The following is a 57,671-nucleotide window of genomic DNA, read 5'->3' on the forward strand; positions in this document are numbered from 1 at the left end:
CTTGCGCGGCATAGTGCGTATAAACTTCGTCAACCGCCTCAGAAATATCTGAGTATCGCGCCGGGTCAAAAGCATACGATGTCGCAGCTATACCCTGCACCCATTCGGAACGCGGATTAATTGAATAGCCACACAGCATCATCATACATGCATCTAGACCTGATTTCCCAAGTATCCGACGTATTGATGAGAGCATCGCGGGTCGCCCCTGCACCATCGTCGTCACCCCTATTAGCAGAATTTACCGTTTTTCTCTAAATGCGTATCGCCACCCTTAAGAATACGAAGTGTTTTATCCAGACCCGATTGTCCTCCATCTCAAACGAAGGGATAAGGAATCTCATCCGGAATCGGCAGTAACGAAGGATTCACAACGACAAGCGAAAAACATGAGTCATCTCTCAGAGGGGAGTAAAGGCTCCCCTCAAGCACCCTAGTTTCGTCATCCAAAGAGTTGATGGCAGTGTTCTTCTTACAAAGGTCGACAACAAAAGGGTTGATTTCTACAGATGTTACATCCATGCCACAGTTGGTAAGTATCAGGCCCTGTATTCTGGGGCCAGAACACAAATCGAGAGCCTTCCGTGCGCTCTGCGGTGTAAGGCGCCAATCTCAGCAAATCTGTCCCACAATACTGCGCTGAAGAACAAGACGGAACCCCTGAGCCAAACTCCCCTATAACTTATTAAGGCTAAGACAGGCAAGTTCACGCACCCGGCATATTCCAGAATAACATCCTATTGTTTTAGATGCTCTACAAGCATGAACAGCCGCGAATCGGAAAGATCTTCTAGTTTCGCCCCGACTGACCGCCAAGGGCCAAAATGGCCCCTCCATCCCCGGGCGACTGGCTCTGGCGCGCCGAGGAGTGTCCCCAAGTGCCGGCAGAAAAGAAACGTCCCTATCTGCCGGCTAGAGGGCACCGAAGAGGATGGCGTAGGTAGTGGATTCGCCGAGCTTGAGCTCGTCGCCGGGATTGAGTTGGGCGGAACGGCCGGGCTCGACCTGAATGCAGACGCGCGTGGCCCCGTTTACCACCACGGTTCCGTTGGTGGACGACAAGTCCTCGACGTGCCAGATATTTTGAGCATCGCACCAGATATGGGCATGGCGGGCCGAGACATCATCGCCGACGTCGGTAATATCTCCCTCGCCAGTGGCCAGCGCGCCAATCTCAACACCCTGCTCACTCGGCTGAATCCAGCGCGGGGCGCTCACGACAAAACTATTTTGTACGCGCAGCAAGCCCAAGGGGTGCGCCGGGGCGGGTTCGCGTTCGCCCACGGTCATCGACATGCCAAGCGAACGCGGCGTGGATGTACCTCCGCCACAGGTCGCGTGCGCGTAGTCGATGGCATAGTTCACCGAGGACCGCACATCCGCCGAACAACCGACGGCGACAAACAGCACCAGCACGGCCTCGGCGCGCTCGGCGGGCATGAGTTCCGCCGCCTGGGACAGGCGATCGAGCGCGTTGCGATAGAGATTCGTGTCCTGGTGGCACTCTTCGAGCGCGCGTACCATCGGTTCACCTGCAGGACCGCACACCATATTGATCACAGCCGTGGAGTCCATGGGATTGCGCGGGCGCAGGGCCAGTTGCGACATAATACGCGCAGCCGAGGTACCGTATTCGGCAAAGTAGCGCTGCTGAAGCGTGCCGACCGGCGCGCGAACGATAAAGCGGGAAACCCAAGAGCGATCGGCGGCTCGGCTCTGCGGGCTGCGGCCGTCGGCGAGCGGACGGGACGAAAGCACCAAGCCGCACAGCTCGATATGGCTCAGATGCGCCGCGCGCTTAAAGATGTCAAACATGGCCCCGCATGGGGTGAGCTCAACTTGAGATGCCATGACCTAGGCCTCCTTAGTCGTAGAAATAGAATCGGACGATACTTCGACAGGTCCGCCAAAAGTACGGGCAGCTGCGGCTCCACCGGCAAGCGGAGTCGCCATCTGGGCTTTTGTGCGTCGCGGTGCCGAAACGGGAAGTTCAAAGGCAAAGCCCATCGCAAGCAAAAACCACGTAAGCGTATAGGTTGCAACCAGAGCGGCAACAAGGCCGCCCATCACGGCGCATTGGGAAAATACGCTACATGCAGCCACAACCAGCACCGGAACCTCGCAGGCAGAAAGCGCAAGCACACCCTGCAGGAAGCCCGAGCGCCGATCGCGCGCAAGCGCCCCCGCGGCAACGCCGGCTATGCCTGGCAGCGCCAACGCCAGTGCGGCAATAATACCCGGTAGCGACCCAGACCACACGAGCGATCCCAAAGTCGCCGTCACGCGAGCGCCCGACGCCAGCAGCGCGGCCGAAACCACGACCACAGCCCAAACCACGCCACAGACGACCGTCGCGCCGACCATCAGCGCGCGACGCACCGCGCGGCCAGACGCATCCATGGGGCACGGCGTGAGCGGCTCGCCGCGGAGCGAACGACCGACATTTTGCGCATAGTGGTCACAAAACGCCGAGAGCGCCGCCTCGACCGCCGCCGGCTCGGGACGATCTTTTTGATGGCTGGACAGACAGGCCATCACCACGTCGAACAGCTGGGCATCGACAAACGCCAGCGCATCGCGTAGCTCTTCGGAATCCGGCTCAAGCCCTAGCTGCTGGGCCTGCTCGGCCGCGGCGAGCGCCACATCGGGCTCACGACGAAGCAGCTGAGTCAAATCACAACCGGGCGCATGGGCACCAATGGGATAGTCGGGCCGTGTGTCCATTTTGAGACGGTAGGGGCTCGCGATGTCGCGCGTCCTTTTGCGCGAACCCGAGGCGCCCGAAGTGCTCGGCGCAGCTTCGTATGGCGCGACGCCGGCAATGAGCTCGTAAACCGTGCTTGCCGCGGCATAGACGTCGATCGCCGGCGACATACGCAAAGCGCGCAGGTCGGGAATATCGTCGGTGAGCATCTCGGGCGGAGCGTAGGCCACCGTCGCGCGACGCAGCGTGGCATAGCGCTCGGTAAAGGATGCCTTGCCGCCGGTACCGGCCACGGCCGACGCAGGCTCGAGCGCCAGCGACGAGCCAAAGTCGATCAGGCACAGGTCAAAGGTGCCCTCGGCAAGCTGCCGGTCAAGCGGTAAACGCGCCGTACGCACCATAATATTAGCGGGCGAGATATCGCGATGGACAAAGCCCTCCCCCACCAGGCTCATGCGGCAGAGCAGGTCGAACAGGTCGCGCCCCAAGCGCGCCGCCACAAGCGGCGATAGGCGTCCGGCATCGTCCACGGCGAGTCGAGAGCGCAAGCGGGCGAGCGTCTCGCCCTCGACCCATTCCATGACAATTGCAGGCACACCGTCAACCTCGCCCCAGCCATAGAGGCGGGGAAAGCCCTTAAGGCCCGAAAGGGCGCGATGGCATTCATATTCCTCGCGAAATGCCGCTTTGAACTTGGCGACCAGCGACTCATGGGCGGCATCGTCGTCAAACTCATCGCGCGTCGGCAAGATGAGCTGTTTGAGTGCTACGTCCTCGCCTTGGGCGTTGACAGCACGCGTCACGCGGCCGATACCGCCACGGCGCATGGTGGCATCGTCGGCAAACAGTATCGTAAAACGACGCAGATAGGCAGGCAGTTCGTCCTGACCGAGCGCAATGGCCGGCTCAAACCCGTCGACACGCGCCAGGCGCAGGCCGACCATGGGATCGCGACCGAGCGATTGTGGTGTGGTGGATGCAAGATCGGTCATCATAGGGCAAGCGCCGCCACGTTATTGTTGAAGTTACCGAGCGCGACGTCATCATCGCCGTAATGGCCGACCCATTGACATAGGTTGGTGTAACAGCCCCACAGATTGGCATACTGCTGATACCACCTTGACCGGGGCGAGAATGTCTGACGACCGAACTCGGCTCGAATGACAAACATCTCCCCGACCAGGCTGTCGCACGGCCTGGGATCTCCCGTAGAGTTATAGGTCGAGACCACGTCATTGGCACGAGAAACATAGCCGTCGAGCATGTTGTACTTGGTCACAAGCCAACTGTGAATGCTCTCTTCCTCAGCAGCGGAAAGGCCGCCGGAGTTTGCATCGTTGTCAGTGTTGCCGCCCGTCGAGCCGCCGTTTCCAGGCCCTCCGGTAGAGGAACCCGACCCAGAGCCGCCGCCCGAACTCGATGAATCCGAGCCGGAGCCAGAAGTATCCGAGCTACCGGGCTTTCCGGACTGCTGGGCGTCCTGCTCCTTTTGCTGCTCGACCTTATTCACCGTTGCCGCCACGCTATTGTTGGACAATCGATCGATGATCTTGGTGTTGGTGAGCACGATGGTTTTGCCATTGGCAAGCGTGACTTCGTTGTCCGGGGCCTCGGCGCCGTCCGCATCGTCGGTGCCAAACACAATATGCCCGACCACACTTGCCCAAGCATATCCAGTCGTGGTGCCCAGATCGCTTTTGACCTCATGCCCCACGCGCGGTTCGCGTGCGGCATGCGCCTGCATCATGGACGGCACGGTCATGCCATAGGCAGAAACGCCAGCTATGACCAGCACCAGCGAGCACGATAGCAGTGCGTACGCCCGCGGCGCCAAGCCCAGTCGGCGTCGTATGCGCACCGCGGCGCCGCGCTTTGTCTGAGTGCCACCGGGCCGCATGCGTTCTCCTCCAACAAAAACACGCCGCTCGGGAGCGGCGCATTCATTCGAATCCATATTTGAGTGTATCAGCGAACCAAAAAGGTTGCGCAACGAATGGACAAATTAAGGATGCGAGCGGAAGCATCCATGCGATAAGCGGATACGAAGCATCTTTGTTGCACAACAAACTCACAGTCGCACGGGGAAATTATGACTACCCCGTGCGTCGCGAGGAAAACATACGGCAGGAGCAGGCTCGCCACCTAAATCGCGCGGCGGGCCTCGATGGCGCGGCCAAGCGTAAGCTCGTCGGCATACTCCAAGTCGCCGCCCACGGGAAGGCCGCTTGCCAGACGCGACACCTCGACGCCCAACGGCTTGATGGTACGGGCCAGATAGCTCGCCGTGGTCTCGCCCTCAATATTGGGGTTGGTGGCGATGATGACCTCGTGGATGTCCTCGTGGCCCAAGCGTGCCAGCAGCTCTCGAATGTGCAGCTGCTCGGGGCCAATCTTGTCCATGGGACTGATCACGCCGCCCAATACGTGGTAGAGGCCGTGGTAGCTGCCCGTGCGCTCGATCGCCTGGACATCGCGCGGCTCGCCCACCACGCAAATGCGAGTGGTATCGCGCATCGGGTCCTGGCAGATGGAGCACTCGTCGGCCGTGGCGTAGTTAAAGCAGCGGCTGCAAAAGTGGACCTCCTGCTTGACCTCCAGGATGGCCTCGGCCAGGCGGCGCGCCTCCTCGGCGTCGGCCTCCAACAGGTAATAGGCGATGCGCTGGGCCGACTTGGGACCAATGCCCGGCAGACGGCCCAGCTCATCGAGCAGTTTTTGCAGACTGTGGTTGGCACTCATATATATGCGTGTCTTAGAACGGCATGCCCGGGATGTTGAGGCCGCCGGTGATGGCGCCCATCTGCTTGTTGGCGAGCTCGTTGACGCCGCGGACGGCCTCGTTGACGGCAGCCATGATCATATCCTGCAGCATATCGACGTCCTCGGGATCGAGCGCATCGGGATCGATGGTGAGGTTGACGAGCTCCATCTCGCCGTTAACGGTCACCTTGACCATGCCGCCGCCGGCAGAGGCGTCGACGGTCTGGGACTTGAGGTTCTCCTGCGCGGTGGCAAGCTGCTCCTGCATCTTGCGAGCCTGCTTCATCATCTGCTGCATGTTCATACCGGCCATGATGGCTCCTTTACGTGCGGCCGCACGCCGAGCTGCAAGGGCAGCCGGAGCACGGCGGGACTTTCAAACTCAAAAATCGTACCACGGCGCGCGGCGAGAGAGCGGGGCGGACGTGTTACCTCAGTCGATATACATGTCCTCCAATACAAACCGCACTCAAAGATTATGCAAGGTCGAATTATGCAAGGTTGCATAATATCGCACACTCAATCTAGTAGAGCCGAATCCGGCATTTCATGTGCGCCACTAAATAGCTAAATGCCGAACCGCTGCTCGAGGCGGCGCACATGGCGGCAGGGTATAATTTGATTGCCATAGATAGTAATTTGGAGGTGCCCCATGAATGCCCCCAACGCGCTCCAAAACATCCGCTCAAAACACCCCGTTGCATATGTGGTTCTCTATCTCTTTGTCGGCTGGGCATTGCTGGTTGTCATCACCCATGCCATAGCTTTTGGAGCAGAACTGCTGATAGCCAGCTCGGACCAGCCCGTCGTCAAATGGGAGACGACCGATGAGTGCACCGACGGAACCCGAACCGTCTACTACAACAGCCCGTCCCTCTATCAAGAGTTCAAGGTCAAGATAAAGGACTTCAAGATTGTCGATGCCGAGCTAGGCGTTTATTTGGCAATCGGAGCAACCATTAACGCCGAGCAAGTCGAGTACACGGACAGCCATGCGACGTATCGTATCGACCTCAGCATCCTAGGCCGACCGTCACGCACCTGTCTGCTCAAATGCGACATACGCGGCACCACACTACACATGTCCGAAATACAGATGCGCCCGGACAAGGGGTCCTCTTCTTGAGCAGTATACCCGCCTGCGCAGCTACTCCACCGGCTTGAAGATGGTGGCCTGGCCAAAGACGCTGCGGATGAGGGCCTTGGCCTCGTCCTCGGTCTGCGGGATGCTCGGGGCTGCGCCCTGATGGCCGAAGGGGCTGCCAGCACCGGGATTGGATTCCCAGGGAGCGGCGGGGACGTCGTCGTTTGCAGAGGCTGCGGGTGCCACAGCAGCGGCCTTGGTCGCGGACGCCGCACCCGGCACGTCGAACGGGGGCAGATCGTCCCCGCCGGCATCGGCAGCAAAACCACCGACCATAGCATCGTCGTAGGGCACCTGCTCGGATTCCCATGGCGCAGCCTGCGCAGGCGGCTGAGCCATGGGGACGGACGCGCGCTCGGGCGCTCGGGGCGCGGGCTCGGTCGGGAGCTTGCCCGTGGCAGGAGCACCGGCAGGGTTGTCGGAGCGCAGCCAAGGGGCCTTGGCCAGGTCGGATGACTTGGGCGCAGGCGCGGCAGCGGACTTGGGCGCGGGGATCGGAGCAGCCGGTTTGGGCGCAGCGGGTTCAGGCGCCGACGGGGTCGGTGCCGCTACCGGCGCCGCTTTTGGCTGCGTCGCGCTGGCGCTCGAGGATGCAGGGGGCACCGAGGACACGGGTTGCGGGTCCGCAGATACCGCAGCCCGTGCAGATGGAGAATGCTCCTCATGTTGAGGAGCCGGCGTGCCACCTCCATCCAGGACGTAGTCGACGGTACGACGACCGAAGACCACGCAGACCGTCGGCAGGACCACCGACTGCGTATCGGCGCGACCGAGCATCTTGATGGCAAAAGTCGAACCCGCGGGGAACGAGACCGTGAGCTTGGAGCCGTCGTCGGCCGTGGCGCGGGCGTTGAGCAAAAGCCCTGCGTAGGAGGCCTGACGAGCCTTGACGCGCTCGACGACCTCGGCCCATTTGCGCTGGAGCTCGCCGGCGTCCTCAACCGCGGGGGTCTCGGCAGCACCGGCGGCGGCAACCTGGGCGGCGTTGTTGGGCTTGGACACCGACACGGTCGATGCAGCAGGCGCGGAAGCCGGAGCCGCAACGGGCTGAGGTGCAGGCGTTACAGGTCTGGGCGCCGGCGCAGGAGCCGCGGACTTGGTCGCAGGCTGGGCAGCCGGAACAGCAGCGCCGCGGTCCCAAGGCATACCGCCCTGGCGCGCGGACGTAGCAGCGGGGGCAGCGGATGCCGCCGGAGCGGCAGCACGAGCGCCCGAAATGAGCGTCGGCTGTTGGGCAGCAGCGGGTACGGATGCTGCAGGCGCGGCGGCCTGAGCAGCAGCCACGCTCGCCGGCACGGCGCCGTTGGCAATCATGGCCTCCAGGCGTGCCACGCGCTCGGCCAATGCCTCAATCGTTAAATCGGCCTCGGGACGCGCCAGACGCGTGCAGGCAATCTCGAGCACCAGGCGCACGTCGCTCGCGCCCCTCATCTCCAGCGCGGCATCGTCGAGCACCGTCAGCACGCGGGCCAGGCGGTCGGCAGGATGCTCGCCAAAGGCAGCGGCCTCGGCAGCAAGCGCCTCGGCCTGCTCGGAGCCGCCCTCAAACAGCTCGGCACGGGCACCGGCAACGCAGGCAACGTACACGTCGCGCACATGCGCCACCAGGTCGCGCGTCAGCTCCAGCAGGTCATTGCCCTCCTCGACCTGCGCACGGATCAGTCCATAGAGCTCGGCAACATCGCGATCGGCAATGGCGCGGGAAAACTCGCCCAGAATCTGGTCCGAAACCTCGCCCAAAAGCGAGCGGGCGTCGTCCGCATGCACAGAACCGTTGCCAAAGACGCTCAGCTGCTCCAGCGTGGAAAGCGCGTCGCGCATACCGCCCTTGGCATGGCGCGCCACAATGGCGAGTGCCTCGTCGTCGTAATCGAAGCCCTCCTGCTCGCACACGTAAGACAGGCGATGCTCGATATCCTCGTTGCCGATGCGGTGGAAATCGAAGCGCTGGCAGCGTGAGAGAATGGTCTCCAGAATCTTTTGCGGGTCGGTGGTGCACAGCACAAAGATCACGTGTGCCGGCGGCTCCTCAAGCGTCTTGAGCAGCGCGTTGAACGCCGCCGTTGTGAGCATGTGGACCTCGTCGATGATATAAATCTTGTACTTGCCGCGCACCGGGGCAAAGTTGACGGAGTTGATGATTTCCTCGCGCACATTGTCCACGCCCGTGCGGGAGGCGGCATCGAGCTCGTAGACATCCGGGTGGTTGCCCTCGGCGATGAGCTCGCACTCCTCGCAAGTACCGTCGGGCAAGCAGCCGCTTGCACCCTCGGCGCGCGCCGCCTCGGCATTGCGACACAGCAGTGCCTTGGCCAGAATGCGCGCCATGGTGGTCTTGCCCGTGCCGCGCGGTCCGCAGAATAGGTACGCGTGGGACAGGCGCCCCTCGGTGATGGCGTGCTCGAGCGTCGAGACGATATGCTGCTGGCCCACCACGGAGTCGAAGGTGAGCGGGCGATACTTTCGGTACAACGATTCCATGGGTGCTCCCCCGGGTATACTGAGTCTTGTTGCCGCGACGGCCATGCGGTCGCACGGCATACTGCATTCATAATAACCCGTACGGCGAGCCCGCCGCGATAGGAGTCCAAAGAGCATGGCAGACGCAGAGAGCAACCTCGTTCCCTCCGAAGCAGCCGACCAGGTCGAGGTCGCGCTCGAGGAGCAGGCCGCAGCCGACGACGGCATCCTGTACCTCAACGAGTACCAGTACGAAAACGACCTGGTCACCGACTTTGCGCGCCTGGTCGCCTCGCCCAGGCGCCGTGGCTCGCTGTATGTCGCCGCCGCGATTGCCGCGCTCATCGGCATCGGCATGCTGGTGGCCGGCGGCAACTGGATCAAGTTTGGCGTCGTGCTGATCGTATTCGGCGCCTTTTTGGCCTGGTGGAGCAAAAACCTGCACCACACCCTCGCCCGCGACTTTATCGACGCCGTCGAGGCCGACGAGTCCATGGGTGGCCGCTATCGCCGCGTCGCCGCCAACGAAGACGGCCTGATGGTTTGGGGCAAGAGCGGCAAGTCGCAGTTCTTCCCGTTTGACAAGCTCGACCACGTGCTCGACGGCGAGCGCATCTTTGTGGCCATGTTCGCCGACCAGGGCGTGACGATCCCCAAGGACACCTTCGTCCGTGGCGATGCCGAACAGTTCGGCCCCTTCCTTAAGGCGCGCATCAACAAAAAACTCCGCATCGAGACCAAGAAGAAGAAAATGAAGGCCGAGAAGGCCGCCGCCGAGGCCAAGCAGAGCGACAAGCCCCAGGAGGCCAAGGGCAGGCAGCGCAAGCAGAAGAAGAACAAGAAGAAGCGCTAAGGCCAAGCCAGACAGGCAGCCTCGCATCCCGCTATCCTCCCCATGCACCCGAGCGTGCTACACTAGCAGCATCTATGCCACCGCGAACGGCTCGGCTCCGCGCCCGCCACTCGCAAACGAACTTTAAGCGCACGAGGGTTGGCCATGCCGCTTTTCTCGCAACATACCGCCCGGTTCTCGCCGGACGTTCCTTTGGAGGGCACCAGCTCTCGCGAGCTGCTCAAGCGGTACCAGCCGCTCGAGACACTTGCGACCGGCGGTTTTGGCTCCATCGAGATCTGCCGCGACACGCACCTGCGCCGCCGCGTCGCCATTAAGCGCATCCCCCTTATCAACGGTGCCGGCATGCCCGCCAGCGACATCATGGATGTCCTGCGCGAGGCGCACACTGCCGCCATGCTTCAACATCCCAACATCGTGCAGGTCATCGACTTTACGCACGACACAGCCTATGCCTACCTGGTTATGGAGTATGTCGATGGCATGTCGCTTGCCGAGTTTTTGCACCGCGTGGACGGCCACTCACTTACCTTTGGCGAGGCCGCGGCCATTGCCGATGCCCTGGGCCAGGCGCTCACCTTCGCCCATAGCAATGGCGTACTCCACCTGGACATTAAGCCCGCCAACGTGCTCATCGACCACTCGGGCAATGTAAAGCTCACCGACTTTGGCATGGCGCGACTGTCGTCCGCCGGTGGCTTTGGCTGCTCGCGCGGCGGCACCATCGGCTACATGCCGCCCGAGCAGCTCGATATCGAGACCGGCACGGTCGATGAGCGCGCCGATGTCTTTGCCCTCGCCTGTGTAATCTATGAGGGCCTGTGCGGCAGCGCTCCCTTTATGGCGGCCACGCCCGCCGACTCGCTCGACCGCATCATCGGCGGCGCCACCTATCCCAGCGAGCTGATACCACACTTTCCCCCGGGAGCCGAGGCCGCGCTCATGAGCGCGCTCTCCCCCATGCCGCAGGACCGCCCCAGCAGCATCGAGGCATTTTGCGACCAGCTCCTTGCCGGTCTGGGCAGCGTACGCGAGGGCCGTCGCAGCCTGGAACAAATGGTTGGCGAGCTTTCGGATGACGAGCAGGAGCTCGACGATATCGAGCCGTCGCACTACGAGGACGAAGCCATCGAGGTCGACCCCGCACTCGGCTGGGCGGGCACGCGCTGGAGCCATGCGCGCGACTACACCATGCGCATTATCTCGGCGCTAACGTGCGGCACCTTTAGCTTTTTGCTGATGCAAACGGCCGGGGTCGCGGCGCTTCCCGGCCTGGTCATTGCGGCTATCGCAATCGGAGCGGCGGCTGGCCTGGCCCCCCAGATTGGCTCGGCCATCTCGGCTGTGGGCTTTTTGGTGCTCATGGCCAACGCCACCATGCAGGCGCAGGGCATCCTGTCGATGCTGCCCGTCGCGGTGATCTTTGCCGCCGCCATGTCCGGTTGGTGGATCGCCTGGGGTCGTACCGAGGCTGCCGCGAGCGCCGCGCTCACCTGTGCACTCGCGCTTGGCTGTCTGACCGGCAATACCTTCCTGGCAGCTGGGGTCGCCGCCGGCGTCGCGTCATTTTGGCTCGGCCCGGCAAGCGCCGCCGCGGCAACGGGCATGGGCGCGCTTTTTGCCCGTCTGGCCACGGTCGCGCTTTCAGCCGGAGGCGTGCTGGGGCTCGGTAACGTTGCCGCAGCGCTGGGAGACCCGCTCCTTTGGGCTGCCTTTGTGCTGGTCGCGGCAACTGCCGCGGCGTCATCTGCGCTGCTCAATGCCCATGCCAAGCGTGCCGATCAGGGCTCAAACCTTGCCGCAATCGCCGCCATCGCTGTCACCGGCATCGGCTGCGCAGCGGCGTCCTGTCTTGCACACCATATGGAAATTGCCAGCCTTGCAGCCGCGGTCGTCGCCAAGGCGGCGGTTGCGGGAACCCTATCCTCTATAATCGTTGGGATATGCCTATATTTGCTCGGATACCAAAGAACCTATACGGAGAGTGATCTTTCGTGAACTTCCTGAACATCTTCGAGGACCACGTGGCCGGCATCTTCGGTGCCACCCGTGCCCCGTTCTCCTTTAAGAAGCTTGCTAAGCAGGCCGCTCGCGACATGGAGGATCAGACTCTGGTGATTAACGGCGTCAACACGGCGCCGGCACTCTATACCATCCTTATCGCCGCCGACGACGATCCCATGCTCGCCCCGTTCTACCCCGAGCTTTCGCGCGAGGTCCGCGAGTTTGTGAAGGCGCAGGCCGAAAAGCGCCGCTATGTCTTTGTCGGCGAGCCCCTCGTGCGCTTTATGATCGATCCGCAGCTGCGCGCCGGCAAGTTCTCGGTCTTTGCCGAGAACGTCGATGCCCCCACGCTCGGCCGCCTGTACGAAGAAGAGCGCGCCTATCAAAACGGCCTGGGCCAGAACAACTCCGCGGCAAGCCGTGCCGCCAGCGCCCCGCGCGCCGGCCAGCAGCAGTTTGCTGCCCCGCAGCAGCAGCGCCCCGCCGCCATGCCCCAGCAGCAGCCGACGCCTCGCGCCGCCGCCCCCGACCCGCTTGCCGTAGCAGATCCCTTCGCGCCTAGCGTCTCCGACCCCGCCGCTCCTATCCCGGTGCCGCAGACCGTCTCGCGCGACGCGCTTGCCGGCATGGGCGGAGCCGCCGCGACCGGTGCCGCCGTGGGCCTAGGCGCTGCAGCCGGCATCGCCTCCAACATGGCGAGCACTCGCGCCCCGCAGCGCCCGCTCGCCCAGCTCGTCGACGTCGTGAGCGGCGAGAGCCATAGCATCACCTCCGCACAGGTGACCATCGGTCGCGAGCGCTCAGTTTCCGACATTGCCCTGCGCGACCCCAACGTGTCGCGCCGCCACGCCCAGCTCACCTTTACGGGCTCGGATTGGTCGATCGAGGACCTCAATTCCACCAACGGCACGCTCGTCAACAACCGCCGCATTACGCGCTGCCCGCTGCGCAACGGCGATCTGCTGACGTTTGGCCTGAGTACCTTTGAATTTAGGGGATAGTCGCTTATGAACATCGATATCGTCCTTTTTGCAGGCCGCATCGTCCTGGTCGCCCTGCTCTATATCTTCCTGTTCGCCGTCATGAAGACCGGCGTGGGACTTGTGCGCGGGCAGCGCCGCGACTCGGCTATCTGGACGATTGATGTGGACAAGGGTCCGCGCGGTATCCGCGGCATCCACGTAGACATGCTCGGCCCCGTCATCGTCGGTCGCTCGCCATCTTCGGACATCTGCATCAACGAACCGTTCGTCTCGGCCTCGCATGCGCGCTTTTCGCTGCAGGGCCCGGCGCTCATCATCGAGGACCTCAACTCGCTTAACGGCACGCTCGTCAACGGTCGCCAGCTCGTGGAGCCCGCGACGCTGCGTGAGGGCGACGAAGTCCAGATTGGCGACGTGGTCATGAAGGTGAACCGTCGATGATCGACGAGGAGAACAAGTCCGCAACCATGACCGAGGCACCAGCTGCCGCCGCAGCTGCACCGGCCCACGCCGCTCCGGCGGGCTCCGCACCCGTGGAACCCGAGGACACCGTGTTCTCCCTGCCTCTTTCGCATGTAACGCATGATATTTCGGATCTAGCCGATAACGAGGACGAAGAGGATGCCGTAGCGGCGCCCATCGGCGCACATGCTGCGGAACAGCCCACAGCGCCCGAAGCAGCCCCGGCGCCGGCTCACTTTGCAGAGCCCGTCGCCGCGGCAATCAACGAGAGCGCTGCGGTGTTTGCGGCACCCGAGCCCGCCGCGCCGGCGTTTCCCATAGCCCCGGCATCCGAGGTTGCGCCCGCGTCTACGCCGGCGCCCGAGCCTATAGACGTCAGCCCGCAAGACGACGAGTCGACCGCCCGCGTTTCCGAGGAGCCCGACTCCCCGGACACCGGCGATTCCGAATCAAACGCCGAGACCGACACCGTCTCTCCCGGTGACACCGCCGAGATCGACGTTGCTGCCGTTGAGGCCAAGCTCAAAGACCCCGGCTCGACCATGAGCTTTGAGCCCCTGACCGAGGAGCGCATCGAGACCGACTCGACCTATGATGCCGGTACCACCACGCAACTCATGTGGGGCGCCCGCTCCGACGTTGGCTGCGTGCGCCCGCACAATGAGGATTCCTACCTGGTGCAGTCGCCGCTCTTTTGCGTATGCGACGGCATGGGCGGTCACGCCGCCGGCGAGGTAGCCTCTTCCATCGCCGTCGAGACTATTGCCAAGACGGCCCCGCAGTCCGCCGACGCAGCGCGCCTGGCCGCAGCCGTCGAGGCAGCCAACGCCGCCGTAATCGAGGCGGCCCTGAACGGCCTGGGCAAGCCCGGCATGGGCTGCACAGCCACCTGCGCCTATATCGAAAACGACACGCTCGCCATCGCCCACGTGGGCGACTCTCGCGCCTACCTGCTCCACGAGGGCACGCTCATCCGCGTGACCCGCGACCACTCCTACGTGGAGGAGCTCGTGGACGCTGGCGAGATCACGGCAGACGAGGCTCGCGTCCACCCCAACCGTTCGGTCATCACCCGCGCACTGGGCTCGGACCCCGCCATGTATGCCGACCACTTCACTCTGCATATCGAGGAAGGCGACCGCCTGATCCTGTGCTCCGACGGCCTCTCGAGCATGATTCCCGATAGCGATATCGAGAACATCGCCACGCAGTCCTCAACCGCGCAAATCTGCGTCGACAACCTAGTGGACGCGGCGCTTGCCGCCGGTGGCCACGACAACGTGACCGTAGTAGTCGTTGACCTGGTTGACGATGGCGTCATGCGCGAGGCGCAACGCGTGCGTCGCCGCAACGTTACTATCGCCGCCATCCTGGCCCTCGTCTTTGTGCTGGCAGCTGGCATCTGGGCCTACACGGGTGTCACCGGCTCGTACTACCTGGGTACCTACCAGGGCAATGTCGCCGTCTGGCGCGGCCTGCCCGGCAAGCCACTCGGACTCAAGCTCCACTGGCTCGAAAGCGAAACCAGCATCAAGCTGTCCGACCTGCCCGAAGACACGCAAAACCGCCTCAAGGCGGGCATTCCGCAAACAAGTGTCGACGATGCGCAGGACACGATATCCAAGTACCGCCACCAGATCGACGAGGAGCAGACCCGCCAGGTGATCGACGCGCAAACGATTCGCGACAACACCAATCAGGGATCGACCTCCGAATCAGATTCCGAGAAAACCGCCGAACAGTCCGCCGAGGCCGAAGCCTCCGAAAAGAACTAGAAAGGGAGTGCCGCTTATGAGTCGCCGCAACACCGAGCTGCTCTTGCTCATCGCCTCGGCGTTCCCCGTCATCCTGCTGTATGCGATGTACGTGCTCACCGCGGGCGCCGCCATCTCCTTTGAGACGCTCGCCGTGCCGATCGGCCTCTTTGCCGCCTTCGCTGCGGCACATATCGCCGTGCGCATCTTGGCGCCCGGCGCCGACCCCGCCATCCTACCCATCGTATTTATACTTTCGGGCATCGGCATCACGTTCGTGACGCGTCTCGCCCCCGCTCTCGCCATCTCACAGCTCATCATCCTGTTTGTCTCGGTGGCGCTCATGGTGGGAACGCTCGCACTGGTCAAAAACCTCGACGTAGTCATGCGCTACAAGTACACCTTTGGCATTATCGGCATCATCCTGCTGATGCTGCCCATCTTTATCGGCACCACGATCTCGGGCTCCAAGCTGTGGATTCGCATCGCGGGCTTTACCATCCAGCCCGGCGAGTTCGCCAAGGTCTTTATCGTCCTGTTCCTGGCCGGCTACCTGGCCGAGAACCGCGAGCTGCTCTCCATCTCCAACCGCAAGATTCTGGGCTTTAAGATCCCTCGCCTGCGACTGCTGCTGCCGCTGTTTGCCGTGTGGGGTGTGTGCCTGCTCGTCGTCGTCTTCGAACGCGACCTGGGTTCGGCCGTGCTGTTCTACACCATCTTCTTGCTGATGCTCTACGTTGCCACGGGGCGCTTTTCGTATGTCGTTATCGGCCTTGCGCTCTTAGCCGTTGGAGCCGTGGGCGCCTACAAGTTCCTGTCTCACGTTCAGGTGCGTTTCCAGGTTTGGCTCGATCCGTTTAAGGACGCCCAGGGCCAGGGCTACCAGATCGTCCAGTCGCTCTTCTCGCTTGCCGATGGCGGTCTGGTCGGTGTTGGCATCGGCAACGGCATGGCCAACAACATCCCTGTCGTCGAGTCCGACTTTATCTTCTCGGCTATCGGCGAGGAGATGGGCCTTTTGGGCGGCGGCGCCGTGCTCATCCTGTTTATGCTCTTTGCCGTGCGTGGCCTCACCACGGCTGCCCGCGCTAAATCCGACCTCGCCGCCTTTAGTGCCACAGGCCTTACGGCCGCCATCAGCTTCCAGGCCTTCTTGATCGTTGGCGGCGTAACCCGCCTGATCCCGCTGACCGGCGTCACCCTGCCCTTTATGAGCCAGGGCGGCTCCTCTCTGCTGGCGAGCTTTATCATCGTCGCGCTCCTGCTGCGCGCCGGTGACGAGGCGACCGGACGCGAGGCCGAGCTTACCGGCACCGGCACCATGGCCGCCATCACCGATGATCAGGTCGCATCTGCCGCCGCCCCGACGGGCACGCGCTTTGCCACCTCGTCTTCCTACGGCAGCGGCAGCCATTCCGTCGGCTCGCGCATGCGCCGTCGCCTGCTCGACACGCCTGAATCCGGTGTGCTCGGCCGCGTTGCTCTTGCCAACCGTCTAACCCGCGCGGTGCTCGCCTTTACGGCGCTGTTCGCCATCCTTATCGGCAACCTCACCTATGTCCAGGTCATTAAGGCCAAGGACTATCAGGACATGCCGACCAACAACCACACCATCGCCCGCTCCAAGTACATCCAGCGCGGCTCCATCATCACGTCCGACGGCGTGACGCTGGCCGAGTCGCTGCAGCAGGAGGACGGCACCTACGTACGCTCCTACCCCAACGGTAACCTGGCAGCTCACGTGGTTGGCTACGTGAGCCAGCAGTATGGCACCACCGCCATCGAGAGCGTCATGAACGACACGCTCACCGGTTCTAAGGACTACTCCAGCTGGAACAATGCCATCGCGTCGCTCGCGGGCCAGACCCAGCCGGGCAACACCGCCAAGCTCACCATCGACTCGCGTATCCAGACGGCGGCCGAGCAGGCACTCAAGGGCTTTAAGGGCGCTGTAGTGGTCATCGACCCGCGTACCGGCGCGGTGCTCGCATGTGCCAGCTCGCCCACCTACGACAACACCAACATCGATGCCCTGCTGCAGACGGGCGGCGGCGAGGACGGCTCCATGTACAATCGCGCCATGGACGCGCTGTACACGCCGGGCTCCACGTTTAAGGTCGTTACGCTTTCCGCGGCACTCGAGACCGGTACCGCCAGCCTGACCAGCACCTACCAGGCGCCCGGCTCCATGGATATCGGCAACGCACCGGTCACCAACTATGCCAACGAGAGCTACGGCACCATCAGCCTGCAGCAGGCCTTTGCCGTGTCCTCCAACGTCGTCTTTGGCCAGGTGGCAAACGAAGTTGGCGCAAACACGCTCGTGCAGTTTGCCAACGCCTTTGGCTACGGCCAAAAGCTCGGCCAGGACCTGACCTCCGCGGCCTCCATCATGGCCGACCCGTCGCTCATGACCGAGTGGGAGACCGCCTGGGCCGGCGCCGGCCAGCCTGTCGGCATGGACCACACGCCCGGCCCGCAGACCACCGTCATGCAAAACGCCGTGATTGCCGCCGCCATCGCTAACAGCGGCGTGGTCATGGACCCGTACTTTGTAGCCCAGGTACTCGCCCCGGACGGAACCGTGGTCAAGACCACGCAGTCCCGCTCGCTTGGTCAGGCCGTCAGCTCCGCCACGGCCGACCAGGTCAAGCAGGCCATGCTTGCCGTCGTCCAGTCCGGCACCGGCACCGATGCCCAAATCCCCGGCGTCAAGGTCGCCGGCAAGACCGGCTCGGCCGAGACTGGCGGCACCAACGTCAACTCGATGTTCGTTGGCTTTGCACCTTACGATTCACCCACGGTCGCCATCTCGGTGGCCTTGGAGGATTTCGACAAGCATGACGTCGAGGCCGCCAAGATCGCCGGTATCGTCCTGACCGCGGCGCTTGCCGCACAGGGAGCGTGATGCCCATGATCGAATCGGACACCCGAGGCGCGCCGCGGCCTAAGGGTTAGCGGCAACGCGTCACACGGCCCCAGCGGCCACATCGTAGGTACTACACACATCGTTGAGCGAATAGTTATGTTAGGAGCAGGAATGGAACAGAGGGTCCTCGGGGGAAGATACCTCCTCAAGGATAAGGTGGGAACAGGCGGCATGGCGACCGTCTACCGCGCACAGGACCAGGTCCTCGACCGCACGGTAGCCGTCAAGATTATGCTGCCGCAGTATGCTGGCGACGCAACCTTCACCGCACGCTTTAAGCAGGAGGCCCAGGCAGCAGCCGGTCTCTCCTCCCCCTATATCGTGGGCGTCTACGATTGGGGCAAGGACGGCGACACCTATTACATCGTCATGGAGTACTTGCGCGGCACCGACCTTAAGAGCGGCATCAAGAGCCACGGCGCCCTCGACCCCAAGAAGGTCGCCCAGATCGGCTCGCAGATTAGCTCCGCGCTTTCGGTCGCCCACAAGCACGAGATCATCCACCGCGACATTAAGCCGCAGAACATCATGGTGCTGCCCGACGGCAACATCAAGGTGATGGACTTTGGCATCGCGCGCGCCAAGAACAGCCACCTCACGCAAGACAACAACGTGCTGGGAACCGCCCACTACGTCAGCCCCGAGCAGACCCGTGGTCAGGACCTCGGCCCCACCTCGGATATCTACTCGCTGGGCGTCGTGATGTACGAGTGCGCCACCGGCCGCGTTCCCTTTGACGGTGACGACGCTATCTCAGTCGCACTCAAGCAGGTCAACGAGCTGCCTATTCCGCCGAGCCAGATCAACTCCGGTGTCGACGCCGACCTTGAGCGCATCATCCTCAAGTGCATGGAGAAGGACCCGGCAAACCGCTTCCAGACCGCCGACGAGCTTCGTCAGGTGCTCAATAGCTACCTGTCGGGCCGTGCCGTCAACGTCTCGGAGCCCACGCGCATCATCGGTGCCCCCGGTGAGCTGGGCGCCACCAAGACTCGCGAGCTTTCCGATCAAACGCGCGCCATGGTGCGTCCCGTCTCGGGCGTGAGCGGCCAGAATACCGCCCGTAGCTCGGTTTCGGGCTCCACCGGCTCCTACGAGGTCGAAAAGCCCAAATCCAACAAGAACAAGATCATCGCCGCCGTGGTGGCAGCCGTTGCCGTCATCGGCATCGTGGTGGCCTTTGCCACAGGACTCTTTGGCGGCGAGCAGGTCACCGTGCCCGATGTGCTGGGCAAGGACCAGCAGACTGCCGTCGAGCTGATCAAGGAAGCCGGCCTCGAGGTCGGCACCATCGACCAAAGCTACAACGACGATGTCGACGAGGGCAAGGTCGCCGAGCAGACGCCCAACGGCAACACCAAGAAGGCCAAGGGCACCAAGGTGAACCTGGTAATCTCCAAGGGTCCCAAGCCCTCCGAGAAGGTTGAGGTTCCCCGGCTTGTCGGCCTGACCAAGGACCAGGCCGAGGCCGCGCTGGCAAGCGTTGGCCTGAAGGGCAACGCCTCCGAGGAGGCCAACGAGGCCGATGAGGGCCAGGTCTTTGAGCAGGGCACCGAAGCCGGTAAGGAAGTCGCGAAGGGCACGACCATCTCGTACAAGGTCTCGAGCGGCCCGGATACCACGTCCGTCCCCGATCTGACCGACATGACCGAGGCCCAGGCGCGCAACGCCCTCGATATGGCAGGCTTTGGCGTCGACGTTAGCTACCAGGAGAACGACTCGGTTACCGAGGGCACCGTGATCAGCTGGAACCCCAGTGGCAAGCAGAAGCCCGGCGCCACGATTACCGTCGTCATTGCCAAGAAGTCCGGCAAGGCCACTGTCCCGGGCAACCTGTACGGCAAGAGCATTTCCACCGCCGTTACCGCGCTCAACAACGCCGGTTTCTATAACATCGGCTTCTGTGACCAGAACGGCAATCCCGTAAGCGGTAACGAGGATGCCACCGTTACGGGCGTCTCCCCCACCGGCAAGCAGTCCACCGACAGCACGATCACGCTAACAGTCGCACTTTCTGGCTCGGGTTCGGGCTCTGGCTCGGGCACGGGTGACGATTCCGGTACGACCAACTAGTCGCCACCCCACCGCTCATCGCGGCTTTCGCCGCAAACATATTCGCTCACAGGCGCCCGCTTGCTCCCCCAGCAAGCGGGCGCTTTCTTTATCTGAAGCAGCGAATACTACGGCATGCCTTAAACCAAAAGAGCCCGGCACCGTAACGGTACCGGGCTCGATATTCCTCTGGTGCCCCCGGGCGGATTCGAAAACTCCCCCGCGGGGAAATGAGTGACGCGGGTGTCGACCGTTCGAATCCGCCGGCAGCTCCCACAAACCAGAAACGGCGCCGCTCTCGCGACGCCGTCATAATCCTCTGGTGCCCCCGGGCGGATTCGAAAACTCCCCCCGCGGGGAAATTGGTGACGCGGGTGTCGACGGCTCGAATCCTGCCCTTAGACCAGAAGAGCCCGGCACCGTAGCGGTACCGGGCTCGATATTCCTCTGGTGCCCCCGGGCGGATTCGAACCGTCGACACCCGCTTTAGGAGAGCGGTGCTCTATCCCCTGAGCTACGGAGGCATGTTGTACTAGTGTAGCAGATTTACTGCATCGCAATACGTCGCATGACTAGACTTCGAAGTTGCGGTGGAATAGTTCCCGTCTGAAGCATCTAAAGCCGTATTTAGGAACTATTTCACCGCAACTTATGAGGAGCTAGTTACCTTTGTGGAAGAGGTTTTTGATAACGGATGGGATGCTCTTGGCGCCCTTGGCGGTCACATCGATAAAGTCGGGCGAACGCACGAGCTTATCCTCGTCGACGTACTTGCGAACCGCGCGCAACGTCTCTTTGTCATCGCGCGTCGAAAACGTAAAGTGACCGTTGTCCTTGGTGAAGATGGCAAAACGCGTAATCTTCTTGGTGCCGCGCAAAACCTCGGCGGCAATATAGTCGACCTCGTCCCACGGGATTTGAATATAATCCTCGGGATTACGTTCGTTGTAGTACTCGAACGCCTTATTGCCCACCATCACGTTACCGTGGCTGGTAAGCCCCATCAGGCAGGTTGCCGGCGTTGCCAGATCGACCGTGCTGTTCTGAGATTGCGCCATGCGCGCCTCGCCCTCCAAATAAAACAATCGGACCGCATCCAGTGTACCCACCGGGTGCGGTCCGTTTCAATGGCTCAAAAGCCCTTGCCTAGCAATTCTCGGTCTTAAGCCGAAACGTGCTTACATGAAGCCGCAGACGCGACCGATGATGCCGATGGCGAAGAGAGCCAGGATGATGACGATCGGGCTGACCTTCTTCTTGAGGAGCTTGCAGACCAGCAGGGTCAGGCACACGGCGGCAAGGCCGGGGATGAGCTGATCGAGGTTGGCCTGAAGCGTGGTGACCTTCACCTGATCAAGGGCGTTAGCACCGATGGAGTTATACATCGTCAGTGCTTCCTTGACACCCTCAGAACCGGAGGGCAGGTTAGCCCAGTCGATAAAGGCGCCAGCAGACTGCGTGACCTTGGAGACGACCGGGGTGAAGGAGATGGACACCCAGCGCTCGACCAGGGCGCCGATGATGAACATACCCAGGATGGATGCACCCTCGGTGACCTTGCCCATCAGACCGCCGGAGAGGTCCTTGGCGATGGAGGAGCCGACCTTGTAGCCAAACTCCTGCGTGTACCACAGGAAGGCGTAACGGATGATGTTCCACGCGAAGAAGAACAGCAGCGGACCGGCGATGCTGCCGGACAGGGCCAGGGAAGCGCCCAGAGCGCCCAGAATCGGGCGAAGGGTGAACCAGAAGGCGGGGTCGCCGACGCCGGCGAGCGGGCCCATCATACCGACCTTGACGCCCTGAATGGCGACGTCGTCAATCGGGGCACCGTTGGCGCGCTCCTCCTCGAGAGCGAGGGTAACGCCAATGACGGGGGCGGAAACATAGGGGTGGGTGTTATAGAACTCCAGGTGGCGCTTAAGAGCGGCAATCTGGTCATCCTTGCTGGTGTAGAGCTTCTTGATCGCAGGGATCATTGCGAAGCACCAGCCGCCGTTCTGCATACGCTCGTAGTTCCACGAGCCCTGAAGGAACTGATGACGGAAGCAAACCTTCTTGCGGTCAGCCTTGGTGAGCTGAATCTTGTTCTCTGCCATATGTATCACTCCCCTCCTACTCGTAATCGTTCAGAATGTCGCCGAGCGGGTCACCGGAGCCGCCGCCCATGCCGCCACCCTGCTTGGCCAGATCCTTAAGGCCAAGGTAGATGAGGGCAAGGGAGATGCCGATGAGGCCAAGGGCGATCAGCGTGAGCTGAGGGATGGCAGCAAGGACAAAGCCGAGGATGAAGAACGGCCAGGTCTCCTTGGTGGCCATCATGTTGATAACCATGGCGTAACCGACGGAAGCGACCATGCCGCCGCCGACAGCCATGCCGCCGGACAGCCAGTCGGGCATAGCGTTAAGCGCGTTGGTAACAGCCTCGGCCGGGATGATGCACAGAAGTACTGCCGGGATGGCGATACGAAGGCCCTGCATGAGGATGGCAGCGTACTGCCAGCGCTCGATGCCGGAGAAGTCGCCCTTCTCGGCGCAACCGTCCATGGCGTGAGCGATAGCGGTAGCCAGGGTACGGCAGATCATGGTCAGGAACAGACCAGCGACCGACAGCGGGACGGCGACGGCGATGGCGGCGGTAACGGCCTTGGCCGAATCGGTGGCGCCACCGTTGAGGGCGAGCACCATGATGATCGAAGAAGCGACCGAGGCCAGAGCGGCGTCAGGCGCGACAGCGGCGCCGACGTTAGCCCAGCCAAGGGCCATCATCTGGAGCGAACCGCCCAGGAGGATGCCCTCCTGAAGGTGACCGGTTACGAGACCGATAAGCGTGCATGCCACGAGCGGCTGATGGAACTGGAACTCATCCAGAATGCCTTCCATACCGGCAAGCAACGCGACAATCGCAACAAGCAGAATAGTGATTGCAGACATGTATCGGACCCTCCTTTACTATGCTTGAGCGGCCAGTTCGGCCTTAGCTTTCTTCAACATGGCGTCGAGATCCTCGGAGGAATCCGAAGGAACCTTGCGGACCTCGAACTTGACGCCCTTGGCCTTGAGGGCCTCGAGAGTCTTAACGTCGTCATCGCCCATGGCGACGGCGTTGGTGACGACGACCTTGCCCTTGGAGTGAGCCATGGAACCGATGTTGACTTCCTTGATGTCGACGCCGGCCTCGATGGCCTTGAGCAGATCCTGCGGGTTCTCGAAGAGCAGCATGGCCTTGGTGTCACCAAAGCGCGTGTCCTTGACGACCTCGGCCATCTTCTTGATGGGCACGACGTTGGCATGGACTCCCGGAGGGGCAGCCTGCTCGATCATGGTCTTGCGGAGCTCGTCGTGAGCAACGCCGTCGGAAACCACGATGATGCGGTTGGGGTTGATCTGCTTGGTCCACGTGGTGGCCACCTGACCATGAAGCAGACGGGTGTCGATACGGACGTGGGCAATCTTGATGTGCCCGTCGCCGATGACCGTTCCCGGAGGGATGGCGCCTGCAGGAGCAGCGGCGGCCGCAGCCGGCTTCTTCTCCTCGGGCTCCAGAGACTCGGGCTTGACGCGCACGCCAGCCTTAGCCTCAGTCACGAGATGTTTTGCGATCGCATGTGCAGTGTTCTTTGCGTCAAAGCGCTGCGAATATGCCTCGATGAGCATAGGCAGGTTGACACCGGTGACGATAGCCCAGGAATCATGGCCCTCGATGAGCCCGCTGATCTGGTTGAACGGCGTGCCGCCCCACAGATCAACGAGGAAGAGCACCTGCTCCTGGTCCTCGAAGGAAGCGATTGCTTCCTCGACCTTGGCACGGAAGTCGTCGGGGCCCATGCTCGGCTCGAGCGAGACCACGGCAACAGACGGCTGATCGCCAAAGACCATCGAGCCCGTCTGCTTGATTCCAGCTGCCAAGTCCCCGTGGCTAGCAAGAACAATACTTACCATCACATAACCTCCTTTTTGTCTACGTATTTCCTACACGACATGAAGGAAGTATACCTGTTTGGTTTGTGGAATTATAGCTAAATTCGCAAAAGGTTGGATTATTTGTTTAAACGTCTAAGTTTGTTACAAATTGATTACGTTACCGCTTTTTGACTCATTACACGCCAAGGCGTCGCACATCAAGCCATGCATTTTACAGATACAAACAGGCTGTTCATTAATATCGATTTTGGCAAGCGCGAATGCGCTTGTACTGCCGCTATTTTGTTTAAACAGACATGACTTGACTATTATCGTGACTTATGTTCTACGAAACCACTCAAAATAGTTGCGGTGGAATAGTTCTTGTTTAAGAGCCAGAAGGCTGGATTTAGGAACTATTTCACCGCAACTTATAGGGGGTCCTAGACGATGCGGAGGGGGTTGGCGGCGTCGACGGCGTCGGGGGCGTCAGAAGGGCCGTCGGGGGCGGCGTCTGCTGGATCCTCGTCGGGGGTCTCGATCTGTTTGATCATTACCTCTTGGCCCTGCAGCAAATAGGTCTCGCCGCTACCGCAATGGGGGCAGGTCTTGCCGTGCTCGACTGTCACGTAGTCGCAGCCGCACGCCTCGCAATGCGTCACGGCCTCGACAGGCTCCACGATAAGCTCCGCGCCCTCGGTGATAGGCTTTTTATCTGCTGCCCAGCGCCAAGCGTCGAGCAGCAAGTCGGGAACGACGCCCGAGACTTCGCCCAGCAGCAACGTCACGCTCGAAACGCGACGCACGCCATTGGCGCGCGCCACATTCTCGACATCGCGAATGATGTGATAGACGATTCCGAGCTCGTGCATTTATTTCCTTCCGCCGTTCTAACGAACGGCGGTCGGCTTGACGCTGCGCGAGCCCCAGACGGACGATCTGCCTTTCAATCGTCGGGCATGGGCAAAAGCCCTATGCCCTCCTCTTTCAAGGCACCTCGCCACGCCTGGGACTCGCTCGCTGTCTAACCGCTCTCTGCGCCGTTCTCCTGCTTGTTGCGTTTCTTACTTCTTCCCAAATTTAATCTTGATGGCGCGCTTGAGCGCATACTTGCCGAGGCTTGGGAGCTTTTGCTCGTATTTGACCATCGTTGAGCACTCGGGGCGGTCGCGGTCCAGATGGATGGCGTCAAACGCGCACTTGGTGGTGCACAGGCCGCAACCGATGCATTTGTTGGGGTCGACGATCGATGCGCCGCAGCCCAGGCAGCGGGCGGTCTCGGCGCGCACCTGTTCCTCGGTAAAGGTCTCGACATACTCGCTAAACGGCGCAGCCTTCTCGCGCTCGCGGTCCACGCGGGCAACCTCGCGGCTCGCGTTGTCGTAGCGCTCGATCACAACATCGTCGCGGTCGAGCGCGGTGTAGCGGCGCTGGTTGCGGCCGATGGTGAGCGTGGATCCCGGCTGCACAAAGCGATGGATAGACACGGCGGCCTCGTGACCGGCGGCGATGGCATCGATGGCAAAGCTCGGACCGGTATAGACGTCGCCGCCCACAAAGATGTCGGGCTCGGCGGTCTGGTAGGTCTGGGGATCGGCAAGGGCACCCTGGCCACGGCCAAGCTCCACCTTGGAGCCAGCCAGCAGGTCGCCCCACACAATGGACTGGCCAATCGACATGACCACGCGGTCGGCATCGACACGGCGCAGATCGTTCTCATCGTACTCGGGCGCAAAACGGCCCTCGTCGTCAAAGACGCGCGTGCAGCGCTTAAAGGTGATGCCACATACGCGACCGGCCTCGTCCAGGTGAACCTCCTTGGGGCCCCAGCCGCAGCTGATGTGAGCGCCGTCCTCAACGGCCTCGCGACGCTCCTCCTCGCTGGCGGGCATCTGGGCCTCGCTCTCCAGGCAGAACATCTCAACGTGCTCGGAACCCAGACGGCAGGCGTTGCGCGCGACATCGACAGCCACGTTGCCACCGCCCACCACGACGGTGCGGCCAGGCAGTGCGTCGATCTTGCCGCTGTTAACCTCGCGAAGGAAGTCGACGGCCACGGTCACATCCTCGGCATCCTCGCCCGGAATACCGGCAAGGCGGCCGCCCTGGCAGCCAATGGCCACGTAGAAGGCCTTAAAGCCCTGCGCGCGCAGCTCGTCGAGTGTCACGTCGCGACCGACTTCCACGCCATAGCGGAACTCAGCACCCATCAGGCGAATGACCTCGACCTCGGCCTCGACAACATCCTTCTGCAGCTTAAAGCTGGGAATGCCATAGGTGAGCATGCCGCCCGGGCGTTCGTTCTTCTCGAACACGACGGGCTTGTAGCCCTTCTCGGCCAGATAAAAAGCGCAGGACAGACCGGCCGGACCGGCGCCGATGATGGCAATCTTTTGGTCGAAGCCGCCAGCGCGCGTCGGCGTCACCACGGGTGGGACGTAGCGGGTCGCGGCGTCCAGATCGCGCTGAGCGATAAACTTCTTGACCTCGTCGATGGCCACGGCCTCGTCCACGCGACCGCGGGTACAGGCATCCTCGCAGCGGCGATTGCACACACGGCCGCAGATAGCGGGCAGCGGGTTCTCGCGCTTGATGAGTGCCAGTGCCTCGTCATAGCGGCCCTGCGCCGCAAGCTTTAAGTAGCCCTGAACGGCAACGTGAGCAGGGCAAGCCGTCTTGCAAGGCGCGGTGCCGGACTCGTGCGTCTCGATGCGGTTATCGTTGCGGTAGTTGGGCGACCACTTGGTGTGATCCCACTTGGTGGCGTCGGGCAGCTCCTGGCGTGGATACTCGGGCACCTGTCCGCCCGCCTTTTTGCTGCAGAGCTTTTGGCCGAGCTTGGCGGCACCGGCCGGGCACACCTCAACGCAGCGACCGCAGGCAACACACTTGTCCTTCTCGACCTTGGCGACATAGGCCGAGCGCGACAGGTTGGGCGTGTTGAACAGCTGAGAGGTGCGCAGGGCATAACATACGTTAACGTTGCAGTTGCAGATAGCGAAGATCTTGTTCTCGCCGTCGATGTTGGTGATCTGGTGCACAAAACCGTTGTCCTCGGCCTGGCGCAGGATGTCGTAGACCTCGTCGCGCGTCACGTAATGCCCACGGTCGGTCTCGACCACGTAGTCGGCCATATCGCCCACGGCGATGCACCAATCGGCCGGGTCGTCGGCGCAGCCCTCTCCCATCACGCGACGGCTCGCGCGGCAGCTGCAGGTGCTGGCGGCATATTTACCCTCGTATTTGTCGAGCCAATGCTCGATATGCTCGATCGGCACCGAGGTGCTCGAAGCATCGATAGCCTTCTCGACCGGAATGACATGCATACCGATGCCGGCGCCTCCGGGCGGTACCATCGGCGTGGCTTTGGACAGCGGTCCCTTGGACGCCTGCTCAAAGAACTTGGCAAAGACCGGGTGCTCCTCGAGCTGGCTCACGCGCATGTTGAGGAACTCGGCAGAACCCGGCACCAGCATGGGCAGCACCCACTGCTTGGCGCGCTCGGGGTTTTCCCAGTTGTACTCGAGCAGACCCGTGTAGCTCATGTCATCGAGCATCTTCTCGATATCGGCCTCGGGCATGCCGGTGAGCTTGACCATCTCGGGCAGCGTATAGGGACGGCGCATCTTCATCTTGCAGAGCACTTCGGCCTGCTCGTCGGTTGCGGCCTCGGCAAACGACCAATACTCGTAGCCCAGCAGCTCGTCGCGATGCAGCAGACGGTTGGTGCAGTGCTCGCACAGCTTGACGATTGCCTCGCGCGGATGCTCCGGCAGCGGCGGCACGAACTCCGAACCGATATCGGGCTCGGTGTAGCTAATTCCCGGTCCGTTGAGAATCATGGTTGTCCCTTCTCTTGCCGCAGCACGACGAGGCCGCAGCGCCCCACTTTTTGCAGGCCGGGCATGCCCCCATGCCGTTCACCCGCCATTGTTGACATTGTGTCAAAAATAGTATTGACGAACCGTCAACAATATTCAAGACTGTTAGGCGAACGGTCAGGCAAAAGAGGATGAAAGGCAGCAAGCGCATGGGCGATAACACAGTGAACATCTCTGTGGCCGACGCCGTCCCCACGACCGACAGCGCGGCAAAGCGCTTGACGGGCGACGAACGCCGTCGCGAAATCCTCGCCGCCGTGCGCACCGTGAGTTCCGAGCTGGGCGTGTCGCATCTATCTGTCTCGGCCGTGACCAAGCGAGCCGGCTGTACGCGCTCATTGTTCTACCACTACTTTGCCGATATGGACGCCGCCGTCACCGCTGTTATGGACGAGGCGATCGACGGTTTTATCTCCGAGCTCGAGCAGTGGAACGCCGGCCGCACCGTCGGTGATATCGAGGGCGCGCTCGACACCGTCGCCCCGCTCTTTAAGCGTCTGGTCGCCAGCGGCCACGAGCTGCCGAGTACGCTCACCTCGAGCAGCGGCGCGCTCTACGGCGGCTTTTTGCACAACGTGGTCCAACGCGTGGCGCAGTATATCTGCGACACCACCGTGGTGGATTTTGTCGCCCATCATGAGCTACGCATCGACCATGTCTACGAGACGTTCTACACCCTCATCATGGGGTTGTTGATGTATATCCGCACGCACCCCGATGTGCCCGACGAGACGGTCAAGGAAATCATCGCCTCGACGCTCCACATCGAGGGCTATACCGCCAAGTATCCGGAGCGCAAGCCCCAGAACTGACGACATTTGGCCAAACTGCCCGCGATCAGAAGAGGGGCCGCGGGCGTGTGAAAGGAGAGCAGCATGCTGTTCGATGTTTGGGGTAGCGATACCCTTATCCACTGGGCCGGCTGGGCCATGGTCTTTATTGGCCTGATCGTGCTCAACGAGGTCGGCCGCCGCACCAAGCTGGGCGCGGCCATCATCTTTGGCGTGGCTCCGCTGGCCATGACCATCTACTGCGTCGCCATCGCCGTGGGCGTCTCACAGGGCGCCGAGTGGGCGCTCACCAACCCCACCCACGTGTATCAGAACAGCTGGTTCCATTACGCCAAGGTATACGCGGCACTGGCCGGTTGCTGGGGCTTCATCGCCATTAAGTACCAGTGGGGCAAGATCGGCAAGGCGCATTGGTTCCGCGCATGGCCGTTTGTGATCGTCGCCATCAACATCATGATCGCCGTCGTGTCCGACTTTGAGAGCGCCTATCACTTCTTTGTCCTGGGCGAGTCCACCTGGGTCACTTCCGAAGGTGCTACGCAGCTGGCCGGCTGGAACAACGTGTTCAACGGCATCGCAGGTATCATCAACATCTTCTGCATGACCGGTTGGTGGAGCGTCTACGCCTCCGAGGATCAGACCGACATGCTGTGGCCCGACATGACCTGGGTCTACATCATCGCCTACGATATCTGGAACTTCTGCTACACCTACAACTGCCTGCCCACCCACTCCTGGTTCTGCGGCTTTGCGCTGCTGCTGGCGCCCACCGTCGCCGCCTTTATCTGGAACAAGGGCGGCTGGATTCAGAACCGCGCCTTTACGCTGGCCATTTGGTGCATGTTTGCCCAGGTGTTCCCGTACTTCCAGGAGGAGTCCATCTTTGTGACCCACTCCACGCTCGACCCCGGCGCCGCTACCGCGGTCTCGATCGCCGCGCTGGTCGCCAACATCGCCGCGATCATCTACATCGCCTACCGCGCCAAGAAGCTCGGCCGCAATCCCTACAAGCAGGATGTCTTTGAGGGCACCAGCGATTGGGAGAAGGCCACTGCCCGCCGCGCCAAGGTTGATTACGCGCACGCCGAGTAACGTGTTTATTCCGTCCACATTTGGATGTAGGCAAACTTAGCCGACGCCGCAATCGCGCGTCATGCGCAGCCCCGGAAAGCGATTCGCCCGCTTTCCGGGGCTTTTTGTTGTTGTACTTTCATTCAAAAACATGCGCATATATAAAATCGGATTTCAAATCATGCGGCGGCTCTATGGGGTCCCGTTTTTGGGTACAGTGTTGTCCCGATATTGAGCTTGGGGGATATATGAAAGATGAGACGCGTGGCCACGAGGATGCGGCCCAAGATGCAGAAGCGTGTGCCGAGGCCCTGGAGAGCCTAGACCAGATCGCGCTGGCCGAGATTGCGTTTGACGATTCGAGCGTTGATGTGCGGGATGAGCCGGAAATCGAGGCGCAGCCCGATGATCGGGATGCAAAAGACGATGGCACCGCGCTCACCGAAGACGAGGCGGGGCACGAGGAATCCGAATGCGAGGCCGACGACCGGCCCGAATCCGACACGAGCGAGGAAACCATCTTGCTCGACAGCTTGCCGGCCGAAGATTCGCTGACCCGCGAGCTTCCCGGCCTGGGCTCTACGCCTGTCGTAGACGAGACCATCGCCATGGGCGATATTCCCCTACCGTCCGTTCCCTCGGCACATGAGGCCGAGGCCCGTCACCGCAAGATGTCGCCCAAGCGACGCAACCTGATGGTGGCAGGCGTTGTTGCCGTCGCACTTGTCGCCGGCGGCGCGGGCTACGCAGCCTGGAACGGATACCGGCAAGAGCAGGCTGCCATCACCGCCGCCAATGCCCACACGATGATGTCGGTGCAGATTGGCGTACACGCCGCGGGGCTCGACTGTTCCGCCGGCTCCAAGATTCCCGTGCAGGTGAGCGGGCAGGATTCCGACGGTTCTTCCGTGAGCGAAACGCTCTACGTTGACGAGCATGGTCGTGGCATTAAGCTGCTGCCCGGCGATTACACGTTCTCCATTGCTGGATCCCCCATCGCGGCCGACGGCACCATCTACACTGTCCCGACCACCAAGGCGCAGGTCACCATTAAGAGCGATGGGCAGGATTTGAGTGCCCAGGCCACCTTTAAGCTCAAGGTGCCTTCGGCCGACACGGTGACTGACGACCAGATCGATGCCGCCGCCAAGTATGCCGAGGAAGGCGGGGTGAACTCCGCCGCGGTCGCAAAGGTGCTCCAGCAGGCGGCAACCGCGCGCCGTGACGCCGCCGTCAACGCCGTGAGCTCCCGCGAGGCACAGGCGGCCCGCGACGCCGATGCTCGACATAAGGCAACGGACCTGTATCAGCTCGATATTCCCGTTGAGTGGTACGGCAAAGTCGCGACTTGGCAAAACGGCAGCACGCTGTGCATTTATCTGGACGGCGACACCAACACACCGCTCGTGACGCTCGTCGCGGTGCGCGAGGGCGAGAGCTTTACGCCCGATGAGGGCGATGCGGTTTTGGGTGCGGCAAGCCTCGGCAACGGCTACACCGTCTACGCCAGCGGCCCCGTCTATCCGTACGTGGTGCCCCAGACCATCAACGGGCGCACGCAAGACCCCGTGTCGACCTACCCCATGGACACGGCCATTGAGCTTGTCGAGCTTACGACCGGCAACCGCTACACCTATAGCCAGATCAAGAACGTGCTGGTCGGCAAAGACGGCAAGGCTGACGCCGCCACCAAGCTCGAATGCGACTACCTCGCCCAGATTCTGATGCCGAGCATCAAAGCCCAAGACTAGCCGGGCGCATCATGGTGCTCCCCAACCGTGATGAAGGGGCCAGGAGGTCCTGGCCCCACAGATCCGTAGATGATTAGGCAAGGAGCCACTTCCATGCGGGCACAACGTGTACCGCACCGTGCTCGCATGGAATATCGGCCTGCTCATCCATGGTAACGATTGCCGACTCGCCAAGATCGAACTGGGCCATCGAGGCATCAAGCGCGGCAATTTCGCGCTCGCGCGTTTTCTCACTTGCCATATCCACACTCACCTGAATCAGGCTATAAGCCCGCATGAGAAGTGCGTCCCCAGCCACAAAGTCCACCTCATGGCTTTTGCTCTTCTCTTTGATCAGCAGGCGGCAGACCGAGCCGGTCCTCACCGCGGGAGTCCTTCTTCTTAGCGCATTGAACACTGCGGTCTCGAGCCTCTGGCCCTGGTCCAATGCTGATGCGGGAGAGAATGCTCCAAACATCGCAGGGTCGACAGCGTAGACCTTAGACGCAGACCGCATGTTATTTGCCAATGAACGCGTGAACTCCGGCACAGAAAATAACAGGTAGGCATCCTCATAATACTCAAGTAAATCGCTGAGCGAATTACGACTGACGGGTATCTGCCTGCTCTTGAACTCGTTGTACACTTTGTTCACCGACAGCTCTCGTCCCGAAGATGCCATACACCGCGTCAGGAACAGCGATGCCAGGCGAGGGTTCTTGACGTCGTAGCGTTCAACGACGTCCATGGCGACCGTTCGCGAAGCATATTCCTGTAGCAGCTGAATCGCGTCTGCGGGCGTCTGCCCAAGTGTCGCGATGAATCCCCCTCGTTCAAGATATCCGATCAGATGATGTCGAAGCAGCGCCGCATCGCTCGGGGAAAAGGTCACATCTGGCTCGGGAACGTTCCCCGTCTTATATCGAACGTATTCCGAAAAGCTCAATGGAAAAAGCTCTCGCACAAGAGAACGACCCCTGAACTCGCTCTTAAGTTCTGAGGACAGCATCTTAGAAGAAGATCCCGTCACATAGACGGTCGCTTTCTCCGTATCGACTACACGCCGCAGAAACGCACCCCATTCGGGAATTTCCTGGATCTCGTCAAAGAAAATATAAGCGCCCTCGGTTCGAGCAGCAGGATACAGCGCATAGAACGTGTCGAGCACGTCCGCCAGCAGCGATGGCTCATACGGGCGCAAGCGCTCATCCTCAAAATTGAAGTAAAGCATCCGGTCAAGCTCGACGCCCCGGCTCTGAAGCCGCCGCATCTCCTGATACAGGCGATACGTCTTTCCACAACGGCGGGCCCCCACAATCACATTTACGATGTTGTCGCGCTTTGGCTCCTGTGGATTTCCTAGATCAAGGTCTCGCTCAAAGACCCGCGGAACCCCCTGCTGTTCAAAGTCCTTTATTTTCCGGGCGACCAAGTCGTTGAATGCCATAATTCTCCAATCTTGCTCTCTAGCTAATCAAAATTATACCTATTCTTGATTAATTGAAGAGCAAGATTGTGTGTAGCTTGATTAACACTTAAGCAAGTTTTTTCACTGTTATTGCTCCGAAGGATATCGAGTGGCTAAGAGGACAACCGAGCTCGAATGCGACTCCCCGAGCAGTTAATTTGGGACGGGGCTTTTTTGACTACCCTCCCCCTGTAGAAAGATCCCTAACGCAGTTGCGGTGAAATAGGGACTGTTTTTGCTGGTCAAACTGCAAAACAGTCCCTATTTCACCGCAACTTAATTGGTGGCCTTTTGGGTGGCACTCAGCGCCACGGGTCGGCTTCGAACATTGGCTCGCGCTCGGGGCGGCGATCACTGTAGGGATCGTAGCCGTCGTCGTCCTCGTTCTCGGCACGGATATAGGGGTCGCGCGGCTTGGGCGCCGGTTTGGACGTGGGCTTGAGCGCCGGCGCGCTTGTCTTGATCTCGTCTTTCATCTGCATAGCTCCTCGCATCGCATCCGTTCAACATCATCGATTGTCGCACGAAAAAGGGCGGCGGACCCAATTGGATCCGCCGCCCTTGGTGTTTAGAGACGGCTGGTAGATTTTAAGGCATGTCCCAAAATCTACTCGGCGTCGGGAACCTCGTAGGTGGCCGCCGGCGTGTTGTCGCACACGACGGTAAAGCCGCCGTCCTTGCCGGCATCGACCGTCACCTGATCGCCCTCGCGCACCGTGCCGTCGATGATAGCGGCGGCGATGGCATCCACGACCTCGCGCTGAACCAGGCGCTTGAGCGGACGGGCACCGAACACGGGGTCCAAGCCACCCACGGCGAGCATCTGCTTGGCCGCCGGGGTGATGGCAAGCGTCATGCGCTCCTTGGCCAGGCGTGCGCGAACGTCGGCAAGCTGGATGTCGACAATCTTCTCGATCTGCGCCATGCCGAGCGGATGGAACACCACGATATCGTCGATACGGTTGAGGAACTCGGGGCGGAAGGTCTGAGCCATGGCGGCGTCGACCTGATGGCGCATCTCCTCCTCGTCCTTACCGGACAGATCGGCGATGGCCTTGGAGCCCACGTTGGACGTCATGATGATAATCGTGTTCTTGAAGGACACCTGGCGACCCTGGCCATCGGTCAGACGGCCGTCGTCGAGCACCTGCAGCAGCACGTTGAAGACATCTGGATGGGCCTTCTCCATCTCGTCGAGCAAGATCACGGAGTACGGACGACGGCGCACGGCCTCAGTGAGCTGGCCGCCCTCGTCGTAACCCACGTATCCCGGGGGCGCACCGATCAGACGCTGGACGCTGAACTTCTCCATGTACTCGGACATGTCGATACGCACGAGCGCGCGCTCGTCGTCGAACAGGCACTCGGCAAGTGCCTTGGCGAGCTCGGTCTTGCCCACGCCGGTGGGGCCCAGGAAGAAGAAGCTGCCGATGGGCTTGTCCGGATCGGAGAGGCCCGCACGGCTGCGGCGCACAGCCGCGGCGACGGCGGAGACGGCCTCGTCCTGGCCGATGACGCGCTTATGCAGCTCACCCTCCAGGCCCTTCAGCTTGTCGAGCTCGCCCTGCATCATCTTGGACACGGGCACGCCGGTCCAGGCACTCACGACCTCGGCGATCTCATCGGAGGTCACCTGCTCGTTGAGACCCTCGCCGTCCTTCTGCTTTTGCGCCTCGAGCGCAGCCTCGGAATCCTGAATCTGCTGCTGCAGACCCGGAATCACGGAGTAGCGCAGCTCGGACGCACGGCCCAGGTCGCCGTTGCGCGTCGCGCGCTCCTCTTCGCTTCTGGCCTCGTCGAGCTGCCCCTTAAGCTCCTGCACGTGGTCGATGGCGTTCTTCTGGTTGAGCCAGCCGGCCTTTTGCACGTTGAGCTTTTCTTGGACCTCGGCGATCTCTTGGCGCAGGGCCTCCAGACGCTCCTTGGAGGCGTCGTCGGTCTCCTTCATGAGCGCCTGTTCCTCGATCTGCAGCTGGGTGAGCTGACGCGTGGTGGCGTCGATCTCGACCGGCATGCTGTCGAGCTCCATGCGCAAGCGGCTTGCGGCCTCGTCGACCAGGTCGATGGCCTTGTCGGGCAGGAAGCGGTCGGCGATGTAGCGATCGGAGAGGTCGGCGGCGGCCACGAGCGCGCTATCGGTGATGTGCACGCCGTGGAAGATCTCGTACTTCTCCTTGAGGCCACGCAGGATCGAGATGGTGTCCTCGACGGTAGGCTCGCTCACCATAACGGTCTGGAAACGACGGGCGAGCGCCGCGTCCTTCTCGATGTACTTGCGGTATTCGTCGAGCGTGGTCGCGCCGATCGCATGCAGGTCGCCACGGGCGAGTGCAGGCTTGAGGATGTTGCCGGCGTCCATGGAGCCCTCGGTGGCACCCGCGCCCACGATGGTATGGAGCTCATCGATGAACAGGATGACCTTGCCTTCGGATTTTTGAACCTCCTTGAGCACGGCCTTCAAGCGGTCCTCGAACTCGCCGCGGTACTTGGCCCCGGCGACCAGCGCGCTCATGTCGAGCTCGATGAGGTCGCGGTCGCGCAGGGTGCTCGGCACGTCGCCGGCCACGATACGCTGGGCGATGCCCTCGACGATGGCGGTTTTACCGACGCCCGGCTCGCCGATGAGCACGGGGTTGTTCTTGGTGCGGCGGGACAGGACCTGGATGGTACGGCGAATCTCGTCGGTACGGCCGATGACCGGGTCGAGCTTGCCGGCGCGGGCCAGGTCGCAGATGTTGCGGCCGTACTGCTCCAGCGCCTCAAACTGAGTCTTGTCCTCGGCAGACGTCACGCGGTCATCGCCACGCAGTTCCTCGTAGACCTGCTCGATGCGCTCCTTGGTGACGCCAGCGTCGCGCAGCACGCGGCCGGCCTCGCCCTTGTCCTCGGCAAGTGCCATCAGCAGATGCTCGGTCACCACAAAGCTGTCGCCCATCTTGGTGGCCTTCTTCTCGGCCTTTTCGATGACGCGGACAAGCTCGTTGGACAGGCCCATCTGCTGGCCCTCGCCCGAAACCTTGGGCGCGTGGTCGATGGCGTCTTGTGTGGAGCGTGCGAGCTGGGCCGGGTCGGCACCGATGCGCTCGATAATCACGGAGATATTGCGCTCGCCGGCACCGAGCAGAGCAGACAGCAGGTGAATCGGCTCCACCGCGCCGGCCTGCGCATCGGCAGCCGTGCTCATGGCGGTCTGCAACGCCTCGCGCGACGTCATTGCTAGCTTATCGATTCTCATGGAATCACCTCTCTTGGGGCGGCCGCCCTACGGGGCGGCTTCACGTTGTTCGAGAAGTATTGTTGCCAGCTTTGCGCGATCTTATACATAAATCTAAGTCTCTATATATAAGATTTTATGAGTGATTGAGAGATAGGGGATAGAGATGTCGGCCCGCCGCCGCACAGGCGCGCTACCGTCTCAATCTGTAACATCTAGCGACTGTTTATGGCTCCAGATGTTACAAATCAAGATGAAATGACCAACGGCGCCCGTTTGTCTCAATCTGTAACATCTACTCGGCAAATAGAGCCCTATCTGTTACAAATCGAGACGAACAGAAGACACCCGAATCGAGAATCTAAATCTGTAACACCAGGCCCACTTTTAGCGACCAAGATGTTACAAGTCGAGACAAACCGAGAACCACCACAAAGGTGCCTGTCCCCTTTGTGACGGTTCTCGACAAAAAGAAGCCGCCCCGATAACAGAGGCGGCATCAAGCAAGTCTATTTATTAGCGTCCCTCAAGACCCAACGAGAACGCAGCGATGGAATCGAGAACCGACAATAGCCCGTTCGCACAGATAGAGGCAGAGATTCAAGGTCAGAGTCCGGCTTAAACGGCTTAGCTATCGCACGTCACATTGTTCTCGTCGTCCCCCTATCATATTTATAGTGCTTATAGTGAAAATAGTGAGTTTAGTGAGAAGAGTATCGCTCAAAACTCGTGGACTCAATTATTGACCTCACGCCCAGAATGAGTGGGGCAAATATTTCTATTAGAGGTCAAATCGAAGCCCAATAGGGCCTTTTCACCCCGTCATTTCGATCGATCGCTTTCTTTTGAAGATTGTCGTAAGCTGGTATCACTTATCTTAATGAATGCATACTATTTGCGAGGTACCCGCCGTGAAACGCTCCACCTATATCGGCCTGCTCGTCTTAGCGTTTGCGATTACCGCAGTCGGCGTAGGAATTATCTATCTCGCATTTCTCCCCGCCTCTGCGACGCAGGCGGCGGTTGAGACCGTAAGCTATCCCATCGAGGTCCTCACCGATATCGTCAAACCCGATTCGGTCACCGTCGATTTTGACGGTACGCCCGCAGCGCTTGGTGTCAGCAACTATCCCCGCATCGAACTTGGGGCCAGACGCTACACCAAAGATGAGCAGCTTATCGGCAAGGCAACCAGTTTACTCAAAGGCAAGACGTTTAAGCGGTGGTACGGCGCCGCAATATATCGAGCCAAGAATGGCCAAATGGTTGGCGGATATTATTCGACCCTTGAGCTCGATGCGGCAAACGGGAGCAAATTGTGCAACGTCTCATACGACCCCGGCTGCGTGGACAATGAAGGACCGGGGGTCTATATCTCGGATGGCGACGTAATCTACGTCATGGAGGGCGACCAGACGGCAGTCGTCGATTTTATGGATCGGTGTACCGAGGATGCCTACGAACAAACCTGCGAGCCCGATCCGCAGACAGCGCGCAACAGTGGCTCGGCACGCACTTGGCTATTTGACGATGGAATAACCTGGACCCCATCGAAATAAGGACCCGCCGGGCAGGCAACTTTGTGATGGTCCCGGTCAATTATTAGCGCCCCTCAAGACCCAACGAGAACGTCGCGGTAGCCCCGGCCACACCTTTCCCTCGGGCGACCCTCGCGAAGCGCGTGAGCACGAGGGAAAGGTGTGGCCGGGGCGTACAGCAGAGTTACTCGGCAGCGGCCTTGAACTTGTTGTAGTTGATCAGGCAGCCGGCCTTGACGATGGCACGCTCCTCTGCCGTCATATCGGCAATATAGAGCTCAATCTGCTCAACCGTGCCGTCGGCGCGCACAACGTAGGCGGCGATGCCCCTCAGATCGCCGTCGAGCGCGGCGCGGATACCCGGCACAAAGACGTAGTCGCCCACCTCAAAGTTGGGCTCGGCCTCCATCTGGAAGGGCACCATGCCCCAGTTCATCACGTTGGAGCGATAGCGCTTGGTGGCGTACTCGTGGACGATGTTTGCCAGGCCGCCGATGACGCGCTGGCAGCTCGCGGCCTGCTCGCGGGCAGAACCGTCGCCGGGCTTCTTGGCATAGAGCATGGAGCCGTACTCGGTCGCCTTGGCATCGGCCGCGACGCCGGCGCCGGCCAGTGCCTCAAACACGCCGGCAAGCTCGGCATCGAGCGCCGCCAAGTCGCCTGCTGCCTCGCCGGCAACGCGGCGCTTTTCCACCGCGTCGACCTCCTTGGAACGACCCACGTAGGCCGGATCGCGGCGGCTGAGAGTAAACTCGGCCAGGCCCAGCGGGTTGGAGCGGAAGGAGCTCGTCTCGCCCGAGGGAATGAGCTCGTCAGTCGTGGTGACCGGGTCCATGATCTTGGAGCACACCTTGAGCAGGATATCGTCGCCGAGAGGCTCCATCGCGGGCCACGGCTTGATGTTGGGACCCTCGACCAGCTCGTCGGCAGGCTCCGCCTTGCCAAAGCCCCAGTACACGCGCTTTTTGTACGGCGCGTCGTCAAAGGTGTACTCGCAGGCCTCGTCCCAAGTCTCCTCGGGCAGGTCGGTCGCCGGCGTCAGGACGCCGCCGTTGGCAGCCGTCGCCGCAATGGAGCGGGCGTCCATCAGGGCTACGGCGCTCAGCTGGCCATTACCCGGCTTGGAACCCTCGCGGTTGGGGAAATTGCGCGTGGTGTGGCGAATCGAAAGGCCGTTGTTGGCAGGCGTGTCGCCGGCGCCGAAGCACGGGCCGCAGAATGCCGTGCGCACAATCGCGCCGGCCTCCATAAGGTCGTAGATGTAGCCGCGGCGTGTAAGCTCGAGTGCCACGGGCTGGCTCGTGGGGTAGACCGACAGCGAGAACTCGCCGCAGCCGGTGTTGGCGCCCTTGAGCACGCGGGCAGCCTGGACCACGGAGTCGTAGTTGCCGCCCGAGCAGCCGGCGATAACGCCCTGCTGCACGTGCAGCTTGCCGTCGACGATCTTGTCGAGCAGGCTAAAGTGCGTCTTGCCCTCGCCGATCTTGGCGGCCTCGAGCTCCACCTCGTGCAGGATGTCCTCGAGGTTCTCGTTGAGCTCGTCGATCTCAAAGCCGTTGGAAGGATGGAACGGCAGCGCGATCATGGGCTTGATGCTCGACAGATCGACCTCGACGCAGCCGTCGTAGTAGGCAACATCGGCGGGCTTGAGCTCGCGGTAGTCGTCGCCGCGGCCGTGCATGGTCAGGAATGCGCGCGTGTCCTCGTCGGTGGCCCAAATGCTCGACAGGCAGGTAGTCTCGGTGGTCATGACGTCGACGCCGTTGCGGTAGTCGGTCGTCATGCTCGCGATGCCGGGGCCTACGAACTCCATGACCCTGTTCTTAACGTAACCCTTGGCAAAGACGGCGCGGATGATGGCGAGCGCCACATCGTGTGGGCCAACGCCGGGGCGCGGGGCGCCCGTGAGGTAGATGGCAACGACGCCGGGATAGGCAACGTCGTAGGTGTCGCGCAGCAGCTGCTTTGCCAGCTCGCCACCGCCCTCGCCCACGGCCATGGTGCCCAGAGCGCCGTAGCGGGTGTGCGAGTCGGAGCCCAGGATCATCTTGCCACAGCCGGCGAAGTTCTCACGCATAAAGGAGTGGATGACGGCGATGTGCGGCGGGACGAAGATGCCGCCGTACTTCTTGGCAGCCGAGAGACCGAAGACGTGGTCGTCCTCGTTGATAGTGCCGCCCACGGCGCACAGCGAGTTGTGGCAGTTAGTGAGTACGTAGGGCAGCGGGAACTGCTCCATGCCCGAGGCGCGCGCCGTCTGGATGATGCCAACGAAGGTGATGTCGTGGCTCGCCATGGCGTCAAAGCGAATCTTGAGTGCCTCGGGGTCACCCGACGTGTTATGTGCCTGGAGGATCGAATACGCGATGGTGCCGCGCTTGGCATCCTCGGGCGTCTGCGTAATACCGCGCTCGGCAGCCTCGGCCGCAGGCACAACCTCGCTGCCGCCGCGCAGGTAGATGCCGTCCTCGTACAGCTTGACCATACTGTCTCCCACTCTGCCCAAAAGATTTGGGCGCATAGCATACATTCGTTCAATATCGTGCCATAGAACGGTTGCGAGTGGGTTACGAATCTACACGTTCACTTTATCTCAGTAAAGTAAAGGACGAGCACCTTGCATCACTCTTCTGACAAGGAGTGTCCCAAAGTGCCGGCACAAAAGGAACGTCCCCAACTGCCAAGTGCCGCAAGAATGTCCCCTTTGACCAGTCATTTAAGAACGTCCCCAATGACTACCGCATCCGGAGCAAGGCAACGCCGCAGGTAGAGGACGGACAGCGAGCGACGTCCAGAGCGAACAAGTTGGCATGAAAAAGGCAAGGCATAGACCTTCTGGTCATGCCTTGCCTTTTGAATGACAAATTGTCGCTCTGGGTGGCGCGCAGCGTCGGCCCGTTACGCGGGTTGGTAAACCCGCGTAACTACAAATCCCCGCCGGCACCCAGCAGCTTGCGCATGACCTGTTCGGGGTTAACCGAGCCGTCGCGCGGGGCCAGGGCGGTGATCTTCTTCTGCATCTTGTACTCGTGCAGCTCGTCCTCGAGCTGGCGCACGCGGGCGCGAAGCTTTTCGTTCTCGCGCTCGCGCTCCTCGGCACGCTCCTTCATATCGAGGATGCGCACCACGCCGGCAAGGTTGATGCCCTCGTCGGTCAGCTGGTTGATGAGCTCCAGGCGCTCGATATCGGCACGCGAATACAGACGCGTGTTGCCGCCCGAGCGCTGGGGGTTCACCAGGCCCTTGGACTCGTAGACGCGCAGAGTCTGCGGATGCATACCGGTCAGCTCGGCCGCCACGCTAATCATGTACAGCGGTTTGTTCCTATTGTCCTCGGCCATGCTACCTGACCCCTTTCCGTCTCGTTATCGTCCATCATAAGCCCGCGGGCGTGGGCGTGCGCCGCGACCGCCCTAGTACGTCGCCTTGTAACGGTTGACCTTCTCGCGGTAGTCGCGCGTGTCGGCCTCGCGCAGCTTGGTCATGGCATCGCGCTCGTCATCAGACAGGTTCGTGGGAACCTGCACCTTGATCTCGACAAGCAGCGCACCGGTGCGCCCGCGATGCTTAACGTCGGGCGCGCCCATCTCCTTAAAGCGGAACTTCTTGCCCGTCTGGGTACCCGCGGGCACCTTCAGACGAACCGTCGCACCACCGGGCGTCGGCACGTCCACCGTGCAGCCGAGCGCCGCCTCGTAGACCGAGACCGGTACCTCCATGGTCACGTCGGCACCTTTGCGCTTAAACAGCGGGTGCTCCTCCACATGCGTGGTCACGACCAGGTCGCCGCGCTCGCCACCCGCAACGCCGTACTCGCCGCGACGCTTGTAGCGTAGCTTGCCGCCGTCGACCGCGCCCGCGGGCACCGAGACCGTAATGGTCTGCTGCTCGCCTGTCGAGGGAATGCGATAGGTGACCTTGTGCGTCACGCCGCGGAACGCGTCCTCAGCCGTCACATCGACGGTCAGCGACAGGTCGCCGCCCTTGCGAGCGCGGCTGCGACCCGCGCCGGCACCGGCAGCGCCCGCAGCCCCGGCAAAGCCCGAGCCCCAATCGCTGCCCCAGGCGCCGTTGCCGCTAAAGATGCTGTCGAAGATGTCGCCCCAGCCGCTGGCGCCCGCGCCGGCACCGTAGCCGCCGCCATACGCGCCGCCTGCGCCCGGCATGCCGCCAAACATGAGCATCTGGTCGTACTCTTTGCGCTTCTTCTCGTCCGAAAGCGTTTCGTAGGCCTCGCTGATCTCCTTAAACTTGGCCTCGTCGCCGCCGGCATCGGGGTGATATTTTTGCGCGAGCTTGCGAAACGCGCTCTTGATCTCTTTATCGGAGGCGCTCTTGGATACGCCCAGGATGTCATAGAAGGTTTTGCCTGCAGCCATCGTAGCTCCTCTCCTGTTTCATCCGCCGCCCAGCGGGCGGCGGCTCATGCTTTCATATGGCACTAGGCCAGAAAGGGCCCCGGGTGTTGCCCCGGGGCCCTTCTCAATTACTCCTCGGTGCTCTCGGCCGTATCGGCCGCAGCATCCTCGGGCGCCGCTTCGGGCTCCGGTGTGGGGCGCTTCTCGCCACCGTAGGTCACCGTCACCATCGCAGAACGCAGGATGCGATCCGCCATGCGGTAGCCCTTCTGGTACACGTCATTGACGGTCTCGTCGTACTGCGATGCGTCCTCGACGCGGCCCACAGCCTGGTGCTCGAGTGGATCGAATGCCTCGCCCTTGGGGTCGATGGGCTCAACGCCCTCGTGCGCAAACACATCGAGCAGCTTGGCATGAACCGCATCGACGCCGTCGACGAACTGCTTAAAGTCGTCGGAAAGCTCTTGGCTGCGGGCATGGTCGATCGCGCGCTCGATATCGTCAATCACCGGCAACAGCGCGGTGACAAGCTTCTCAGTCGCGCGCTCGCGCTCGGCAATGCGCTCGTTGGCGGTGCGGCGACGGAAGTTCTCCCAGTCGGCCTGCAAACGGGCGGTGCGCTCGGTGGCGTCCTTCGCCTTGTCCTCGGCGGCCTTCTGAGCCTCTGCCGCAGCATCGAGCTCGTTGCGCACGTCGGCAAGCTCCTTTTGGGCCTGCTCGAACTTGAGCTTAAAGTCGTTGTCGGCGGCTTCCTCACCGGCGCGGATAGCGGCTTCCACCATCTCGTCCTCGGTCATCGTCGCCTCCTGGTTGGAATCCTCTACCTGGTTCTCGGCAGCCTCGGCGGCCTCGGCCTCGTTGGCCTCGGTATCGTCGACGGCCTCTACGGGAATCTTCACGTCCTTCTCCTCAGAGTCAACGGGGGCGGCGCCAGCGGCAGCCGCCTCCGTGCGAGCTTTACGGGCGGACATGATTACTTGTCCTCGTCGTCCACAACCTCGTAGTCGGCGTCGACAACGTCATCGTCGGCAGGCTGGGCACCGGCGGCACCGTCGGTCTGCTGCTGAGCGTCGGCGTAGACAACCTGGGCCAGCTCGTAGGCCACAGACTGCAGGGACTCGCCGGCGGCCTTGATGGCCTCGACGTCAGAGCCCTCGAGCGCCTTCTTGGCGTCGGCGATAGCGGCCTCGGCCTTGGACTTCACGTCAGCGGAAACCTTGTCGCCCAGCTCGTTGAGGGTCTGCTCGGTGGAGTAGCACAGGCTGTCGGTCTGGTTGCGGACCTCGACCTCTTCCTTCTGCTTCTTGTCCTCCTCGGCATGAGCCTCGGCGTCCTTGACCATACGATCGACTTCGTCGTCGGACAGAGCGGTGGAGCCGGAGATGGTGATCTGCTGCTCCTTGCCGGTGCCCTTGTCCTTAGCGGAGACCTTGACGATGCCGTTGGCGTCGATGTCGAAGGTAACCTCGATCTGCGGCACGCCGCGGCGGGCAGCCGGGATGCCGGTCAGCTGGAACTTACCGAGCGACTTGTTGTCGCGGGCAAGCTCGCGCTCGCCCTGGAGCACGTTGATCTCGACGCTGGTCTGGTTGTCGGCAGCGGTAGAGTAGACCTCGGTCTTGGAGGTCGGGATCGTGGTGTTGCGGTCGATCATCTTGGTCATGATGCCGCCCATGGTCTCGACGCCCAGCGACAGCGGGGTAACGTCGAGCAGCAGGATGCCCTCGACGTCGCCGGTGAGCACGCCGCCCTGGACGGCAGCACCGTCGGCAACGACCTCGTCGGGGTTCACGGACATGTTGGGCTGCTTGCCGGTCATGGTCTTGACGAGCTCCTGGACGGCGGGCATACGGGTGGAGCCGCCGACGAGGATGACCTCGGTCAGATCGGAGAGCTTAAGCTTGGCGTCGCGCAGGGCGTTGGTGACAGGCTGCTTGCAGCGCTCGAGCAGGTCGCGGGTGATCTTCTCGAACTCGGCGCGGGTCAGCGTGTAGTTGAGGTGCAGCGGGCCGGACTGGTTCATGGTAATGAACGGCAGGTTGATGGTGGTCTGCTGGGCAGCGGAGAGCTCCTTCTTGGCGTTCTCGGCGGCCTCCTTCAGACGCTGCAGGGCCATGGGGTCCTGACGCAGGTCGACACCGTTCTCCTGCTGGAACTTATCGGCCATCCAGTCGATGACGCGCTGATCCCAGTCGTCGCCGCCCAGGTGGTTGTCGCCCGAGGTGGACAGAACCTCAAACACGCCGTCGGCGAGGTCGAGGATGGAGACGTCGAAGGTGCCGCCGCCCAGGTCGAAGACCAGGATGCGCTGGTCGGTGCCCTGCTTGTCCAGGCCATAGGCAAGAGCAGCAGCGGTCGGCTCGTTGACGATACGCTTGACGTTGAGGCCGGCGATCTTACCGGCGTCCTTGGTGGCCTGACGCTGGGCGTCGTTGAAGTAGGCCGGGACGGTGATGACGGCGTCGGTGACGGTCTCGCCCAGATACTTCTCGGCGTCGGCCTTCATCTTTGCGAGCGTCATGGCGCTCACCTGCTCGGCGGTGTAATCCTTGCCCTCGATGTCGACGACGGCACGGCCACCCTGGCCCTCCTTGACCTCATACGGCACGGTCTTGATCTCGGAGGTGCACTCGGAGTACTTGCGGCCCATGAAGCGCTTGATGGAAAACACGGTGTTCTTGGGGTTGGTGACAGCCTGGTTCTTAGCGGCCTTACCCACGACGCGGTCGCCGTCGGCACGGAAGCCCACAACGGACGGGGTGGTGCGGTCGCCCTCGGCGTTCACGATAATGGTCGGAGAACCGCCCTCGAGAACGGCCATTGCGGAGTTAGTAGTACCAAGGTCGATACCAAGAATCTTGCCCATTAGAAATTCCCTCTCTCTTGTGCGTTTGCACCGACTCGGCGGTCTGTCGAACGGTGTTTCGGCTTGTCTTTCAGGATGTAGTGTATCCCCTTATGGGCCGGAATATACAAAATCTAAGTCAATTCATATAAGATTTCTTATTGCTGAGAGTTTAGGTTCGCAAATACGCAGGTAGATGCGCTGAATGAGTTCTCGGCAGATCTATTGAAATCTATGTAGAGTTGACTGAAGGTTGAGCCTGGAGCTGCGCAGGGCGGCTTTGGGGCGAGCCGGGGAAAGCGCGACCCGGTTTGGAAGCCGATTCCGGGATGTAGTTTCCCGCGGAGCGCTCAACTGGAAACTGCATCCCGTTTTGAGAGCGAATTCTGGGACATAGTTTCCGCTAGACGTCCATCGGGAAAGCGCGTCCCAGTCTGAGCGTCAATTCCGGGTCGCGCTTTCCGTAAGCGTGCTCAAATGCCCTATATTTCAAGTCACCTTTAGCTAACATTTGCGCAGCTCAACGGCCCCACCTGCGCATTTTTTAGTAAACCTTGGCATACTCGGCGAACGGTATGAAGATGCCGGTCAGAGGGTATTGCAAACGGTCGCTCCCGTGGTATGTTTTTGCCCGAATCAAACCGGCGCGCATCGCCTGTAGCGTCGGTCAACAGAGAGGAAACTACCATGGCTCATCCCGTAATTGATGCCGACGAGTGCATCGCTTGTGGCGTTTGCGTCGACTCCTGCCCCGCTGGCGTTCTGGAGCTCCAGGACGTCGCTACCGTCGCTGACGAGGACTCCTGCGTCGCCTGTGGCGCTTGCCAGGACGCTTGCCCCGCTGGCGCGATCACCGAGATCGTCGAGGAGTAACAACTCCCCCACTTGCACACTCACAAGTACACCGTGCACAAAAAGGAGGCCTCCGCATCGCCGCGGAGGCCTCCTTTTGCATATGTGGGCAGTTGCGGTGGAATAGTTCCTGGCTCATTGCTTAGGTGCCGATTGTAGGAACTATTTCACCGCAACTTATAAAGACGGTGTCGGGCTAAGACAAATCATCCTCGTAGGGCATTAAGTCTGCAAGGTAGCCTTCCTCCTTGAGCATAGCCTCGATCTCGTCGAGGGTTTGCTCGTCCTCCGCCGCGATGCGATGGAAGTGATAGCCGCTCGTCACCGTTAGTAGCGGGAAACTCTTGCCGCTCTCGATATCGCGCAGATAGCGCTCGACATCGCGGCGGTTGCGGATGTCCAGGTCGGCCGTAATCTTACCGTACACGCGATGATTGACGATCACGTTGAGCACGGCGCCTCCGGCATCGACGATACTCGTGAGCTCATCGCCTGCCTGTTCCACGCTGTGGCGAACCTTGACCAAGCGCGTAGGCACGGCGGGGCTGCTGGGGGCCTCCTGCAGCACGTATCCGCGGTTGGTCGCCACGATATCGTGCCCATCGGCGCGCAGCAGGGCGATGTCCTGCACCACGACCTGGCGGCTCACACCCACCTCGTGGGCAAGCGCGCTGCCCGATACGGGTCCCTTGGCTCCCTCGAGCACGGCCATGATGGCACGGCGACGCTCGCGGGCGTTCATTATTTACCGTCCAGCAGACGCAGGTGCTTAAGCGAGAGATCGAGGATCGGCGCGGAGTGCGTCAGGGCGCCCGAGCTAATGAAGTCAACGCCCAGGTCGGCCAGGGCGCGAATGTTGTTGGCGTCCACGTTGCCCGAGCACTCGGTCTTGGCGCGACCGGCGATAAGCTCGATAGCGGCGGCCATGTCGTCATGGGTCATGTTGTCGAACATGATGATGTCGGCGCCGGCCTCCACGGCCTCGCGCACCATGTCCAGGTTCTCGCACTCGATCTCGACCGTCGTGGTAAACGATGCATGGGCGCGCGCCATCTCGATCGCGCGCGTCACGCCACCGGCGGCATCGATGTGGTTGTCCTTGAGCATGACGGCCGTCGACAGGTTGTAACGATGGTTGCTGCCGCCGCCGATCTCGACCGCGGCCTTCTCGAAGACGCGCATGCCCGGCGTGGTCTTGCGCGTGTCGACGAGCACGGTCTTGGTTCCCTCGAGCGCCGCGGCCATGCTGTGCGTGTAGGTAGCGATGCCGCTCATGCGCTGCAGGTAGTTGAGCGCCACGCGCTCGCCTGAAAGCAGCACGCGCGCATCGCCGCGCACCTGACCCACATGGTCGCCGGCGTGCACCTCGTCGCCATCGGCAACGTCGAGCAGCACCGAGCTCTGCGAATCCAGCAGCTCAAAGGTGCGGGCGAACACATCCAGGCCCGCGATGATGCCATCGGCCTTGGCGATAAGCTCCACCGTGGCGGGACGCGCCGTGGGGCACACGCTCGCCGTGCTCACGTCCTCAAAGGTAATGTCCTCGCGCAGAGCCTGCAGAATCAGATCATCGACGACGAGCTTCATGGTAATGGGATTCATGGTCTACTCCTCCACGGCCCGCGTGCCGGCGGCACGGGCCAAATCATCGATTGCCAGGGTGTCGGCGCTCAGGGCGCGATGACGGCCATCGAGCGCGGGCTCGCCCGCCTGCTCCACGGCCAGCGACTCGCCGGTACGCATATACCACGCGGCGCGACGACCCCAGACCAGCGCTTCGAGCAGGCTGTTGGAAGCCAGGCGATTCTTGCCGTGAACGCCGTTGCAAGCCGTCTCGCCCGCGGCGTAGAGCTCGGGCATCGAAGTGCGGCCGTCCTTGTCAACCCACACGCCGCCCATAAAGTAGTGCTGTGTGGGCGTAACGGGAATGGGCTCGTCCAAGATGTCGCGGCCGTCCTCCAGGCAGCGCGCGCGAATGTTGGCAAAGTGCCCGGTCACCACGTCGCGCTCGACGGGGGCAAAGCTCAGCCACTCGTGCTCGGTACCGTCCTGCTTCATCTGCTCGCGAATAGCGGCGGCGACCACATCGCGCGGCTGAAGCTCGTCGGTAAAACGCTCGCCGGCGGCGTTGAGCAGAATCGCGCCCTCGCCGCGGCAGCTCTCGCTGATCAGGAAGGTGCGGCCCGGCTGCGGCGAGAACAGGCCCGTGGGGTGGATCTGCACGTAGTCCAGATGCTCCATCCTAATGCCGTGCTCCTGCGCGATGTAGCAGGCGTCACCGGTGAGCTGCGGGTAGTTGGTCGAGTGGTCATATACGCCGCCGATGCCGCCCGTTGCCCACAGCGTGTGGCGGGCATGGATCCTAAACGGCTCGCCGGCATGCACACCCTCGGCGGCATTTGCCAGCTCGTCGGCGGGACGAACCGAGTTGTCCTCGTCCACGGGAACGGCGACGACGCCGGTACACACCGTGGCGCCGTCACGCTCGCCCGTCAGGATGTCGGTCATGGCCACATGCTCAAGAATCTGCACGTTGTCCAGCTTGCGGACGGCCTGGAGCAGCTTGGTCGTGATCTCCTTGCCCGTAATGTCGGCATGGAAGGCAATGCGCGGGCGGCTGTGCGCGCCCTCGCGGGTAAAGTCGAGGCTGCCGTCGGCCTTGCGCTCAAAGTCCACGCCCATCGCCAACAGGTCGTTGATGACCGAGCGGCTCGAGCGAATCATGATGTCGACGCTCTCGCGGCGGTTCTCGTAGTGGCCGGCGTGCATGGTGTCCTCAAAGAAGGCATCGTAGTCCGAGCCTTCGGGCAGCACGCAAATGCCGCCCTGCGCGAGCATCGAATCGCACTCGTCGACAGCGCCCTTGGAGAGCATGATCACGCGCGTGCTCGTCGGCAGGTTGAGAGCTGCGTACAGGCCCGCTACGCCGCAGCCGGCAATAACGACGTCGCACTCCATGTCGGGGTATTGTTTGGTTTCCACAGGAATCCTCTCCCTTAAATGTGACATAGGGAACCGTCCCTCATGCCACATTGTTCTAGCGCGCTGCGTACTCGAGCATACGGTCGAGCGTGAGCTTGGCCTGGTCGGCAGCCTCGTCCGAGACGCCAATCTGCACCTCGCCCTCGCCCGTCTCCAGGCAGCGCACGAGCTTCTCGAGCGTGATGAGATCCATGTTGACGCAGGTGGGCTGCACCGCGGGGAAGTAGAACTTCTTGCCGGTGCCCTGGCAGCGGCGCTCGAGCTCGTAGAGCACGCCGCGGACCGTCACGATAATAAACTCGCTCGCGTCGGACTCCTCGGCATACTTAATGATGCCGGCGGTGGAGCCGATGTAGTCGGCCTCGGCAAGGACGTCAGCCTTGCACTCAGGATGCGCCAGCACGAGCGCGTCGGGGTGGGCCTCCGTCGCGTCGACGATATGCTCGACGGTGATGATGTGATGGCGCGGGCAGTAGCCGTTGTTGAGGATGACGTGCTTTTGCGGCACCTGCTCGGCTACGAAGCGGCCCAGGTTTTGGTCGGGAATGAACAGGATATGCTGCTGCGGCAGCTCGGACACAATCTTGACGGCGTTGGAGCTGGTGACGCACACGTCGCTCCAGCTCTTGATCTCGACCGTGGAGTTGACGTAGCACACCACGGCCAGGTCGTCGCCGTACTCGGCGCGCGCCGCGTCGACCGTCTCGCGCTTGACCATGTGCGCCATGGGACAGTCCGCGCCCGGCTCGGGCAGCAGCACGGTCTTAGTGGGATTGAGCAGCTTGGCGCTCTCGCCCATAAACTCCACGCCGCACAACACGATGGTCTGCTGCGGCAGGCTTTTGGCGAGCTTTGCCAGGTAGAAGCTGTCGCCGACGTAATCGGCAACGGCTTGGACCTCGGGCGCCACGTAGTAGTGCGCCAGGATCACCGCGTCACGTTGGGTTTTTAGTTGCTGAATGGCCTCGACGAGCTCTGCGGGCACCAGTGCCGCGCGCTCCGTTGCCGTCGTTGCCGATGCTAGGCCGGCCGCGATATCGCGTGCAAGCTCCGACGCATCCATGTTCGCGCTCTGTGCCATCAAGGCCCCTCTCTTTTGGCGAATCTTGGGGCTTTAGTATGACACCTAGGTTTACAGCTGACAAGACAGCTGTAAACCTAGGTGTAAAGTTGAAATAAAGATTCAGTCATGTGGCAGGTCCATTTTCGAACTGGCAAGCTGAGGATAGCCGGGCTTTCGGTAGCGCAAGGGGCATCTTTCGCCACCGCAATACCGCTTGGCGCGAGTTGCACGCCGTGGGGCGCAAACGGTCCGCACCCCCGCAAGCGGCGCGTACCCGATGTGGCAAAATCGAACTACTTAAGGGGGCCGAATGCTCAAGATTATTGCCTGCGACGATGACGTCGCTTTTCTAGATAGACTGCACCGGATGATCGACCGTTGGTCGAGCGAGACGGGCACGGCGGTCGATGTTGCGCTCGTCACGCGCGGCGAGGACCTGCTGGCGCGCCATGCCGCGTCGCGCGCCGACATCATTCTGCTCGACATGATCATGCCGCTCGTCAACGGCATGGACACCGCGCGCGAACTGCGCCAGGCCGATACCGCCGTGCGCCTGGTGTTCCTCACCTCATCGCCCGAGTTTGCACTGGAGTCCTACGAGGTCCGCGCCTTCGATTATCTGCTCAAGCCCATGGCCTACGAGCGCCTGGCGCAGTTGCTCGACGAGCTTTCGAGCATGCGCCCGGCGGCAACCGACGAGCTCGTGATCAAAACTTCCTTTGGCTACCACGCCCTGCGCCTGTCCGACATCGAATATGCCGAGGCGCGCAACAAGCACGTGGTCTTCCACCTGCGCGACGGACGCGATATCGAGGCACTCGAGTCGTTCCGCAGCGTCGAGGACCGCTTGGAGCAAAACGCGGTCTTCTTTAAATGCCACCGCAGCTACCAGGTCAACCTGCGCAATATCGATCACTTTGACCGCACGGACATCGTCATGCGCTCGGGCGCGTGCATCCCGCTTTCGCGCAGCTGCAAGCAGGGATTCCAAGACGCCTACTTTGCGGTGCGCTTTGAGGGTGGGAGACACTGATGGTCTCCTCGGTCGAAATGGTCCTTTGGGCAATCCACCACGCCACGACGCTGCTCTTTGGCATCTTTGCCTCGGCGGCGCTGTGCGGTATCGAGATCAACCGGCGTCATGCGCTTGAACTGGTGCTGGTCGGTGCCGTAACCGGATGCGCATTTGGCCTCGCCAATGCCGTCGGCGGCGAGCTTTTCGCCCGCCAGGTATATCCGCTCGTCGTGCATCTGCCGCTCGTCATCTATTTGTGCGCGCGCTACCGCCTGAGCCCGCTGCTTGCCGTGCTCGGCATTACGAGTGCCTATCTGAGCTGCCAGTTCAGCAATTGGATGGGCATCGCCGCATTTGCCGCAACCGATTCTCAGATCGCGTACTATCTGGCGCGCATCGCGACCACACTCGCCGTCTTTGCCGTCCTGCTGCATTGGGCCGGCGACATCGGTCCGCGCTTGGCGATTAAAAGCACCACCGAGCTGGGCATCCTTTTAATCCTGCCGCTCGTCTATTACGTCTTTGACTATGCCACCAACGTCTACACCACGCTGTTCCACTCGGGCTCGGTGGTGACGGTTGAGTTTTTGGCCTTTGCGCTCTGCGCCTTCTATCTTATGTTTCTTGCCGTTTACCTGCGCGAATACGAAGAAAAGGAAACCGCCGAGCGAGAGCGCTGGATGCTCGAAACCCGCGACAGCGCCGCCATCAAAGAGCTCGAGGCTTGGCGTCAATCTGGGCGCGAGCTGTCGATTCTTCGCCACGATATGCGCCACTTCCTACGCGGCCTGGCCGCTTTAATTGAGGAGGGCCACACCGACGAGGCGCTCGATCGAATCGACGAACTCTGCGAAGCCGGCGACCGCACCGCCGTACGCCGCTTCTGCGCCAACGAGACCGTAAACATCGCGCTTTCGTCATTTAACTCGGATATCAATAGAAACGGCATTACCGCCAACCTGCGCGCCGCCGTACCCGAAACCATCCACGTAGGCGACGCCGATCTGTTTAGCGTGCTCTCAAATGCCTTGGAAAACGCTATCACCGCCGCAAGCGCCGCACCCCAAGGAAAGCGATTCGTCGACTTTGACCTGCGATTAGAGGACGGCCAGCTGCTGTTGTTAGTTTCCAACACGTTTGACCGCGCGCCGCGCATGGTCGACGGCATGCCCGTAGCCGGGCACACCGGACACGGCTTTGGCACCAGGAGCATCAAACTTGCCGTGGAGCGCATGAACGGCAACTGTCAGTTCCGCATTAACGGCGATCGGTTTGAGCTGCGCGCTGTGATGTAGAAGTGCGGCGCCGATCTCGCGGCGTGTCTTGCCCGCTAGGCAATCGCTCACCGGCGCCAATCCGCTACAGCGGAGCGGCCGCCGGAGTCAGCTGCTTGATGTAGGCCCACATGCGCTGCTTGGCCGCTTTGTCGGTCAGCGCCGCCTCAAAGCCGTCGAGCGCGAGCACGCGGCGGCCCTGCACATGGGCGACCAGGCCGGGCTTGAGCATGGCGGTGTCGAAGTCATCGATCGCCACGAGCATATCGGCGTAGGTCTCGCGCATGGCATCGGCCGCGTTGTTGTCGAGCAGTAGCACCGCCTCGGGGTCCAAGGCCTCGAGCGCCTCGCGGAACAGCTCGCACGGCAGAGTCTCGCCCACCGCGACCGCTCCGTCACCCACGCCGGCGACGCTTGCCAGCACGCAAAAATCCTCGGGCGCGTAGCCGATGGCCCCAAGCGCCTTGCGCAACGCCGCGCCATCCGGGCCGGCGGCAAGCTCGCCACCCGAACGCTCGGCCTCGTCCAAATCGCCTTTGACCAGCACGATCGGCGAGCACGCGTTGCCCGCGATACGCACGCCACGGACCGCAAGCGATGTGAGCTCCTGCTCGGCCGCCTGGGCGATGGCTTCTTTTTTCTGGCTTTGTGACGTGGGCATGCGCTCTCCAATCGTTTGCGTGCCCACCATTATATAAAAGAGCTGCCCGCGAGTGGTTGCTTTGCGGGCGGCTGGGTATAAGCACGGTCGTACTGAGTTTTACGCGGCTGAGCCGCGTCACATTATGGAGGTCACCATGGCTGACATCAAGCAGATTACCCCCGAGAACTTCGATTCCGTCGTTAAAGACAGCCTGCCCGTGCTGGTCGATTTTTGGGCACCGTGGTGCGGTCCCTGCCGCTCCCTCTCGCCCATCGTTGACGAGGTTGCCGATGAGCTGGCGGGCAAGCTTGCCGTTGCCAAATGCAACGTCGACGACAACCAGGACCTGGCCATGAAGTATGGCGTCATGAGCATCCCGACGCTGATTGTGTTTAAGAACGGCGAAGAGATTGACCGCTCGGTTGGCGCTCTGCCCAAGGCGAGGCTGCAGGCGCTGCTGAAGAAGCATCTGTAATACGCTTGTTACTTACCCGCCGTCTATGAGCGCTTTTGCACCGCTCGCCGGACCGCCGGATGCGGCGCGGGCGACCACGGATAGTATGGTAGTTACAAACAGCCCCCAGTGAACGGGTGCGGGTCGCACAGACTCGTACCCGTTTTCTTATGCAGCTGCGCGCAAAGCGGGCGTAGTAAAATCTGAACCACTGAACTGCCCCATACAAAAGGAGATTTCCCATGCATGATGTTGGAATGAATATGAGCCAGCTTGCCATGAGCGTCAAGCAGGTCGACGACACCATCGAGCTCGCTCACGAGTGGAGCCATCAGCTGCTGCATGCGACCGAGAATTTTGACATGGAGCGCATCGGCGCCAAGCTCGAGGCAGCCATGGCCGCGCTGCACGAGGCCCATGATGCACTCGAGGGCTACGAAGAGGCCATCGAGGCCGACCACAACTCCGTCGGCTCCGTGAAGCTGGTGTAACGTGGCCGAACACGAGCACGGCTGCGGGTACGAGCACGAGCATCCGCATGGGGCGGACGGTGACGCGGGCTGCCACTGTAGTGGCTCCGGCTCCGAGCTGGTCCGCTTTTCGGTTACCGCACCGGACGACCTGCTGCGCCGTTTTGACGAACAGATCGCGCGCCGCGGCGACGTGGCCAACCGCTCCGAGGCCGTGCGCGACCTGATTCGCGCCTCGATCGCCAAAGAGCAGATGCGCACGCCCGATGAGCACGTTATCGGGTCGCTCACCATGATCTACGACCATCACACCGGCGATCTGACGCGCCGCCTGGACGAGGTGCAGCACGACTACACCGACGAGATCGTGTCGACCATGCACGTGCATCTGGATCACCACAACTGCTTGGAGATTCTGGCGCTCAAGGGTCGCGGCGAGCGCGTCTACGAACTAGCCGACCGCCTGCTGGGCCTGCGCGGCGTTAAGCACGGCGAGCTCACGTGTGCCGCCACCAAGCAGAGCCTGGGGCTGTAGCGGGATTTCCCGCAGCGCACCTGCCAAAAAGGGACAGGTTTGTTTTGGCAGGTTTAGCGTTTTACCTACCAAAATAAACCTGTCCCTTTTTGGTCGGTTTTGATGAGGGGTGTCGCATGCGGCATGTGCATATTCATGTGACGGGCATTGTGCAGGGCGTTGGCATGCGACCGTTTGTGTATCGCGAGGCCATGGCGCATGGCATTTGCGGATGGGTGCTCAATGCGGGCGACGGCGTGCATATCGAGGCGCACGCTTGTGCCGAGGCGGTTGACGGATTTGTCGCTGCGCTTTCTGAGCATGCGCCCGCGGCGGCTCGCGTTGAGCGAGTCGATATTGCGGATTTGGAGCCTGGCGGTTGGAGCACTGCCGATGAGCAGGGCTTTCACATTGTGGCGTCGCAGGACCAGACCGCGCACACCACACTTGTCTCGCCCGATATCGCCACCTGTGACGATTGCCTGCGCGAGTTGTTCGATCCCGCCGACCGACGCTATCACTACCCCTTTATCAACTGCACTAACTGCGGACCGCGCTTTACCATCATCCGCTCGCTGCCTTACGATCGAGCGGCTACCTCGATGGACCGTTTTCCCATGTGCCCCGAGTGTGCCGCGGAGTATGCCAATCCGCTCGACCGGCGTTTTCACGCGCAGCCCGATGCCTGCTTTGATTGCGGGCCGCATATTACGTGGCGCGAGGCTGTGAACGGCGATGCGTGCGGGAATTCGTCCGCGACACCGACCGTCGGCACCACACGCGAGGCCAGCGACGCTATCATCGAGCGCTGCGTTGAGCTGCTGGCCAGCGGTGGCATCGTCGCCATCAAGGGCCTGGGCGGATTCCATCTAGCCTGTGACGCTGCCAACGAGCAAGCGGTGGCCGAGTTGCGCCGTCGCAAACGCCGCAGCAACAAACCACTTGCCGTCATGGTGCGCAGTCTTGCTGATACCGAGCGCCTGTGTCATATCGACGATGCTGAACGCGATCTGCTCGCCGGCAGCATCCGCCCCATTGTGCTGCTGCGCCGGCGCACTGTTGGCGAGGGCAACGGCGGTTCCCCCGACGCCCTCGCGCTCGCGCCGTCCGTCGCGCGCGACCTTCCTGAGCTCGGCGTCATGCTCCCCTATACACCGCTTCAACATCTGCTGCTTGTAGCTGCCGCGTCGCATGACATGCACGCGCTGGTCATGACCAGCGGAAACCTGAGCGAAGAACCCATCGAGACCGACGACGACCTTGCCTGGGAACACCTCGTTGCCGCCGGCATCGCCGACGCGCTGCTCGGTAACGACCGCGCGATCCTCTCGCGCTACGACGATTCTGTGGTGCGCGTGGTCGACGGCGCCGTTATGCCCGTGCGCCGCGCTCGCGGATATGCACCCCAGCCGCTGCCGTTGCCGGCGCTCGACGGCACCACGCCCTGCGTACTCGCCTGCGGGCCGCAGCAAAAAGCCACGATTGCGCTCACGCGTGAAGGGACGAACGGCGAAGCGACCTGTTTTGTGTCGCAGCATATCGGCGATGTCGAAAACGGCGCGACTTTCGATGCTTGGAGCGCCGCGCGCTCGCGTCTGGAAAACCTCTTTGACCTGGCGCCTGCCGCCTTGGCATGCGACATGCATCCCAGCTATCTGTCGAGCCAATGGGCGCGCGAGCAGGCGCGGGAGCACGATCTGCCGCTTATCGAAGTCCAGCACCACCATGCGCACATCGCGAGCGTAATGGCAGAGGCGATTGTCGCAGGCCGGCTTGCGCCCGATGCACGCGTCCTCGGCATCGCCTTCGACGGCACGGGCGCCGGCACCGATGGCACCATATGGGGCGGTGAGTTTCTTGTCGCCCGTCTCGCCGATTTTGAGCGCGTCGCGCATCTGCGCACCTGGGCGCTCCCCGGTGGGGCGGCCTCCGTGCGCGATGCCCGCCGCAACGCCTTTGCCCTGCTCAGTGAGCTCGGCCTGCTCGAGCACCCAGGTGCCGCTCGGCTTTTAGACAGCCTCGACGAGCAAACGCGCAGCGTGACAGCCACCATGATCGAGCGCGGCATCAACAGCCCGCGTACCAGCAGCATGGGGCGTTTCTTTGATGCCACGGCAGCAATTCTGGACATCTGCGACAAGGCAACCTACGAGGGCGAACCCGCCATCGAGCTCGAAGCCGCCGCCTGGCGCGCGCTCGACAGCGAAATCGCCCATTTTCCCGACGACAACGCCGGCTACTCCGCATCTGACCCATCGTGGCTGGACGGCCCCTATGTTCTGGACCAGAAAGCACTCTTTGAGGCACTTTTGGGAGGAATTGAAGCCGGAGCGCCCGCCAACAGGCTCGCACTCGACTTCCATGTCGGCATCGCGCGCTCCTCGGCGCGCATCGCCAGCGATATCTGCGTGCACGAGGGCATCGACACCGTCGCGCTCTCGGGCGGCGTGTTCATGAACCGACTTCTGCTTCAGCTCCTCGCCCGCGAGCTCAAAAGCGTGGGCCTTACTGTCCTTGTCCCCCACACCGTACCCGTCAATGACGGCTGCATCGCCTACGGTCAGGCGGCGGTCGCAAGCGCTCGTCTCGCACAGGTCGCGCCACAATAGGCTGTTCGGCCAGCCCGCAAGCCGCCGTCTCACAGGTGTAGCGCGTTTGCCCGCAGCGCCCGCGAGCGCTACCATCAACTGATGGATTATTGAGCGCCCGTCCAGCGCAAAGCGTATAAAAGGGGAACAATATGTGCCTTGCCGTTCCCGGTAAAGTAGTCAAACGCGACGACGACCTCAAGGCCACCGTCGACATGATGGGCATCGAGCGCCCCGTGTCGCTGCGACTCGTGCCGACGGCGCAGGTTGGCGACTATATTCTCGTACACGCCGGCTTTGGCATCCAGATTGTCGACGAGCAGGAAGCACAGGAAACGCTCGAGCTTGTTAATGCCATGTCCGAGCTGATCGAAGAAGACCAGCTGACCACCAACCCGGCGGAGGCTTACTAGTGGCGCCCGAGCAGCCGGCGCGCTCCGGTATCGATTTCTCGGCATTCCGCGATCCCAAGCTGGCTCGCGAGCTCATCGAGCGCATTCATGAGCTTGTCGGCGACCGCACCATCAACCTTATGGAAGTCTGCGGCACGCATACCGTGAGCATCGGGCGCTATGGCTTTCGCTCCATTATGCCGGCCGGGCTCAAGCTGCTGAGCGGCCCGGGCTGCCCCGTCTGCGTCACCGCCAACCGCGACATCGACCACGCAATCGCGCTCGCCAACATAGACGGCGCCATCATCACCACCTTTGGCGACATGATGCGCGTGCCCGGATCATCCACCTCGCTCGCTGCGCAAAAGGCGGCGGGGCGCGATATCCGTATCGTCTATTCCCCGCTCGACGCGCTCGACATTGCCGAGCAAAACCCTGATCGCCCGGTCATTTTTATGGGCGTGGGCTTTGAGACTACGACGCCCACCATCGCCGCCGCCATCTTGGAGGCCGAGGCGCG

At 61.9% G+C, this 57,671-nt stretch carries 46 protein-coding genes, 1 tRNA gene and 1 pseudogene (1 of these 48 cut by a window edge); 21 read left to right on the forward strand and 27 right to left on the reverse strand.

The window, feature by feature from the left end; all coding sequences use genetic code 11:
* Nucleotides 1–318: 318 nt before the first annotated feature.
* The 6 genes and pseudogenes from ARB25_RS10370 to ARB25_RS01405 all read right to left on the reverse strand — a co-directional run.
* A pseudogene (locus tag ARB25_RS10370) lies at nucleotides 319–588 on the reverse strand (hypothetical protein); the annotation flags it as partial.
* A gap of 324 nt (nucleotides 589–912) precedes the next feature.
* Nucleotides 913–1,851: an FHA domain-containing protein gene (locus tag ARB25_RS01385; protein WP_055285292.1), complete on the reverse strand. Its 939-nt coding sequence runs from the start codon at nucleotides 1,849–1,851 to the stop codon at nucleotides 913–915.
* 3 nt (nucleotides 1,852–1,854) lie between these two features.
* A complete protein-coding gene (locus ARB25_RS01390) occupies nucleotides 1,855–3,699 on the reverse strand; it encodes a serine/threonine protein kinase (RefSeq protein WP_055285293.1) in 1,845 nt (614 codons plus the stop codon).
* The gene (locus tag ARB25_RS01395) at nucleotides 3,696–4,601 is read right to left on the reverse strand and encodes a hypothetical protein (protein WP_055285294.1); all 906 of its coding nucleotides are present in this window, start codon (nucleotides 4,599–4,601) and stop codon (nucleotides 3,696–3,698) included. The genes ARB25_RS01390 and ARB25_RS01395 overlap by 4 nt, the downstream gene beginning before the upstream one ends.
* Nucleotides 4,602–4,846: 245 nt before the next feature.
* The gene (gene recR, locus ARB25_RS01400) at nucleotides 4,847–5,443 is read right to left on the reverse strand and encodes a recombination mediator RecR (RefSeq protein ID WP_006235173.1); all 597 of its coding nucleotides are present in this window, start codon (nucleotides 5,441–5,443) and stop codon (nucleotides 4,847–4,849) included.
* A 13-nt stretch (nucleotides 5,444–5,456) separates the two neighbouring features.
* Complete coding sequence (locus ARB25_RS01405) at nucleotides 5,457–5,777, reverse strand: YbaB/EbfC family nucleoid-associated protein (protein ID WP_055285295.1); 321 nt, start codon at nucleotides 5,775–5,777, stop codon at nucleotides 5,457–5,459.
* A gap of 339 nt (nucleotides 5,778–6,116) precedes the next feature.
* On the opposite strand from ARB25_RS01405, the gene ARB25_RS01410 reads away from it, so the two are divergent.
* Nucleotides 6,117–6,590: a hypothetical protein gene (locus ARB25_RS01410; RefSeq protein WP_006235175.1), complete on the forward strand. Its 474-nt coding sequence runs from the start codon at nucleotides 6,117–6,119 to the stop codon at nucleotides 6,588–6,590.
* Nucleotides 6,591–6,611: 21 nt separating this feature from the next.
* Here the strand turns inward: ARB25_RS01410 and dnaX are convergent, their stop codons facing one another.
* Complete coding sequence (gene dnaX, locus ARB25_RS01415) at nucleotides 6,612–9,089, reverse strand: DNA polymerase III subunit gamma/tau (protein ID WP_055285296.1); 2,478 nt, start codon at nucleotides 9,087–9,089, stop codon at nucleotides 6,612–6,614.
* A 115-nt stretch (nucleotides 9,090–9,204) separates the two neighbouring features.
* Between dnaX and ARB25_RS01420 the strand changes: the two genes are divergently transcribed.
* The 7 genes from ARB25_RS01420 to pknB all read left to right on the forward strand — a co-directional run bounded on the left by ARB25_RS01420 (nucleotide 9,205) and on the right by pknB (nucleotide 20,126).
* Complete coding sequence (locus tag ARB25_RS01420; RefSeq protein ID WP_055285297.1) at nucleotides 9,205–9,921, forward strand: hypothetical protein; 717 nt, start codon at nucleotides 9,205–9,207, stop codon at nucleotides 9,919–9,921.
* A gap of 144 nt (nucleotides 9,922–10,065) precedes the next feature.
* Nucleotides 10,066–11,919: a serine/threonine-protein kinase gene (locus ARB25_RS01425; protein WP_055285298.1), complete on the forward strand. Its 1,854-nt coding sequence runs from the start codon at nucleotides 10,066–10,068 to the stop codon at nucleotides 11,917–11,919.
* Entirely contained in the window at nucleotides 11,916–12,926 is a 1,011-nt protein-coding gene (locus ARB25_RS01430) for an FhaA domain-containing protein (RefSeq protein WP_070100713.1), read from the forward strand. Before ARB25_RS01425 ends, ARB25_RS01430 begins: the two co-directional genes overlap by 4 nt.
* 6 nt (nucleotides 12,927–12,932) lie before the next feature.
* Entirely contained in the window at nucleotides 12,933–13,349 is a 417-nt protein-coding gene (locus ARB25_RS01435) for an FHA domain-containing protein (RefSeq protein ID WP_006235180.1), read from the forward strand.
* A complete protein-coding gene (locus ARB25_RS01440; RefSeq protein WP_055285299.1) occupies nucleotides 13,346–15,145 on the forward strand; it encodes a Stp1/IreP family PP2C-type Ser/Thr phosphatase in 1,800 nt (599 codons plus the stop codon). The genes ARB25_RS01435 and ARB25_RS01440 overlap by 4 nt, the downstream gene beginning before the upstream one ends.
* 16 nt (nucleotides 15,146–15,161) lie before the next feature.
* Nucleotides 15,162–18,032, forward strand: a complete 2,871-nt coding sequence (locus tag ARB25_RS01445; protein ID WP_055285300.1) for an FtsW/RodA/SpoVE family cell cycle protein — start codon at nucleotides 15,162–15,164, stop codon at nucleotides 18,030–18,032.
* Nucleotides 18,033–18,164: 132 nt separating this feature from the next.
* On the forward strand, nucleotides 18,165–20,126 hold the full coding sequence (gene pknB / locus ARB25_RS01450) for a Stk1 family PASTA domain-containing Ser/Thr kinase (protein ID WP_055285301.1): 1,962 nt from the start codon (nucleotides 18,165–18,167) through the stop codon (nucleotides 20,124–20,126).
* Nucleotides 20,127–20,553: 427 nt separating this feature from the next.
* Here pknB and ARB25_RS01455 read toward each other — a convergent pair.
* The 7 genes from ARB25_RS01455 to ARB25_RS01485 form a co-directional block, all read right to left on the reverse strand.
* Nucleotides 20,554–20,629: transfer RNA gene (locus ARB25_RS01455), tRNA-Arg, on the reverse strand.
* A 135-nt stretch (nucleotides 20,630–20,764) separates the two neighbouring features.
* Nucleotides 20,765–21,163, reverse strand: a complete 399-nt coding sequence (locus tag ARB25_RS01460; RefSeq protein WP_006235193.1) for a DUF956 family protein — start codon at nucleotides 21,161–21,163, stop codon at nucleotides 20,765–20,767.
* A 120-nt stretch (nucleotides 21,164–21,283) separates the two neighbouring features.
* A complete protein-coding gene (locus ARB25_RS01465) occupies nucleotides 21,284–22,204 on the reverse strand; it encodes a PTS system mannose/fructose/sorbose family transporter subunit IID (RefSeq protein ID WP_022094170.1) in 921 nt (306 codons plus the stop codon).
* 16 nt (nucleotides 22,205–22,220) lie between these two features.
* Nucleotides 22,221–23,039: a PTS mannose/fructose/sorbose transporter subunit IIC gene (locus ARB25_RS01470; protein WP_055285302.1), complete on the reverse strand. Its 819-nt coding sequence runs from the start codon at nucleotides 23,037–23,039 to the stop codon at nucleotides 22,221–22,223.
* A gap of 18 nt (nucleotides 23,040–23,057) precedes the next feature.
* Complete coding sequence (locus ARB25_RS01475; RefSeq protein ID WP_006235196.1) at nucleotides 23,058–24,047, reverse strand: PTS sugar transporter subunit IIB; 990 nt, start codon at nucleotides 24,045–24,047, stop codon at nucleotides 23,058–23,060.
* 404 nt (nucleotides 24,048–24,451) lie between these two features.
* Nucleotides 24,452–24,880: a hydrogenase maturation nickel metallochaperone HypA/HybF gene (locus tag ARB25_RS01480; RefSeq protein ID WP_055285303.1), complete on the reverse strand. Its 429-nt coding sequence runs from the start codon at nucleotides 24,878–24,880 to the stop codon at nucleotides 24,452–24,454.
* A gap of 192 nt (nucleotides 24,881–25,072) precedes the next feature.
* Nucleotides 25,073–27,850: an FAD-dependent oxidoreductase gene (locus tag ARB25_RS01485; protein WP_172676301.1), complete on the reverse strand. Its 2,778-nt coding sequence runs from the start codon at nucleotides 27,848–27,850 to the stop codon at nucleotides 25,073–25,075.
* Nucleotides 27,851–28,038: 188 nt separating this feature from the next.
* On the opposite strand from ARB25_RS01485, the gene ARB25_RS01490 reads away from it, so the two are divergent.
* The 3 genes from ARB25_RS01490 (at nucleotide 28,039) to ARB25_RS01500 (ending at nucleotide 31,502) form a co-directional block, all read left to right on the forward strand.
* Nucleotides 28,039–28,701: a TetR/AcrR family transcriptional regulator gene (locus ARB25_RS01490; protein ID WP_055285393.1), complete on the forward strand. Its 663-nt coding sequence runs from the start codon at nucleotides 28,039–28,041 to the stop codon at nucleotides 28,699–28,701.
* Between the two features lie 63 nt (nucleotides 28,702–28,764).
* A complete protein-coding gene (locus tag ARB25_RS01495; protein ID WP_055285304.1) occupies nucleotides 28,765–29,772 on the forward strand; it encodes a DUF5692 family protein in 1,008 nt (335 codons plus the stop codon).
* A gap of 227 nt (nucleotides 29,773–29,999) precedes the next feature.
* Nucleotides 30,000–31,502 carry a hypothetical protein gene (locus ARB25_RS01500; RefSeq protein ID WP_055285305.1) on the forward strand — a complete coding sequence of 501 codons (1,503 nt, stop codon included), beginning with the start codon at nucleotides 30,000–30,002 and terminating at the stop codon, nucleotides 31,500–31,502.
* A gap of 73 nt (nucleotides 31,503–31,575) precedes the next feature.
* On the opposite strand, the gene ARB25_RS01505 is transcribed toward ARB25_RS01500, so the two are convergent.
* The 3 genes from ARB25_RS01505 to clpB all read right to left on the reverse strand — a co-directional run bounded on the left by ARB25_RS01505 (nucleotide 31,576) and on the right by clpB (nucleotide 36,184).
* Nucleotides 31,576–32,928: an ATP-binding protein gene (locus ARB25_RS01505; protein ID WP_055285306.1), complete on the reverse strand. Its 1,353-nt coding sequence runs from the start codon at nucleotides 32,926–32,928 to the stop codon at nucleotides 31,576–31,578.
* Nucleotides 32,929–33,251: 323 nt separating this feature from the next.
* Nucleotides 33,252–33,425 (reverse strand): hypothetical protein, encoded by a 174-nt coding sequence (locus tag ARB25_RS01510; RefSeq protein WP_022094005.1) that lies wholly within the window; start codon nucleotides 33,423–33,425, stop codon nucleotides 33,252–33,254.
* Between the two features lie 131 nt (nucleotides 33,426–33,556).
* Nucleotides 33,557–36,184 (reverse strand): ATP-dependent chaperone ClpB, encoded by a 2,628-nt coding sequence (clpB, locus tag ARB25_RS01515; protein ID WP_022094004.1) that lies wholly within the window; start codon nucleotides 36,182–36,184, stop codon nucleotides 33,557–33,559.
* A gap of 890 nt (nucleotides 36,185–37,074) precedes the next feature.
* Between clpB and ARB25_RS01520 the strand changes: the two genes are divergently transcribed.
* Nucleotides 37,075–37,722, forward strand: coding sequence for a hypothetical protein (locus ARB25_RS01520; protein WP_055285308.1), 648 nt, complete (start codon nucleotides 37,075–37,077; stop codon nucleotides 37,720–37,722).
* A 163-nt stretch (nucleotides 37,723–37,885) separates the two neighbouring features.
* Here the strand turns inward: ARB25_RS01520 and ARB25_RS01525 are convergent, their stop codons facing one another.
* The 5 genes from ARB25_RS01525 to dnaK form a co-directional block, all read right to left on the reverse strand.
* A complete protein-coding gene (locus ARB25_RS01525; RefSeq protein ID WP_055285309.1) occupies nucleotides 37,886–40,186 on the reverse strand; it encodes a hydratase in 2,301 nt (766 codons plus the stop codon).
* Between the two features lie 439 nt (nucleotides 40,187–40,625).
* Nucleotides 40,626–41,042, reverse strand: coding sequence for a heat shock protein transcriptional repressor HspR (locus tag ARB25_RS01530; RefSeq protein WP_006235210.1), 417 nt, complete (start codon nucleotides 41,040–41,042; stop codon nucleotides 40,626–40,628).
* A gap of 72 nt (nucleotides 41,043–41,114) precedes the next feature.
* Nucleotides 41,115–42,080, reverse strand: a complete 966-nt coding sequence (locus ARB25_RS01535; protein WP_055285310.1) for a DnaJ C-terminal domain-containing protein — start codon at nucleotides 42,078–42,080, stop codon at nucleotides 41,115–41,117.
* A gap of 107 nt (nucleotides 42,081–42,187) precedes the next feature.
* Nucleotides 42,188–43,030, reverse strand: a complete 843-nt coding sequence (locus ARB25_RS01540) for a nucleotide exchange factor GrpE (protein WP_156327647.1) — start codon at nucleotides 43,028–43,030, stop codon at nucleotides 42,188–42,190.
* A gap of 2 nt (nucleotides 43,031–43,032) precedes the next feature.
* Entirely contained in the window at nucleotides 43,033–44,925 is a 1,893-nt protein-coding gene (gene dnaK, locus ARB25_RS01545) for a molecular chaperone DnaK (protein WP_006235214.1), read from the reverse strand.
* Between the two features lie 600 nt (nucleotides 44,926–45,525).
* Between dnaK and ARB25_RS01550 the strand changes: the two genes are divergently transcribed.
* Nucleotides 45,526–45,777 carry a ferredoxin family protein gene (locus tag ARB25_RS01550; protein WP_158564522.1) on the forward strand — a complete coding sequence of 84 codons (252 nt, stop codon included), beginning with the start codon at nucleotides 45,526–45,528 and terminating at the stop codon, nucleotides 45,775–45,777.
* Between the two features lie 175 nt (nucleotides 45,778–45,952).
* Here the strand turns inward: ARB25_RS01550 and ARB25_RS01555 are convergent, their stop codons facing one another.
* From ARB25_RS01555 to nadA, 4 genes are read right to left on the reverse strand one after another with little or no spacing between them, the layout of a single operon-like run.
* Complete coding sequence (locus ARB25_RS01555) at nucleotides 45,953–46,498, reverse strand: transcription repressor NadR (RefSeq protein ID WP_055285311.1); 546 nt, start codon at nucleotides 46,496–46,498, stop codon at nucleotides 45,953–45,955.
* On the reverse strand, nucleotides 46,498–47,358 hold the full coding sequence (nadC, locus tag ARB25_RS10205) for a carboxylating nicotinate-nucleotide diphosphorylase (RefSeq protein ID WP_055285312.1): 861 nt from the start codon (nucleotides 47,356–47,358) through the stop codon (nucleotides 46,498–46,500). Before nadC ends, ARB25_RS01555 begins: the two co-directional genes overlap by 1 nt.
* Before the next feature lie 3 nt (nucleotides 47,359–47,361).
* Nucleotides 47,362–48,765, reverse strand: a complete 1,404-nt coding sequence (locus tag ARB25_RS10210; RefSeq protein ID WP_055285313.1) for an L-aspartate oxidase — start codon at nucleotides 48,763–48,765, stop codon at nucleotides 47,362–47,364.
* Nucleotides 48,766–48,793: 28 nt separating this feature from the next.
* Entirely contained in the window at nucleotides 48,794–49,819 is a 1,026-nt protein-coding gene (nadA, locus tag ARB25_RS01570; protein WP_082421809.1) for a quinolinate synthase NadA, read from the reverse strand.
* Nucleotides 49,820–50,111: 292 nt separating this feature from the next.
* Here nadA and ARB25_RS01575 point away from each other — a divergent pair, with 292 nt between their 5' ends.
* Both ARB25_RS01575 and ARB25_RS01580 read left to right on the forward strand, forming a co-directional pair.
* The gene (locus ARB25_RS01575) at nucleotides 50,112–50,834 is read left to right on the forward strand and encodes a LytR/AlgR family response regulator transcription factor (protein ID WP_055285314.1); all 723 of its coding nucleotides are present in this window, start codon (nucleotides 50,112–50,114) and stop codon (nucleotides 50,832–50,834) included.
* Nucleotides 50,834–52,111, forward strand: coding sequence for a sensor histidine kinase (locus ARB25_RS01580; protein ID WP_055285315.1), 1,278 nt, complete (start codon nucleotides 50,834–50,836; stop codon nucleotides 52,109–52,111). Before ARB25_RS01575 ends, ARB25_RS01580 begins: the two co-directional genes overlap by 1 nt.
* A gap of 64 nt (nucleotides 52,112–52,175) precedes the next feature.
* On the opposite strand, the gene ARB25_RS01585 is transcribed toward ARB25_RS01580, so the two are convergent.
* Nucleotides 52,176–52,751 (reverse strand): hypothetical protein, encoded by a 576-nt coding sequence (locus ARB25_RS01585; protein WP_055285316.1) that lies wholly within the window; start codon nucleotides 52,749–52,751, stop codon nucleotides 52,176–52,178.
* Between the two features lie 136 nt (nucleotides 52,752–52,887).
* Here ARB25_RS01585 and trxA point away from each other — a divergent pair, with 136 nt between their 5' ends.
* The 6 genes from trxA to hypD form a co-directional block, all read left to right on the forward strand.
* Nucleotides 52,888–53,208: a thioredoxin gene (gene trxA / locus ARB25_RS01590; RefSeq protein ID WP_055285317.1), complete on the forward strand. Its 321-nt coding sequence runs from the start codon at nucleotides 52,888–52,890 to the stop codon at nucleotides 53,206–53,208.
* Between the two features lie 221 nt (nucleotides 53,209–53,429).
* Nucleotides 53,430–53,678 (forward strand): hypothetical protein, encoded by a 249-nt coding sequence (locus ARB25_RS01595; RefSeq protein WP_006235225.1) that lies wholly within the window; start codon nucleotides 53,430–53,432, stop codon nucleotides 53,676–53,678.
* A gap of 1 nt (nucleotide 53,679) precedes the next feature.
* Nucleotides 53,680–54,192: a nickel-responsive transcriptional regulator NikR gene (gene nikR / locus ARB25_RS01600; protein WP_118205863.1), complete on the forward strand. Its 513-nt coding sequence runs from the start codon at nucleotides 53,680–53,682 to the stop codon at nucleotides 54,190–54,192.
* 116 nt (nucleotides 54,193–54,308) lie between these two features.
* A complete protein-coding gene (gene hypF / locus ARB25_RS01605; RefSeq protein ID WP_055285318.1) occupies nucleotides 54,309–56,780 on the forward strand; it encodes a carbamoyltransferase HypF in 2,472 nt (823 codons plus the stop codon).
* A 131-nt stretch (nucleotides 56,781–56,911) separates the two neighbouring features.
* On the forward strand, nucleotides 56,912–57,172 hold the full coding sequence (locus ARB25_RS01610; protein ID WP_055285319.1) for a HypC/HybG/HupF family hydrogenase formation chaperone: 261 nt from the start codon (nucleotides 56,912–56,914) through the stop codon (nucleotides 57,170–57,172).
* Nucleotides 57,172–57,671 carry the beginning of a hydrogenase formation protein HypD gene (hypD, locus tag ARB25_RS01615; RefSeq protein WP_253276024.1) on the forward strand. It continues 613 nt past the right edge of the window, so only the first 500 of its 1,113 coding nucleotides appear in the window; it begins with the start codon at nucleotides 57,172–57,174; the stop codon falls past the right edge of the window. The genes ARB25_RS01610 and hypD overlap by 1 nt, the downstream gene beginning before the upstream one ends.

The organism is Collinsella aerofaciens (assembly GCF_001405375.1).
Lineage (GTDB): Bacteria > Actinomycetota > Coriobacteriia > Coriobacteriales > Coriobacteriaceae > Collinsella > Collinsella aerofaciens_F.

Bases quoted from the DNA above. Each gene is read 5' to 3' on its own strand.
- ARB25_RS01385 (WP_055285292.1), bottom strand. From the start codon at position 1,851: ATGGCATCTCAAGTTGAGCTCACCCCATGCGGGGCCATGTTTGACATC.
- ARB25_RS01390 (WP_055285293.1), bottom strand. From the start codon at position 3,699: ATGATGACCGATCTTGCATCCACCACACCACAATCGCTCGGTCGCGAT.
- ARB25_RS01395 (WP_055285294.1), bottom strand. From the start codon at position 4,601: ATGCGGCCCGGTGGCACTCAGACAAAGCGCGGCGCCGCGGTGCGCATA.
- recR (WP_006235173.1), bottom strand. From the start codon at position 5,443: ATGAGTGCCAACCACAGTCTGCAAAAACTGCTCGATGAGCTGGGCCGT.
- ARB25_RS01405 (WP_055285295.1), bottom strand. From the start codon at position 5,777: ATGGCCGGTATGAACATGCAGCAGATGATGAAGCAGGCTCGCAAGATG.
- ARB25_RS01410 (WP_006235175.1), top strand. From the start codon at position 6,117: ATGAATGCCCCCAACGCGCTCCAAAACATCCGCTCAAAACACCCCGTT.
- dnaX (WP_055285296.1), bottom strand. From the start codon at position 9,089: ATGGAATCGTTGTACCGAAAGTATCGCCCGCTCACCTTCGACTCCGTG.
- ARB25_RS01420 (WP_055285297.1), top strand. From the start codon at position 9,205: ATGGCAGACGCAGAGAGCAACCTCGTTCCCTCCGAAGCAGCCGACCAG.
- ARB25_RS01425 (WP_055285298.1), top strand. From the start codon at position 10,066: ATGCCGCTTTTCTCGCAACATACCGCCCGGTTCTCGCCGGACGTTCCT.
- ARB25_RS01435 (WP_006235180.1), top strand. From the start codon at position 12,933: ATGAACATCGATATCGTCCTTTTTGCAGGCCGCATCGTCCTGGTCGCC.
- ARB25_RS01440 (WP_055285299.1), top strand. From the start codon at position 13,346: ATGATCGACGAGGAGAACAAGTCCGCAACCATGACCGAGGCACCAGCT.
- ARB25_RS01445 (WP_055285300.1), top strand. From the start codon at position 15,162: ATGAGTCGCCGCAACACCGAGCTGCTCTTGCTCATCGCCTCGGCGTTC.
- pknB (WP_055285301.1), top strand. From the start codon at position 18,165: ATGGAACAGAGGGTCCTCGGGGGAAGATACCTCCTCAAGGATAAGGTG.
- ARB25_RS01460 (WP_006235193.1), bottom strand. From the start codon at position 21,163: ATGGCGCAATCTCAGAACAGCACGGTCGATCTGGCAACGCCGGCAACC.
- ARB25_RS01465 (WP_022094170.1), bottom strand. From the start codon at position 22,204: ATGGCAGAGAACAAGATTCAGCTCACCAAGGCTGACCGCAAGAAGGTT.
- ARB25_RS01470 (WP_055285302.1), bottom strand. From the start codon at position 23,039: ATGTCTGCAATCACTATTCTGCTTGTTGCGATTGTCGCGTTGCTTGCC.
- ARB25_RS01475 (WP_006235196.1), bottom strand. From the start codon at position 24,047: ATGGTAAGTATTGTTCTTGCTAGCCACGGGGACTTGGCAGCTGGAATC.
- ARB25_RS01480 (WP_055285303.1), bottom strand. From the start codon at position 24,880: ATGCACGAGCTCGGAATCGTCTATCACATCATTCGCGATGTCGAGAAT.
- ARB25_RS01485 (WP_172676301.1), bottom strand. From the start codon at position 27,850: ATGATTCTCAACGGACCGGGAATTAGCTACACCGAGCCCGATATCGGT.
- ARB25_RS01490 (WP_055285393.1), top strand. From the start codon at position 28,039: ATGGGCGATAACACAGTGAACATCTCTGTGGCCGACGCCGTCCCCACG.
- ARB25_RS01495 (WP_055285304.1), top strand. From the start codon at position 28,765: ATGCTGTTCGATGTTTGGGGTAGCGATACCCTTATCCACTGGGCCGGC.
- ARB25_RS01500 (WP_055285305.1), top strand. From the start codon at position 30,000: ATGAAAGATGAGACGCGTGGCCACGAGGATGCGGCCCAAGATGCAGAA.
- ARB25_RS01505 (WP_055285306.1), bottom strand. From the start codon at position 32,928: ATGGCATTCAACGACTTGGTCGCCCGGAAAATAAAGGACTTTGAACAG.
- ARB25_RS01510 (WP_022094005.1), bottom strand. From the start codon at position 33,425: ATGAAAGACGAGATCAAGACAAGCGCGCCGGCGCTCAAGCCCACGTCC.
- clpB (WP_022094004.1), bottom strand. From the start codon at position 36,184: ATGAGAATCGATAAGCTAGCAATGACGTCGCGCGAGGCGTTGCAGACC.
- ARB25_RS01525 (WP_055285309.1), bottom strand. From the start codon at position 40,186: ATGGTCAAGCTGTACGAGGACGGCATCTACCTGCGCGGCGGCAGCGAG.
- ARB25_RS01530 (WP_006235210.1), bottom strand. From the start codon at position 41,042: ATGGCCGAGGACAATAGGAACAAACCGCTGTACATGATTAGCGTGGCG.
- ARB25_RS01535 (WP_055285310.1), bottom strand. From the start codon at position 42,080: ATGGCTGCAGGCAAAACCTTCTATGACATCCTGGGCGTATCCAAGAGC.
- ARB25_RS01540 (WP_156327647.1), bottom strand. From the start codon at position 43,030: ATGTCCGCCCGTAAAGCTCGCACGGAGGCGGCTGCCGCTGGCGCCGCC.
- dnaK (WP_006235214.1), bottom strand. From the start codon at position 44,925: ATGGGCAAGATTCTTGGTATCGACCTTGGTACTACTAACTCCGCAATG.
- ARB25_RS01550 (WP_158564522.1), top strand. From the start codon at position 45,526: ATGTTTTTGCCCGAATCAAACCGGCGCGCATCGCCTGTAGCGTCGGTC.
- ARB25_RS01555 (WP_055285311.1), bottom strand. From the start codon at position 46,498: ATGAACGCCCGCGAGCGTCGCCGTGCCATCATGGCCGTGCTCGAGGGA.
- nadC (WP_055285312.1), bottom strand. From the start codon at position 47,358: ATGAATCCCATTACCATGAAGCTCGTCGTCGATGATCTGATTCTGCAG.
- ARB25_RS10210 (WP_055285313.1), bottom strand. From the start codon at position 48,765: ATGTCACATTTAAGGGAGAGGATTCCTGTGGAAACCAAACAATACCCC.
- nadA (WP_082421809.1), bottom strand. From the start codon at position 49,819: ATGGCACAGAGCGCGAACATGGATGCGTCGGAGCTTGCACGCGATATC.
- ARB25_RS01575 (WP_055285314.1), top strand. From the start codon at position 50,112: ATGCTCAAGATTATTGCCTGCGACGATGACGTCGCTTTTCTAGATAGA.
- ARB25_RS01580 (WP_055285315.1), top strand. From the start codon at position 50,834: ATGGTCTCCTCGGTCGAAATGGTCCTTTGGGCAATCCACCACGCCACG.
- ARB25_RS01585 (WP_055285316.1), bottom strand. From the start codon at position 52,751: ATGCCCACGTCACAAAGCCAGAAAAAAGAAGCCATCGCCCAGGCGGCC.
- trxA (WP_055285317.1), top strand. From the start codon at position 52,888: ATGGCTGACATCAAGCAGATTACCCCCGAGAACTTCGATTCCGTCGTT.
- ARB25_RS01595 (WP_006235225.1), top strand. From the start codon at position 53,430: ATGCATGATGTTGGAATGAATATGAGCCAGCTTGCCATGAGCGTCAAG.
- hypF (WP_055285318.1), top strand. From the start codon at position 54,309: ATGCGGCATGTGCATATTCATGTGACGGGCATTGTGCAGGGCGTTGGC.
- ARB25_RS01610 (WP_055285319.1), top strand. From the start codon at position 56,912: ATGTGCCTTGCCGTTCCCGGTAAAGTAGTCAAACGCGACGACGACCTC.